57 protein-coding genes and 4 tRNA genes (2 of these 61 running past the window's edge) are annotated in these 54,683 nt (G+C 67.5%); 22 read left to right on the top strand and 39 right to left on the bottom strand.

The window, feature by feature from the left end:
• The 3 genes in view from ACSG06_RS12825 to ACSG06_RS12815 are tightly spaced (at most 2 nt apart) and all read right to left on the bottom strand, a layout consistent with a single transcriptional unit that may run on beyond the window.
• Nucleotides 1-135, bottom strand: the 5' portion of a protein-coding gene (locus ACSG06_RS12825; protein ID WP_440990674.1) for an FAD-dependent oxidoreductase. It extends 834 nt beyond the left edge of the window; the window shows 135 of its 969 coding nt (coding positions 1-135); the start codon lies at nucleotides 133-135; its stop codon lies off the left edge, out of view.
• Nucleotides 132-653, bottom strand: coding sequence for a DUF7552 domain-containing protein (locus ACSG06_RS12820; protein ID WP_440990673.1), 522 nt, complete (start codon nucleotides 651-653; stop codon nucleotides 132-134). Before ACSG06_RS12820 ends, ACSG06_RS12825 begins: the two co-directional genes overlap by 4 nt.
• Before the next feature lie 2 nt (nucleotides 654-655).
• Nucleotides 656-1,858 (bottom strand): ABC transporter substrate-binding protein, encoded by a 1,203-nt coding sequence (locus tag ACSG06_RS12815; protein ID WP_440990672.1) that lies wholly within the window; start codon nucleotides 1,856-1,858, stop codon nucleotides 656-658.
• A gap of 122 nt (nucleotides 1,859-1,980) precedes the next feature.
• Here ACSG06_RS12815 and ACSG06_RS12810 point away from each other — a divergent pair, with 122 nt between their 5' ends.
• Entirely contained in the window at nucleotides 1,981-3,156 is a 1,176-nt protein-coding gene (locus ACSG06_RS12810) for a hypothetical protein (protein ID WP_440990671.1), read from the top strand.
• A 103-nt stretch (nucleotides 3,157-3,259) separates the two neighbouring features.
• Nucleotides 3,260-3,733, top strand: coding sequence for a redoxin domain-containing protein (locus ACSG06_RS12805; protein ID WP_440990670.1), 474 nt, complete (start codon nucleotides 3,260-3,262; stop codon nucleotides 3,731-3,733).
• A gap of 29 nt (nucleotides 3,734-3,762) precedes the next feature.
• Here ACSG06_RS12805 and ACSG06_RS12800 read toward each other — a convergent pair whose 3' ends face one another.
• Complete coding sequence (locus ACSG06_RS12800) at nucleotides 3,763-4,023, bottom strand: HalOD1 output domain-containing protein (protein WP_440990669.1); 261 nt, start codon at nucleotides 4,021-4,023, stop codon at nucleotides 3,763-3,765.
• A 261-nt stretch (nucleotides 4,024-4,284) separates the two neighbouring features.
• Between ACSG06_RS12800 and ACSG06_RS12795 the strand changes: the two genes are divergently transcribed.
• Nucleotides 4,285-4,743 (top strand): hypothetical protein, encoded by a 459-nt coding sequence (locus tag ACSG06_RS12795; RefSeq protein WP_440990668.1) that lies wholly within the window; start codon nucleotides 4,285-4,287, stop codon nucleotides 4,741-4,743.
• Between the two features lie 21 nt (nucleotides 4,744-4,764).
• Here the strand turns inward: ACSG06_RS12795 and ACSG06_RS12790 are convergent, their stop codons facing one another.
• Nucleotides 4,765-5,565 carry an FkbM family methyltransferase gene (locus tag ACSG06_RS12790; protein WP_440990667.1) on the bottom strand — a complete coding sequence of 267 codons (801 nt, stop codon included), beginning with the start codon at nucleotides 5,563-5,565 and terminating at the stop codon, nucleotides 4,765-4,767.
• A gap of 158 nt (nucleotides 5,566-5,723) precedes the next feature.
• Between ACSG06_RS12790 and ACSG06_RS12785 the strand changes: the two genes are divergently transcribed.
• The 4 genes from ACSG06_RS12785 to ACSG06_RS12770 all read left to right on the top strand — a co-directional run bounded on the left by ACSG06_RS12785 (nucleotide 5,724) and on the right by ACSG06_RS12770 (nucleotide 11,570).
• Complete coding sequence (locus ACSG06_RS12785; protein WP_440990666.1) at nucleotides 5,724-6,278, top strand: helix-turn-helix transcriptional regulator; 555 nt, start codon at nucleotides 5,724-5,726, stop codon at nucleotides 6,276-6,278.
• Between the two features lie 201 nt (nucleotides 6,279-6,479).
• Nucleotides 6,480-7,091: a DUF1326 domain-containing protein gene (locus ACSG06_RS12780; protein ID WP_440990665.1), complete on the top strand. Its 612-nt coding sequence runs from the start codon at nucleotides 6,480-6,482 to the stop codon at nucleotides 7,089-7,091.
• A gap of 12 nt (nucleotides 7,092-7,103) precedes the next feature.
• Complete coding sequence (locus tag ACSG06_RS12775) at nucleotides 7,104-7,907, top strand: DUF2182 domain-containing protein (protein WP_440990664.1); 804 nt, start codon at nucleotides 7,104-7,106, stop codon at nucleotides 7,905-7,907.
• A gap of 264 nt (nucleotides 7,908-8,171) precedes the next feature.
• The gene (locus tag ACSG06_RS12770; RefSeq protein WP_440990663.1) at nucleotides 8,172-11,570 is read left to right on the top strand and encodes a hypothetical protein; all 3,399 of its coding nucleotides are present in this window, start codon (nucleotides 8,172-8,174) and stop codon (nucleotides 11,568-11,570) included.
• 8 nt (nucleotides 11,571-11,578) lie between these two features.
• Here ACSG06_RS12770 and ACSG06_RS12765 read toward each other — a convergent pair whose 3' ends face one another.
• From ACSG06_RS12765 to ACSG06_RS12735, 7 genes are read right to left on the bottom strand one after another with little or no spacing between them, the layout of a single operon-like run.
• Entirely contained in the window at nucleotides 11,579-12,112 is a 534-nt protein-coding gene (locus tag ACSG06_RS12765; protein WP_440990662.1) for a DUF7261 family protein, read from the bottom strand.
• The gene (locus tag ACSG06_RS12760) at nucleotides 12,100-12,507 is read right to left on the bottom strand and encodes a DUF7262 family protein (RefSeq protein ID WP_440990661.1); all 408 of its coding nucleotides are present in this window, start codon (nucleotides 12,505-12,507) and stop codon (nucleotides 12,100-12,102) included. The genes ACSG06_RS12765 and ACSG06_RS12760 overlap by 13 nt, the downstream gene beginning before the upstream one ends.
• Nucleotides 12,500-13,216, bottom strand: a complete 717-nt coding sequence (locus ACSG06_RS12755; RefSeq protein ID WP_440990660.1) for a DUF7263 family protein — start codon at nucleotides 13,214-13,216, stop codon at nucleotides 12,500-12,502. Before ACSG06_RS12755 ends, ACSG06_RS12760 begins: the two co-directional genes overlap by 8 nt.
• Nucleotides 13,213-13,692 carry a DUF7266 family protein gene (locus ACSG06_RS12750; RefSeq protein ID WP_440990659.1) on the bottom strand — a complete coding sequence of 160 codons (480 nt, stop codon included), beginning with the start codon at nucleotides 13,690-13,692 and terminating at the stop codon, nucleotides 13,213-13,215. The genes ACSG06_RS12755 and ACSG06_RS12750 overlap by 4 nt, the downstream gene beginning before the upstream one ends.
• Complete coding sequence (locus ACSG06_RS12745) at nucleotides 13,685-14,422, bottom strand: DUF7289 family protein (protein WP_440990658.1); 738 nt, start codon at nucleotides 14,420-14,422, stop codon at nucleotides 13,685-13,687. The genes ACSG06_RS12750 and ACSG06_RS12745 overlap by 8 nt, the downstream gene beginning before the upstream one ends.
• On the bottom strand, nucleotides 14,419-16,323 hold the full coding sequence (locus tag ACSG06_RS12740) for a type II secretion system F family protein (RefSeq protein ID WP_440990657.1): 1,905 nt from the start codon (nucleotides 16,321-16,323) through the stop codon (nucleotides 14,419-14,421). Before ACSG06_RS12740 ends, ACSG06_RS12745 begins: the two co-directional genes overlap by 4 nt.
• Entirely contained in the window at nucleotides 16,320-18,542 is a 2,223-nt protein-coding gene (locus ACSG06_RS12735) for a type II/IV secretion system ATPase subunit (protein WP_440990656.1), read from the bottom strand. Before ACSG06_RS12735 ends, ACSG06_RS12740 begins: the two co-directional genes overlap by 4 nt.
• Before the next feature lie 563 nt (nucleotides 18,543-19,105).
• Here ACSG06_RS12735 and ACSG06_RS12730 point away from each other — a divergent pair.
• Together ACSG06_RS12730 and ACSG06_RS12725 are read left to right on the top strand one after the other, a co-directional pair.
• A complete protein-coding gene (locus ACSG06_RS12730; RefSeq protein WP_440990655.1) occupies nucleotides 19,106-19,459 on the top strand; it encodes a hypothetical protein in 354 nt (117 codons plus the stop codon).
• A complete protein-coding gene (locus ACSG06_RS12725) occupies nucleotides 19,456-20,787 on the top strand; it encodes a hypothetical protein (protein ID WP_440990654.1) in 1,332 nt (443 codons plus the stop codon). The genes ACSG06_RS12730 and ACSG06_RS12725 overlap by 4 nt, the downstream gene beginning before the upstream one ends.
• Nucleotides 20,788-20,870: 83 nt before the next feature.
• Here ACSG06_RS12725 and ACSG06_RS12720 read toward each other — a convergent pair whose 3' ends face one another.
• Nucleotides 20,871-21,629 carry a GIDE domain-containing protein gene (locus ACSG06_RS12720; RefSeq protein ID WP_440990653.1) on the bottom strand — a complete coding sequence of 253 codons (759 nt, stop codon included), beginning with the start codon at nucleotides 21,627-21,629 and terminating at the stop codon, nucleotides 20,871-20,873.
• 177 nt (nucleotides 21,630-21,806) lie between these two features.
• On the opposite strand from ACSG06_RS12720, the gene ACSG06_RS12715 reads away from it, so the two are divergent.
• Nucleotides 21,807-21,956, top strand: coding sequence for a hypothetical protein (locus tag ACSG06_RS12715; RefSeq protein ID WP_440990652.1), 150 nt, complete (start codon nucleotides 21,807-21,809; stop codon nucleotides 21,954-21,956).
• A 15-nt stretch (nucleotides 21,957-21,971) separates the two neighbouring features.
• On the opposite strand, the gene ACSG06_RS12710 is transcribed toward ACSG06_RS12715, so the two are convergent.
• Entirely contained in the window at nucleotides 21,972-22,646 is a 675-nt protein-coding gene (locus tag ACSG06_RS12710; protein WP_440990651.1) for an HAD family hydrolase, read from the bottom strand.
• Nucleotides 22,647-22,769: 123 nt separating this feature from the next.
• On the opposite strand from ACSG06_RS12710, the gene ACSG06_RS12705 reads away from it, so the two are divergent.
• The gene (locus tag ACSG06_RS12705; RefSeq protein ID WP_440990650.1) at nucleotides 22,770-23,690 is read left to right on the top strand and encodes an EamA family transporter; all 921 of its coding nucleotides are present in this window, start codon (nucleotides 22,770-22,772) and stop codon (nucleotides 23,688-23,690) included.
• Between the two features lie 19 nt (nucleotides 23,691-23,709).
• Here the strand turns inward: ACSG06_RS12705 and ACSG06_RS12700 are convergent, their stop codons facing one another.
• Together ACSG06_RS12700 and ACSG06_RS12695 are read right to left on the bottom strand one after the other, a co-directional pair.
• Nucleotides 23,710-24,135, bottom strand: coding sequence for a DoxX family protein (locus ACSG06_RS12700; protein WP_440990649.1), 426 nt, complete (start codon nucleotides 24,133-24,135; stop codon nucleotides 23,710-23,712).
• Between the two features lie 157 nt (nucleotides 24,136-24,292).
• Nucleotides 24,293-24,366, bottom strand: a tRNA-Phe gene (locus ACSG06_RS12695).
• A 172-nt stretch (nucleotides 24,367-24,538) separates the two neighbouring features.
• Here ACSG06_RS12695 and ACSG06_RS12690 point away from each other — a divergent pair.
• Nucleotides 24,539-25,420, top strand: a complete 882-nt coding sequence (locus ACSG06_RS12690) for a DUF4397 domain-containing protein (protein ID WP_440990648.1) — start codon at nucleotides 24,539-24,541, stop codon at nucleotides 25,418-25,420.
• Here ACSG06_RS12690 and ACSG06_RS12685 read toward each other — a convergent pair.
• From ACSG06_RS12685 to ACSG06_RS12675, 3 genes are all read right to left on the bottom strand, one after another.
• Nucleotides 25,417-25,926: a GNAT family N-acetyltransferase gene (locus ACSG06_RS12685; protein WP_440990647.1), complete on the bottom strand. Its 510-nt coding sequence runs from the start codon at nucleotides 25,924-25,926 to the stop codon at nucleotides 25,417-25,419. The genes ACSG06_RS12690 and ACSG06_RS12685 overlap by 4 nt on opposite strands.
• Nucleotides 25,927-25,975: 49 nt before the next feature.
• Nucleotides 25,976-27,958 carry a receiver/sensor box histidine kinase gene (locus tag ACSG06_RS12680; protein ID WP_440990646.1) on the bottom strand — a complete coding sequence of 661 codons (1,983 nt, stop codon included), beginning with the start codon at nucleotides 27,956-27,958 and terminating at the stop codon, nucleotides 25,976-25,978.
• A gap of 367 nt (nucleotides 27,959-28,325) precedes the next feature.
• On the bottom strand, nucleotides 28,326-28,487 hold the full coding sequence (locus tag ACSG06_RS12675; protein WP_440990645.1) for a hypothetical protein: 162 nt from the start codon (nucleotides 28,485-28,487) through the stop codon (nucleotides 28,326-28,328).
• 229 nt (nucleotides 28,488-28,716) lie between these two features.
• On the opposite strand from ACSG06_RS12675, the gene ACSG06_RS12670 reads away from it, so the two are divergent.
• Entirely contained in the window at nucleotides 28,717-29,091 is a 375-nt protein-coding gene (locus tag ACSG06_RS12670) for a PD-(D/E)XK family putative nuclease (protein ID WP_440990644.1), read from the top strand.
• Between the two features lie 87 nt (nucleotides 29,092-29,178).
• Entirely contained in the window at nucleotides 29,179-30,165 is a 987-nt protein-coding gene (locus ACSG06_RS12665; protein ID WP_440990643.1) for a DUF8453 domain-containing protein, read from the top strand.
• 508 nt (nucleotides 30,166-30,673) lie between these two features.
• On the opposite strand, the gene ACSG06_RS12660 is transcribed toward ACSG06_RS12665, so the two are convergent.
• On the bottom strand, nucleotides 30,674-30,928 hold the full coding sequence (locus ACSG06_RS12660; protein ID WP_440991429.1) for a DUF7692 domain-containing protein: 255 nt from the start codon (nucleotides 30,926-30,928) through the stop codon (nucleotides 30,674-30,676).
• A gap of 336 nt (nucleotides 30,929-31,264) precedes the next feature.
• Here ACSG06_RS12660 and ACSG06_RS12655 point away from each other — a divergent pair, with 336 nt between their 5' ends.
• Entirely contained in the window at nucleotides 31,265-32,401 is a 1,137-nt protein-coding gene (locus tag ACSG06_RS12655; protein WP_440990642.1) for a hypothetical protein, read from the top strand.
• A gap of 365 nt (nucleotides 32,402-32,766) precedes the next feature.
• Here ACSG06_RS12655 and ACSG06_RS12650 read toward each other — a convergent pair whose 3' ends face one another.
• The 4 genes from ACSG06_RS12650 to ACSG06_RS12635 form a co-directional block, all read right to left on the bottom strand.
• On the bottom strand, nucleotides 32,767-34,383 hold the full coding sequence (locus ACSG06_RS12650; protein WP_440990641.1) for a DUF7845 domain-containing protein: 1,617 nt from the start codon (nucleotides 34,381-34,383) through the stop codon (nucleotides 32,767-32,769).
• 91 nt (nucleotides 34,384-34,474) lie between these two features.
• Nucleotides 34,475-34,714, bottom strand: coding sequence for a hypothetical protein (locus tag ACSG06_RS12645; protein ID WP_440990640.1), 240 nt, complete (start codon nucleotides 34,712-34,714; stop codon nucleotides 34,475-34,477).
• A 171-nt stretch (nucleotides 34,715-34,885) separates the two neighbouring features.
• Nucleotides 34,886-34,996 (bottom strand) — tRNA-Ile (locus tag ACSG06_RS12640).
• A gap of 143 nt (nucleotides 34,997-35,139) precedes the next feature.
• A tRNA-Asn gene (locus tag ACSG06_RS12635) sits at nucleotides 35,140-35,212 on the bottom strand.
• 118 nt (nucleotides 35,213-35,330) lie between these two features.
• On the opposite strand from ACSG06_RS12635, the gene cca reads away from it, so the two are divergent.
• Nucleotides 35,331-36,695 carry a CCA tRNA nucleotidyltransferase gene (gene cca, locus ACSG06_RS12630; protein WP_440990639.1) on the top strand — a complete coding sequence of 455 codons (1,365 nt, stop codon included), beginning with the start codon at nucleotides 35,331-35,333 and terminating at the stop codon, nucleotides 36,693-36,695.
• Nucleotides 36,696-36,734: 39 nt separating this feature from the next.
• Here the strand turns inward: cca and ACSG06_RS12625 are convergent, their stop codons facing one another.
• From ACSG06_RS12625 to ACSG06_RS12610, 4 genes are all read right to left on the bottom strand, one after another.
• Entirely contained in the window at nucleotides 36,735-37,742 is a 1,008-nt protein-coding gene (locus ACSG06_RS12625; RefSeq protein ID WP_440990638.1) for a histone deacetylase family protein, read from the bottom strand.
• A gap of 1 nt (nucleotide 37,743) precedes the next feature.
• Complete coding sequence (locus ACSG06_RS12620; protein WP_440990637.1) at nucleotides 37,744-38,175, bottom strand: histone; 432 nt, start codon at nucleotides 38,173-38,175, stop codon at nucleotides 37,744-37,746.
• Between the two features lie 117 nt (nucleotides 38,176-38,292).
• Nucleotides 38,293-39,747, bottom strand: a complete 1,455-nt coding sequence (locus tag ACSG06_RS12615) for a single-stranded DNA binding protein (RefSeq protein WP_440990636.1) — start codon at nucleotides 39,745-39,747, stop codon at nucleotides 38,293-38,295.
• Between the two features lie 158 nt (nucleotides 39,748-39,905).
• The gene (locus tag ACSG06_RS12610; protein WP_440990635.1) at nucleotides 39,906-40,511 is read right to left on the bottom strand and encodes a hypothetical protein; all 606 of its coding nucleotides are present in this window, start codon (nucleotides 40,509-40,511) and stop codon (nucleotides 39,906-39,908) included.
• A gap of 157 nt (nucleotides 40,512-40,668) precedes the next feature.
• Here ACSG06_RS12610 and ACSG06_RS12605 point away from each other — a divergent pair.
• A tRNA-Arg gene (locus tag ACSG06_RS12605) sits at nucleotides 40,669-40,741 on the top strand.
• 323 nt (nucleotides 40,742-41,064) lie between these two features.
• Here ACSG06_RS12605 and ACSG06_RS12600 read toward each other — a convergent pair.
• On the bottom strand, nucleotides 41,065-42,108 hold the full coding sequence (locus ACSG06_RS12600) for an NAD(P)-dependent alcohol dehydrogenase (protein ID WP_440990634.1): 1,044 nt from the start codon (nucleotides 42,106-42,108) through the stop codon (nucleotides 41,065-41,067).
• A gap of 92 nt (nucleotides 42,109-42,200) precedes the next feature.
• On the opposite strand from ACSG06_RS12600, the gene ACSG06_RS12595 reads away from it, so the two are divergent.
• Nucleotides 42,201-42,818: a DUF309 domain-containing protein gene (locus tag ACSG06_RS12595; RefSeq protein WP_440990633.1), complete on the top strand. Its 618-nt coding sequence runs from the start codon at nucleotides 42,201-42,203 to the stop codon at nucleotides 42,816-42,818.
• Nucleotides 42,819-42,824: 6 nt separating this feature from the next.
• On the opposite strand, the gene ACSG06_RS12590 is transcribed toward ACSG06_RS12595, so the two are convergent.
• The 7 genes from ACSG06_RS12590 to ACSG06_RS12560 form a co-directional block, all read right to left on the bottom strand.
• Nucleotides 42,825-43,730: a diacylglycerol/lipid kinase family protein gene (locus ACSG06_RS12590; protein ID WP_440990632.1), complete on the bottom strand. Its 906-nt coding sequence runs from the start codon at nucleotides 43,728-43,730 to the stop codon at nucleotides 42,825-42,827.
• Nucleotides 43,731-43,791: 61 nt separating this feature from the next.
• The gene (locus ACSG06_RS12585) at nucleotides 43,792-44,088 is read right to left on the bottom strand and encodes a hypothetical protein (protein WP_440990631.1); all 297 of its coding nucleotides are present in this window, start codon (nucleotides 44,086-44,088) and stop codon (nucleotides 43,792-43,794) included.
• 114 nt (nucleotides 44,089-44,202) lie between these two features.
• The gene (locus ACSG06_RS12580) at nucleotides 44,203-44,802 is read right to left on the bottom strand and encodes a DUF7983 family protein (protein ID WP_440990630.1); all 600 of its coding nucleotides are present in this window, start codon (nucleotides 44,800-44,802) and stop codon (nucleotides 44,203-44,205) included.
• Between the two features lie 46 nt (nucleotides 44,803-44,848).
• Nucleotides 44,849-45,601, bottom strand: a complete 753-nt coding sequence (gene azf, locus ACSG06_RS12575) for an NAD-dependent glucose-6-phosphate dehydrogenase Azf (RefSeq protein ID WP_440990629.1) — start codon at nucleotides 45,599-45,601, stop codon at nucleotides 44,849-44,851.
• Between the two features lie 54 nt (nucleotides 45,602-45,655).
• Nucleotides 45,656-45,967, bottom strand: a complete 312-nt coding sequence (locus tag ACSG06_RS12570) for a DUF8106 domain-containing protein (RefSeq protein ID WP_440990628.1) — start codon at nucleotides 45,965-45,967, stop codon at nucleotides 45,656-45,658.
• Nucleotides 45,968-46,060: 93 nt separating this feature from the next.
• Nucleotides 46,061-46,903 (bottom strand): ZIP family metal transporter, encoded by an 843-nt coding sequence (locus tag ACSG06_RS12565; RefSeq protein WP_440990627.1) that lies wholly within the window; start codon nucleotides 46,901-46,903, stop codon nucleotides 46,061-46,063.
• Nucleotides 46,904-47,155: 252 nt separating this feature from the next.
• On the bottom strand, nucleotides 47,156-48,016 hold the full coding sequence (locus tag ACSG06_RS12560) for an aldo/keto reductase (protein WP_440990626.1): 861 nt from the start codon (nucleotides 48,014-48,016) through the stop codon (nucleotides 47,156-47,158).
• 143 nt (nucleotides 48,017-48,159) lie between these two features.
• On the opposite strand from ACSG06_RS12560, the gene ACSG06_RS12555 reads away from it, so the two are divergent.
• Entirely contained in the window at nucleotides 48,160-49,161 is a 1,002-nt protein-coding gene (locus ACSG06_RS12555; protein WP_440990625.1) for an extracellular catalytic domain type 1 short-chain-length polyhydroxyalkanoate depolymerase, read from the top strand.
• 12 nt (nucleotides 49,162-49,173) lie between these two features.
• Here ACSG06_RS12555 and ACSG06_RS12550 read toward each other — a convergent pair whose 3' ends face one another.
• A complete protein-coding gene (locus ACSG06_RS12550) occupies nucleotides 49,174-51,264 on the bottom strand; it encodes a beta-propeller domain-containing protein (RefSeq protein ID WP_440990624.1) in 2,091 nt (696 codons plus the stop codon).
• A 104-nt stretch (nucleotides 51,265-51,368) separates the two neighbouring features.
• Here ACSG06_RS12550 and ACSG06_RS12545 point away from each other — a divergent pair, with 104 nt between their 5' ends.
• Both ACSG06_RS12545 and ACSG06_RS12540 read left to right on the top strand, forming a co-directional pair.
• Entirely contained in the window at nucleotides 51,369-51,737 is a 369-nt protein-coding gene (locus ACSG06_RS12545) for a universal stress protein (RefSeq protein WP_440990623.1), read from the top strand.
• Nucleotides 51,734-52,282 (top strand): GNAT family N-acetyltransferase, encoded by a 549-nt coding sequence (locus ACSG06_RS12540; RefSeq protein ID WP_440990622.1) that lies wholly within the window; start codon nucleotides 51,734-51,736, stop codon nucleotides 52,280-52,282. The genes ACSG06_RS12545 and ACSG06_RS12540 overlap by 4 nt, the downstream gene beginning before the upstream one ends.
• A gap of 34 nt (nucleotides 52,283-52,316) precedes the next feature.
• Here ACSG06_RS12540 and ACSG06_RS12535 read toward each other — a convergent pair whose 3' ends face one another.
• Together ACSG06_RS12535 and ACSG06_RS12530 are read right to left on the bottom strand one after the other, a co-directional pair.
• Nucleotides 52,317-52,646, bottom strand: a complete 330-nt coding sequence (locus ACSG06_RS12535; RefSeq protein ID WP_440990621.1) for a DUF7344 domain-containing protein — start codon at nucleotides 52,644-52,646, stop codon at nucleotides 52,317-52,319.
• A gap of 83 nt (nucleotides 52,647-52,729) precedes the next feature.
• Nucleotides 52,730-53,182, bottom strand: a complete 453-nt coding sequence (locus ACSG06_RS12530; RefSeq protein ID WP_440990620.1) for a universal stress protein — start codon at nucleotides 53,180-53,182, stop codon at nucleotides 52,730-52,732.
• Nucleotides 53,183-53,707: 525 nt separating this feature from the next.
• Here ACSG06_RS12530 and ACSG06_RS12525 point away from each other — a divergent pair.
• On the top strand, nucleotides 53,708-54,683 hold the 5' portion of the coding sequence (locus tag ACSG06_RS12525) for a geranylgeranyl reductase family protein (RefSeq protein WP_440990619.1). Its footprint extends 107 nt past the window's final position; the window shows 976 of its 1,083 coding nt (coding positions 1-976); its start codon is at nucleotides 53,708-53,710; its stop codon lies beyond the right edge, outside the window.

Genomic DNA, 54,683 nt, shown 5'->3' with positions numbered 1-54,683 from the left:
GGCGCCCGCGCCGCGGTCGAAGACGACGGTGTCGAGCCCGTACCGGGCGGTGAAGATGGCGGCCGCCGCGCCGGCGGGGCCGCCACCGACGACGACCACGTCGTACTCGACGGGGTCGGAGGTGTCTCCCGTCATCGCGTCCCCAGCCCGGATTCGAGCTGCCGGGTCACCAGCTCGTCGTCGAGCAGGGCGTCCGGCCCGGCGAGATGGACGACAGGCCCGTTCTCGACGCGGAGCCACTCGTCGCCGCCGTCCCCGGTGAGCGTCACTGTCTGGCGGGACTCCGGCACGCCGTTCGCGCGTCGACGGTCGGTACGCTGGCGGACCTGGGTGAGCGTGCCGTCGGTCGCGTCGGCGGTGCAGACGGCGAGCTCGTAGCGTTCGAGGCCGGGGTCAAGCGACCGGAGCACCGCCCGGTAGCGGCGCGAGGCGTCCCGGGCGCGTTCGGCCTGCTCGAACGTCGCGAACGTCGCGCCGTCGATGGGTTCGGGACTGGTGCCCGTCTCGCGGCAGGCGACGGCGAAGTCGCCGTCCTCGCTCGCGAGCTGTTCGACGTTGTCGCGCTCGTGTCTGAGCGTCTCGACGAGACCCTCGTCGCACTCGCCTGCGTCGTCGTGAGCCACCTCGTCGTCTGCCGCCACCGACTCGGACATCCTCAGATGTCCCCCGCGACGATCTCCGCGACGCGCTGCCGGTCGAACAGCTCCTCGTCGACGTCGTAGAGCTGGCTCGCGGTCCGCTCGGTCAGCACCATGTTGGTGATGGGACCCTGGTAGAGGCCGCCGGCACGGTAGACGTCGCCGTTCTGGACCGCCGTGAGCTCGCTCGCCGTCGGGTGGTCCTCGAGGCTGGCGACGACGGTGCTCTGGAACTCGGTCTCTGTCTTGGTCTCGTAGCCACGCAGCATGAGCACGGGTGGGTCGACCTCGAAGAGCGTCTCGATGTCGATGGCCGCCCGGCTCCCGTGGAAGTCGCGGATGTTCGTGCTCGCCAGCGCGTCTCGGACCCGCAGGTCCCGCAGGTGCTTGAAGCCGGTTCCCTCGCCGATGATGTACGGGTAGAACTGCTCGGGTGCATCGCCGACGCCCCAGAGCACGGCGACCTCGGGGCGCTCGCCCTGCGTGGGGACGTGGGGCGCGAGGTTCGACTGGAACTCGTCGTGGACGGCCTCGAACGCCTCGTAGCGGTCGGTGCGCTGGAACACCCGCGCGAGCTTCTCGAACCCCTCGTACAGGCTGTAGTAGCGGTAGTCGGAGTGCCACGGGTAGTGCTGGGCGTAGATGCAGTTGCCGAACAGGGGTGCGATCTGCTCCTCGACCTCCGCGACGTCGCCCTCGTCCCAGCCGTTGAAGCGGTTCATCAGGAAGTTGGGGTCCATCACGTGCACGTCGGCGTCGAGGCTGTAGAACAGCTCCTTGCTGACGCCGCTCTGGTAGAGCGACACCATGTCGCTCTTGTCGACGGAGACGCCGTCGATGCTGTCGTAGTACTGCGTGTGGTAGCGTCCCGTCAGCCAGAGTGCCTTCGGCGGTTCGAGCCCGAGGGCGACGCCCATGTCGGCCCAGCTCCCGTTGTTCGCGACCCAGGTCTCCGGGACGCTCTCGAACTCGACGGTCCCGACCGGCTCCATCGTGACGCTGTGGGGGCCGCGCTGGTCCGTGGACTCCTCCGTCGTCGACTCGGACGTGGAGCCGGCCGTCGTCTCCGGCGGCGCGGTGGACGTCGGGTCGTCGGTCGGTGTGCCGTCGCCGGTTCCTGACCCGCCGAGGCAGCCAGCCAGCAGGGCCGCCGTCGCGAGTCCGGTGCCTGTCTGCAGGAAGCGCCGCCGTGTCGAGTCGCGATGTGGGTCGTCGCTCATAGGTTTTAGGCTCGCCTAACAATGTAAATGACTTTCGAATTTTAGGCAGGCCTAATCCTCGCAGGAGTGACCGAACACGACCGGCACCACGAATTTGACGCGGGCGGTCGAACCTCCCCGTCATGACCGCCACCGTCTCCCGCTGGGCGCGCCGGTACGTCGGCGTCGCCGTGACCGCATTGCTCGCGTGGCAGGTCGGCCTGCTCGTCGGCGTCCCCCGCGGGACCGAGGTGGCACTGGGCCTGTACGGCTTCGTGCTCCACGTCGTCTTCGGGAAGGCGTACTCGCTGGTACCGTCGTACTTCGACCGCGAGCTCGCCACACCCCGGGCCGCGATCGTCCAGCTCCCGCTCACCGCCGTCGGCGTGGCCTGCCTCGCGCTCGCCCCGCTGCAGGGCGCGCCCGACGCGCTCGAACCTGCCGGCGCGGTGCTGTGGGCCGCCGGCGTCGCCGTCTTCGTCGGAGCGCTTGTGTGGACGGTCCGGGACAACCTCGGCGGCGCGGAGACCGGCACCGGCGGGCCGAACGCCCACCGCGAGCGCGTGGACCGCGCCGCGAACGCCGTCGTCCCCGTCGCCCTCGCGTACCTGCTCGTCGGGAGCTACGCGACCCTCGGGCTCGCGGGGGTCGTCCCGCACCTCTTCGACGGCTACCCCGCCAGGGTCACCCACCTCCTCGGAACCGGGACGGCGACCCTGCTCGTCATCGGGCTCGGTGTCCGCCTGCTCCCCCGGTTCCTCGTCGCCGACCCGCCGGCGCCGCTCGTCTGGGTCGTCCTACCCACGGGCGCGCTCGGCCCCGTCCTGCTCGCGGCGACCCTCCCCGCTGGCCCCCGGTTCCACCTCGCCGCCGCCGTCGAGGCCGTCGCCGTTGTCGGTTACGCCGCCATCGTCGCCACCCTGTTCGTCCGCTCGGACCGCCGACGGACGGCGCTCTACGGTGTGCTTCTCGGGGCCGTCGGTGGCGTCGCCGCGGTCGCGCTCGGCCTGTGGTTCGCGTTCGCCGGCCTCGACGGCGCGCTGATCCCGGCGCATCGTCGGCTCACCCTGCTCGGCTTCCTCGGGCTGACCGTCGTCGGTGTCTCCCTCCAGTTCTACCCGCCGAACGTCGGGCGCTGGCCGGGCTGTGACGACCGGACCGCCCTCGCGGCGATGGCGCTGCTCGCGGTCGGCGTGGCCGTGCAGGCGGTCGGTACCGCGCTCCTCGCCGAGACGGTGACCGCCCTCGGTGCCGTCCTCGCACTCGGCGGCGCCCTCGGCTACGCGTACCTGCTCGCTGGCGCGTTCGCGACGCGGTGAGGAGGTGGTCGGCGAGGACGATGGCGAGGACGGTGACACTGCTGTGGACGGTGCGAACATGTGCGGCCGGCGAACCTTGTCCGAGACGACCGTAGCCCCAGCCATGGTCTCGACAGGAGACACCGCACCGACGTTCACCGCGACGTACGGGACGAGCGATCACGAACCGTTCGACCTCGCCGACCACCTCGGTGACGGGCCGGTCGTCCTCGCGTTCTTCCCCGGGGCGTTCACGCCCCCCTGTACGAACGAGATGGTCGCCCTCCAGGAGCACCACGACGAGTTCACCGCGGCCGACGCGACGGTGCTCGGCGTGAGCGCGGACTCGCCGTTCTCGCTCGGCGCGTTCCGCGAGGAGCACGACATCGAGTTCGAGCTCGTGAGCGACACGGCCGGCGATGGCATCAGGGCGTACGGGCTGGAGATGGACATCCCCGGGCTGGGGCTGTACGATATCGCCAACCGGGCGGTGTTCGTGGTCGACGACGAGGGGATCGTGGGCTACGCCTGGATCGCGGAGGACCCGACGACGGAACCGGACTACGAGGCGCTACTCGACGCAGTCGGGGGGAACTGAGTCCAGCACCTGGGGGGCGTGTAGACTACTCAGAACGGGTCGTACACCGAGACCTCGCCGTCGCCCCGCACGCTGACGTCGAAGTCGTCGACGGAGAACTCCACGCTGACACCGCTCCCACGACCGGTCTCGATGCCGTGGGCGACGAGTGCGTCGAGGGCGTCCGTGTCGATGTGCTCGTACAGCGGCCGGATGGTGGCCGGGTCCATCCCTGCCGCCCGTCCGAGGACCGTCGCGACGGTGGTACTGATCGATTCGTCGGTGGTGAAGTCGTGCGCTACGCTCGCCACTGGTTCTGGGGGAGACCTATCGTCACTCGCAGCCATGGAAGGTATAATACAGCTTTATATTTATAGGTCCGGTTTATCAGTACCGGGTGGTATCTGTGGGGAGTCCCGTTCACCTGGCGACACGTCTTCGAACGTCCCAAGCGGGCCGACCAGCCAGCGGCCGTGGCCGTGAGAGTCGGACAGCTCGGGCACGGTCGGGAGTTCGACGTTCGTCCACCATGTTGGACGAACTCGCTCCCCCTCGCCCGTCGACCAGCAGGTATGGATGGATCACGCAGCCTCCCCGACCGACTCGACGACAGCCTCACACCGCGTGCGTACCTCCTGTTCGCCCTCGCGACGCTGCTCGGGCTCGCCCACCACGTCGACCACGTCGTCCGCGGCAACCACGTCGGCTGGCCCATCACGCCGTCGGTCAACCCGTTCACCTACAGCCTCGCCATCTACCCGCTGGTCGTGCTCGGCTTCGCGCTCTCGCTCTCCGGCCGCGACAGCAGCCGCTACTGGTCGGTCGTCATGACGCTGGGTGGTGGGATGCTCGTCTTCTTCCACCTCAGCCCCTGGGCCGTCGAGCCGCCGGGCGACGTCATCCTCCCGTACTCGAACCCGCTGTTCGGCTACGTCGCGTTCGTGGTGCTGCTCGCGCTCATCGGTGCCGTCCTCGTCGGTGCGGTGTACACGATCTACCTGTCGCGGCGGCACGCGACGGCGGTCTCCTGACCCGGAGAACAGTGGTCTCGTTCAGTGCCGCGTCGCCCTGATGTGTTCGTTCTGCGCGTCGCGCTGCATGACTCTCTCGACGGTGAACCCTCGCTCCTCGAACCACGCGATCACCTCGTCGGGGCTCTCCCCACGCTCTGCGAGCTGACGGTGGTGGACCTCCACGTACGCGAGCCGGACGTCGTCGATGCTGTCCTCGAGCCCCTCCAGCACGTCGAGTTCCATCCCCTCCACGTCGATCTTCAGCACGGTCGGTGCGTCGGCCGACGCCGCCACGCTGTCGCCCGTCTCGACCACGATGTCGTCACCTTCCTCCGCGAGGGAGTGGTTCGCACCCGAACCGGAGTCCGTGGGAATCGTCGCCGTCCCCGCCTCCGAACCCAGCGCGATGGCGTGTGCCGTCCCGTCGATGCCGTTCAGGTCGAGGTTCTCCTGGGTGCGCCGTGCGTTGCTCGGGATCGGGTCGAAGGCGTGCACGGTCGCCCCCTGCTGGCCGCCCAGCACGGCGAACAGGCCGATGTTCGCCCCGCAGTCCCACACCACGTCCGAATCGGTGACGTCGTCGACGAACGTCTGGACGACGGGCAGCTCGCCCTCGAACGTCCGGACGGTACGGTACTCCCGGCCGGTCTCGTTGCGGAACTGCGCGTCCGTCCCGTTCACCCGCACCGGCGCCGGATCGGCGGCGAGTCTCGACCGGAGCCGCCAGTACTCGTTCTGGACGCCTGCCGAGTGCAGCATCAGCCGAACGCCGCCCGCACCGACAGCCGTGACGCCGCCTGCATGGTACAGTTCGTTCGCCCTGTTTCGTGCAGTGCTCATGGTTCTCCCTCGCGTACGGGGTACCTGTATCCCGGTATCGACTCAGCGCTCGACTCAGGAACTGAGTCGTCCTTCGACCGGTTGGACGGCCGGTCCGACCCGGACGCAAGTTTACAATCTGCGTAAACTTGAAGGTCGGCCATGGCCTACCTCGACCCATGCCCACGACCACCCCGTTCTCGGAGTCGCTCGTCGCCGAGGTGGTCGACGAGCACGGCGTCGACCCCGACCGCCTCTCCGACGCACTCGCGAGCATCCACGCCGACCTCGCCGACGGCGGCGACGCCATCCAGCGGCACTACGACGACGAGTACGACCAGCCCTGGCAGACCACCGACGACGGCCTCGCCATAGTGCTGTTCATCGGGATGGATGTCTGGACACAGCTCGCCGACCGCCTCGACCTGTCCGACGAGCTCTGTGACGCCGCGAGGGCCACCCACACCGCCTTCGCACGGGCCGTGATGGACGAGGCGCTTCCCGACGAGGAGCCGCTCGTCATGCCGAGCCCCCGCGTCGCGTCGCTCGTCCGCGCCGGACTCTCCCCGCGCCAGGCACAGGTGCAGGTGCTCCGCGATGCCGGCCGCTCACAGGAGGCCATCGCCGACGAGCTGGGGCTCGACCTCGGCACCGTCAAGACCCACTGCTACCGCATCGACCGGAAGGTCAGGGACGCACAGGCGCTGCTCGACGCCGTCGGCGGCGACGCGTAGGCCGTTCCAGAGCCGGCGAGCCACCGTCCAGTGCCGACGAGCCACCGCCGCGCGATGACCAGCCGGTCGTCCTCAGCGGTAGGCCGGGATGAACGGCCCCGACTCGTTCCCGGCTCGACCCGCATGACACGGCCCGATTCGGCGGGCTTACCGGACGAAGGGTGGGTCCATAACAATCAGTACTCGCCCCGCAGTGCCGGTATGGCAGAAGACTGGACAATCGAAGGCGACTACATCGAGGCCTGCAACTGCGACGTCGCGTGCCAGTGCATCTGGCTCGAACCCCCGGACGACGACGTCTGTACCGCCTCGCTGGCGTGGCACATCCGGGACGGACAGTACGGCGATGTCGACCTGAGCGACCTCTCTGTCGGCATGCTCATCTCGACCGATGAAGGCGTCATGTTCGGTCCCGAGACCAAGTGGGATGTCGTCCTCTTCGTCGACGAGGACGCCGACGACCAACAGCGTGCTGCGGTCGAGGACATCTACCTCGGTCGAGCCGGCGGCATCTGGGCAGCCGTCGCCGACACGCACGTCCGGTCGGCCGACGTCGCGACCGCCCCGATCGACTTCGAACGTGACGGCACGGCGGTCTCCGTCGCGGTCGGGGACGTCGTCTCGATGGACGCCAGCCAACTGGTCGGGTTCAACGAGGAGGTCGGAACGATCTCCCCCTTCCCACTCTCGAACGACCACGAGATCAACACCGGCAAGTCCTCGACCGCCAGCGTCTCGTACGACGACGCGTTCTCGTGGGACGTCTCCGGGGGCAACTCCTACCTCGGCGACTTCGAGCTGACGAACGCCTGAGTCGAGGACCCGATGAGTGAGTCCTGGGCGGAGGCGGTCCGAGGTCGCCTCCCGGTCGACCGTCTCCCGGTCGTCGCGCTGGTCACCTATGTCATCGCACTGCTCGCCTGGGTGGCCATCGTGGAGCGGTGGCTCCCCATGCCCGGCGGCGGAGGTGGGTCGGAGATGGGGATGTCCGCCCCCGGCGCGCCGGAGGCGATGGCACTGTCGAACGGAGCCTCCGGCATCGGCCTCTACCTGTTCATGTGGGGCGTGATGATGGTCGCGATGATGTACCCGTCGTCGGTCCCGCTGTTCCGGATGTACTACCGGACGCTCGATGGAACCACGCGGACGGGCAAGGCGGCGCGAGTGGCCGCCTTCATGGGCACGTACGCGCTCGTCTGGACGCTCGTCGGCGTCGTGCCGCTCGCCGTGAACGCCGTCGTCCCGGTCAACGCGGTCGCCGGCGCACGCACGGACCTCCTGCTCGGGGCGACGCTGGTCCTGGTCGCGGGGTACCAGCTCTCGCCGTACAAGAACCGGTGCCTGCAGTACTGCCGAACCCCGCTCGGGTTCCTGATGGAGTACCACGAACCGGGCGTCCGGGGTGCCGCACGGATGAGCGTCCGTTTCAGCGTCTTCTGCGTCGGCTGCTGCTGGGCGCTGTTCGCGCTGATGGTCGTCGTCGGCTCGATGAACGTCCTCTGGATGGCCGTCATCACGCTCGTCCTCTCGGTGGAGCGAATGGTCGGGTGGGGCGAGCGCCTGGCGAGAGGCGTCGGGGTGGCGTCCGGCGTCGCGGGTGTCGCGCTCATCGTGGTAACGGTCATTTAATCCGTCCGAGAGGAGGCGGGAACCGAGTCTCTTCCGGCCCGCTCCCGTTCGGGTCCACGGGCGCGGCACGGGAGAGGGCGTCCGTTCGGCGGGCAGAGGGTGTCTGTCGCTGGCCCCGACTGTCTCGTCCTCGACGACCGCGGTGTTCTCAAACCCGTGCGGGTGCTACCGAACGTCTCCGTCGGCGAGCCCCGAGGACGAGTGGCCACTGTCCGGGGCCAGTAATTTTAATCCCGCCGACAACACCACTTCGCCTGTTCTACGATGACCGACGACGCTGACGGCGACGACGACAGTGGCTCGGCGCTCTCTCGACGGACGCTGCTCGGCGGCGTCGTCGGTACGGCGGGACTCCCCTTCTGGCGCGAATTCGAGCAGCGATCACTCGACACGGCGGGTGGAGGGTCCGCCATGACCGACACCGACCCGGAGCCGGAGATGCGTGCCACCGTCCCGGCCTACCCCGACGATCCGTTCCTCATCACGCAGTTCGGCGACCAGTACTTCACGGAGCCACCGGTCAACGGCTGGGACCCGGTCCCCCACCGTGAACGGTTGCGGACCATCCAGGGCTTCCACCCGGACGCGCTCGACTGGGACTCGCTGATGGCGTTCGACGAGGGCGACATCCGGACGTACGACAGCCAGAACGCACAGCTGTCGTTCTCGCTCGAGACGGGACTCCCCGGAACTGTCGGGCGAAACGTCACCATCAACATCCCGGACGACGACGCCGTCGAGAAGTACCAGGCCGTCTTCGACGCCCACGACTGGCGCTTCCCGGACGGCTCCCCAGTCGAGCATCCGAGGGACCTCCTCGCCGAGCAGTTCGACGGGACGGCACACGACATCGAGTACGCCTTCGAGACGAACGGCATCCCGTCCGTGTTCGCCCCGGGTGCCGTCGACGTCCTCATGTGGGCCGCACGGAAGCGGCTGGCGGCGGGCTACGGCGCGTTCTGGATCGACGGCATCGGCGTCTTCCGGTTCCAGGGCCTCGACTTCTCGGTCTGGGCGCAGGACGCGTTCAGGACGCACCTCGAATCGCTCTCGGCGGACCGCCGACGGGAGCTCGGCATCGACGACCCTGCATCGTTCGACATCCGTGCGTACCTCCGGGACGAGGGGCTCGCGCCGGACGACGGCGGCGACCCGTTCGCGGACCCGGTGTTCCGCGAGTACCTCCTCCACCACCATCGAGGTATCCAGGATTTCTTCGCGGCCTGCCGACAGCGGCTCCACGAGCTGTTTCCGGAGCGGATGGACGCCGGCGACATCCAGCTCTACGGGAACCACTTCATGGGGAACTTCGGGCATCCGCAGGCCGCGAACGTCTACGTCGGCGACCACTTCGACAGCATCCACGTCGAGCACTTCCCCCGGGTCGACCCGGCCGTCGACTACCACTACAAGCTCGAGCGGGCCATCGGTCGGTTCTCGAAGCCCGCCACCGCGAAGGGCACGCTCACCGAGCTGGGCGAATCGAACCCCGGTGGCTTCGACCCCGAGACCCAGTACCCGAACCTCAAGCGCTTCCAGGTCGCCGAGTCGTACGCGATGGGCGCACAGCTGAAGATACCGCTCACGGGCGGCGCCGCGTACTCGACCGACCAGGTGGTCGTCAACTGGATCCAGGCGGACGGGACGGTGCCGGAGCGCCTGCAGTCGTTCGTCGACTTCCTCTGGACGCACGAGCGCTTCCTCGACGACGTCGAGCCCGATACGCGGGTCGCCGTGGTGTGGTCGCTCCCGACGCTGCTCTGGAACCACGAACCGCAGTGGAACGTCGGAACGGCCGGCGACAGCCCGCGAATCGCGTCGTTCGTCGGGACGACGACGCTCCTCCGGGAGGCACAGATCCCCTACGACGTGCTCGTCTTCGGCCACCCGAGTCTGTGGGACGACGACGACCAGCTCGACCGGCTGGCCGACTACGATGCGGTCGTGCTCCCCGGCGTCGAGAGCGTCACCGACGCCCAACTGGCGGCGCTCGACACACACCTCGGGGACGGCGGGCACGTCGTCACCAGCGGCTCGGCACCCTCGCGCGACGGGATGTACGGACCCAGGGACGACACGGCGACCGTCTTCGAGCACGACCGGACGACCGTCCTCACGGACGACCCCGGGCGAACGAAGCACCATCGCGGCGAGACCACCGGCGACCTGCGAGCTGCACTCGAAGCAGCGGGCGTCCAGCCGGCGACCGCCCGCGACGATCCGACGCTCTCGGTGAGCCGACACGTCCAGTCGGCGCCCGAACGGGTCGTCGTCCACGCGCTCAACTACGACTACACCGTCGAGGCGGACTCGTTCGAGCCGAAGACCGATATCGAACTCTCGATCCCGAACCCCGACTTCGCGGTCGGAGCCGCCCGGTACTACACCCCCGAGGAGACCACGGACCTCTCGGTGACAGACGAGGGGCAGACGCTCTCGGTCACTCTCCCGGCGCTGGACGAGTGGGGGTTCGTCGTCCTCGCCCCCTCGGAGGACGCGCTCGTCGAGGGAGCCGCCGAGTCGGACGCCCGCGCCCGGACCGAGGCTGTCGGTGACGAGCTACCCGCCGCCAGCGAGGACGGCCGCGACTGGGCCGACTCGTTCGTGAGCGCCGAGGTGTACCACGCCGCCGCCGAGACCGCTCTCGAGGCGAACGCGTACGGGCAGGCACTCGATGCGGCACGGACCGCGGAAGAGAAACTGGCCGACGCCCATCCCCGGCCCGTCGTCGGCATCGACGTGGGGCACGGGCAGCTGCAGTCGGTCGATGCAGACGACCCGTTCGCCCCGCTCCGCGAGACGTTCTCCCGGTTCGACTACCGGATGCTTGACGGCTGGGACGAGACCACACTCGCCGAACTCGACGTCCTCGTCGTTCCCCCGGCCCTCGCCTACCGCGGGGCATCGTACGGGTTCGCCACCGACGAGATCGCAGCCGTCGAATCGTTCGTCGACCGGGGCGGGAGCCTGGTCGTCCTCGCCCGCGGCGGCGTCGCCGAGGGCGTCGACGTACTGACCGAACCGTTCGGCTTCCGGTTCCAGGGCCGCCCCGTCGTGTTCCCCGACGGGGAAGACCCGGGAGTCGAACCCACGTATCCCGACCACCTCCTCACCAGGGGCGTCTCCGAGATCACGTTCAGCCTCGGTTCGCCCATCGCCGAGCGGCCATCCGGGTCGACGGCCCTCGCCAGCCTGCCCGAAGACAGCGAGGCGTGGCTCCACACGGAGCCACCGCTCAGAGAACGGAGCAGCGACGAGGCGTCCGCCGCCGGCGCGGAGATGTACGCCACGGCGAGCCACGGCGACGGCCGCATCACGCTGTTCGGGATGCACCGCTACCATCTCATGTCGGACCGGTTCGCAAACGTCGAACAGCTCGTCGGCACCCAGCTCGCGGTGCTCGGACGCGAGGCCGCTCGTGCATCAGCGGAATCGACGGAGACGACCACCACGCCGACCCCGACTGAAACTGCATCGTCGACGCCGACAGCGAGCACGGGCACCACCACGACACCGACTCCCACGGAGACGGCCGCTCCGGCGTCGACGACGAGCACCGGGTCGGACGGCGGGAGTTCCGGGTTCTCGCTCACGAGCGGCGCGCTCGCGGGCACCGCCGCCCTCCTCACGGGCTGGCTCTGGCGCCGGACCGACGACGACTGAACCAGCGCTCACCCCACGACTGGCACCACCACGGTCACCGCCGACACGCCCTCGCGCGTCGTCACGGTCATGTCCACCGCGACGACGAGCACCGTCGTCTCGCCGGCACGCTCCTGCACGACGACGCCGTCGATGGCCTCGCAGTCGCCGAACTGCCGGTCGGGGCCAGACGGGCAGTGCTCGGCCGCCCAGGTCGTCGCCGCCGAGTCGTTCACCGCCACCTCGTAGGCCACGCCCTCGGCGACCTGCGAGGCCTCCAGCGACCGGAACCGCGGGTCGAGCTCCTCCCGAACGTCCCCGGCGACCACCTCGCGCTCGCTCCACGACTGCCCGGTCGCGTCGCTCCCGGCCTCGTGGACGGCGCGTTCGAGCACCCGGACGCCGTCCCGGACGGGGCTCGCGGGGTCCTCACTCGCGTCGACGTCGGGATGGGCACCCAGCTGGAGGTACGCGAACGTCAGCGGGAGCAGTGCGACCGCGAGCACGCCGGCGGCCGCGAGCACGAGCTGGGCGCGTCGCGAGAGCCGGATCACACGTACCACACCCGTATCGTCACGTCCCCCTGACCCGTCGGCACCGTCGCGACGCCCACCGAGACGCCGGCGGGGACGCGGTATCCGACCGCTCCGTGTGGCGTCTCGACCCGGTACAGGAGGTTGTCGGGCAGGATGCGCTCGACACGACGCTCCAGCGCCTCGTGCTCGCGCTCGAACGACGCCTCCGACCGGGCGACCTCGGAGAGCCGGGTCGCCCCGCCGTGGCGGGGTGGCTCCCCCGAGAGGACCGTCGCCGCATCGCTGGCGTAGGTGTCGAGCTGCGCCTCGGTCGCCTCGCCGTCGGCGATCGGCAGGGCGAACGTCGCGACGACGGCGAGGACGAGCAGCACGCCGATTGCGGCCTCCACGGCCGGGAGCGACAGCTGGGCGCGCTCAGTCATCGACGGTCACCACGAGCAGCGCCTTGATGGTCCGCGTCGGGTAGTAGGTCAGGTCGACGCTGCCGGTCGGGAGGGTCCCGTTCGCGTCGAACGCGAGCGTCGTCGTCTCGAAGCGCGAGACGGGGACGGTGACGTTGCCGGAGAGGCCGGCGGGGTCGTGGGCGACGACGCGGCCGTTCGCCCGGACCGTCGTGAGGCGCGTCCCGGACGGCGGGTCGATGGCCAGCGTGACGCGGTCGGTCCGTCGGGGGAGCGTGACCGCGTCGCGGTCGAGGTCCGGGGTGGTCGTCACCGCCTCCTCCCGCTCGACCAGAACGATGCGGCGGACGGTCGTCCCGCCGGTCACGTCGCCGGTCCGCACGACGGTCTCGTCGTCGAGCCTGACCCGGACGTCCCTGCCCTCGACAACCGGGAACGTGCCGGCGAGTTCGTCTCCGTCGAGGGCGTCGACGGCTGTCGCATTCAGCACGTTCGCGCGGTTCGTCAGCGGCCCTCCGTCGGCGACCAATCGGTCGGACAGCGAGCTCGCCAGCCGGCGTTCGCCGGGGTCCCGGTCGGCACCGGCGAACGCCCCGTCGGCGACGACGAGCGCGACGCCGAGGACGGCCGTCAGTGCGAGCAGCGCCACGCCGAGGGCGACGAGGTTCGCCTGTCCGCGCTCCGTGCCGACCTGGTCACCGGCCGCGGTCGGTCGGCCATCACTGGTCACGACGCCTCACCTCGCGCAAGCCGAACCACCAGCCCCGCGTCGGTCCGCTCGACGACGACGAACGCCTCGGCGGTGCTCGACCAGGAGCCCTCCACCCGGACGACCGCGGCAGGTACCGCGAGCGTCGACTCCGTCCCGACGTTCGGATCGGGGTGGTCGAGCACGAGCGTCCGACCGTCCACCCGGACCTGATACGGCTCGCCACGGATGGTGCGGGGCAGTTCGACCCGGCGACGCACGTCGACCCCCGTCGCGGTTCCGGGCGGCACGGCGTCCTCGACCTCCTGAGTCGCCCCGGCGAGTGTGCGGTCTGCCAGCTCGTCACCCGCTGCCGACCTGAAGTCGGGGACGACGCCGCCGTACAGCGTCGTCGACAGGAGTCCGATGTAGAGGACGACGATGCTGATCTCGAGCGTCTTCCCGACGACCGGTGAGACGCCGCGGTCGTGGGAGCGGTCCGGACGCACGTCAGGCACCCCCAACCTCCAGGTCGAGTGCGTGGACGACCAGATACGCGGTGCGCTCGTCCGGGAACGTCGCAACCACGCTGTCGACGCCGTCACCGTCGAGGTCCCGGTCGGTGACGGTGGCACCGAGGTCACGGAAGTACGAGCGCCACGCCGCGGGCGTCTCGGTCTCGATGGCGAGCCGGTACTCGCCGGGACCGAGAGCTCGGCGCTCGTGCGTGACGTTCGTCCGGAGGCGGACCGGTTCGCCCGCGAAGTCGACGGTCGTACGGTCCGCGCCGAGCGTCGCGACGCCCACGACGAGCACCGAACCGTCCGGGCTGGCGACGACCGGGGGCTCGGTGACGAGTCTGGCGCCACTGCCCTCACCCCGCACGACGCCACCCGCGAGGAACGCCACGCGCTGGCCGTCGGTCTCGTAGACGAGGGCGTCCGCCTCGAGTCGGGCGACGGTGCCCGAGTCGTTGAGCACGCGCACGTCCCGGGCGACGGTCCGGAGCTGGCCGTCCGTCGCGCGGACCGCCCCGACGTGTTCGCCGGTCACCTCGACCGGCCGGAGCGCATCGTCCACGTCGTCGCCGACTCGGGCAGCGTCCGCTGCGCCGGTGCCGGCGTCCACCGCGAGCCCGATGCTCGCCGTCAGGACGCCGAGCGCGACGACTGTGATGCCGAGCAGGAGCGCGACGCCGACGACGTTCGACTGCCCACGGTCGGCCCGCGATCGGTGAAGACCCCTCATATCATCCCCGCCCCCCTGAACACGACGTGTGCGACCAGCACCAGCAGGCCGGACTGGAGCAAGGCATCGTAGCGGTCGCGGTTGGCGACGCCCGCGAACCACCCGCTCGCGAGCATCGTACACTGGGTGACGACGTAGAAGCGGTAGTGCTCGCGTCTCACGTTCACGGCGTCGGAATCGAGGACGAAGCCCGTGCCCGGCGTCGAGACCGCCGAGAGCTGTGCGAAGCTGTCGAGCACGTAGCCGTTGACCGCGACCATGATGCCGACGACGAGCAACGCGACGGTCCAGCCGACCGCGACGTAGACGAGCATCGCGTTCCGGAGCGACTTCTTCTCGTGGTAGAGCCGACCGACCTCGGTCTGGAGCGTGTCGAACACCGTCTCGACGTCGCTGCCGGCGTCGAGCGCACCGGTGACGAGCCCCATCGTCTGCTCGGCCAGCGGCGTCCCCACACGGTCGACGAACCGCTGGAGTGCGGCCGCCCGCAGGTCGCCCTCGCGGGTCGTCAACGTCGCGTTGAACGCGAGGTCTGCCACGTCCTCGTCGAGCGGGCCGAGGTCGACGTCCCGGGCGACCAGGTCGACCGCCTCCGCGAAGGGCCGGCCGAGCGCGACGTGGCCCGAGACGGCGTGGACGAAGTCCTTGATCTCGCGGTCCTTCGCGTCGTCGACGCGAGCGCGGCGGGTGGCGACCAGTCCCACCGGGACTGCGTAGGCGACGTAGCCGAGCAGGACCGCCGCGACGGCGTGCTCGCCCGCGGTGAAGACGATGAGCCCGAACAGCGCGGCCGGGAACGCCCAGACGACCGCGGCGCTCGATGGGTTCGTCGTGGCGGTCCCGAGGAGGTCGAGGAGCCCCGCGGGTCGTCGATAGCTCGGCCGGCCGGTCGGCGGGCGCAGACTCGCGACGAGCGCGGCAGCACAGGCCCCGACGACCAGGACGAAGCCCCCGGAGCCGTAGACGAGCAGCGCCCGTGGCGTCACGGGGCCGAGGGGCGTGCCCGCCGGCTGGTTCAGCCCAGGTGTCAGGACGCTCATCACCGTGAGGACGATGACGAGCAGCGCCGGGAGCACCAGCAGGACGATGAACAGTTCGGCGAGCAGCTCGAGGAATCCCTCGGCGCGGTTCCGGTCGCGGGATTGGCGGTGACCGAGCATCCGTGCCTCCATGCGGAGGTAGCTCGTCAGCTCGGCAGCCCCCTGGTCGGCGTGCTCGCGGAACTTCAACAGGAACGGGGCGAGGGCATCGCGCGAGGGCGTGTCGCGGGCGACGATTCGCAGACCGTCGTCGAGACTACCCGTCAGTTCGGCCTTGTTCAGCACCGTCCGGCAGGCGACGGCCGTCTCGCCGTAGGCCTCGCGGTTGTCCGCCACCTTCCGGAGCATCTCTCGCTGGTCGTCGCTGCCCGTCGAGAGCGCACGGAGGTACCGGACCGCGCCGGGCAGGGTCGCCTCGATGGCCGACCGGCGGGCGGATGCGAGCCACTGGAGGTACCGGCCGCCGATCAGCCGGGTACCGAGCTTCGTCGTGGCCGCGACGAGGGCACCGACAGCGACCGCGACCGCCGTCTGTGGAACCACGGGAGCGGTCCCGGGAGAGAGCAGGGGCACCCCGGTCTGGACGAAGTCGGCGACCCCACGGAGCGTCGTCCGTTGCAGCGCCAGCGTGAGGGCGGTCCCGACGAGGAATCCGACCGCCGCGGCGAGCCACGACAGCGCGTACAGCCGCGAGACGTAGAGGTCGAAGGGCACGTGCAGGTCGGTGCCACGGTATCTGTCGCGGTCGCCATCGTGGCGCGCCCGGTCGGCGTGGCGCGAGAACAGCGCGTAGCAGACCCGGTCGAGGAGGGCGTCCCGGTCCGCACCGAGCGTGGGCCGGTCGTCGTCGGAGAGGCTCACGTTCCCCTCCCCGCACCGATGCGCTCGACGGTCGCCGCCTCGTCCGTTCGGAGGTCCGAGAGGAACGAGAACAGCTCGTCGAAGTCGTCGACGTCCTCGCGGACCAGATACTCCACGTAGCGGTGCTTCCGGTGGAACTCCCGCTCGACGTCCTCGACGGGCCGGTCCGTCCGGTCGGCGAGACGTTCGAACAGGTCGACGCCACAGCGCCGGTTCTCCACGTCGTGGACGGCCGGATGCGCGTAGTCGAACGCGAACTCGTCCTCGACGGTCCGCTCGAAGATGGCGTTCCAGTACACTGTGGTCCCGTGCTTCTCGACGACGCCACAGCGGCCACTGCAGGTGCGGTATCGTTCCTCGTCGACGAACTCGACGGCACTCCCGACGTAGCGCTCCCCGCCGACGTGTTTCGGGAAGACGACGAGGTCGATCTCGCGGAGCAGGTACGGCGGGAGTCCCTGCTCGACGACCCGATTGACGAGCTTCTCGACGTTCTCGGCGTGGGTCGTGCCCAGCAGGCCATGTCCCGTGTTGAGGGATTCTGCGAACGTCGAGAACGACGCGGGCGTGTTGATCTCCGCGATGACCTCCACGTCGGGGTTGAGGTAGTTCGCCTCCGTCATCAGGTCGGCCATCGTCACCGCCTTGAACTCGTCCTCGTGGTCCCGCGTGGTGAGGGAGATGCCGGTCTCGTGGGGGAGTCTGACCTCCCGGCTCCCCTCGTCGATGGAGATCGGCCGGTCGTCGAACGGGACGAACGGCATGTGCGCGTTCATGAGCGTCGTCTTGCCGACCCCTGTCGGGCCCGAAAACAGCACGACGCCGTGGTGCTCGTACAGCAGCCAGAGCACCGTGACGAGGTCGGCCGTGAGGCTCCCGCCCGCGACGAGGTCGACCGGTGTCAGCGCGTCTGGAGCCTGCTTCCGGATGGAGATGTGCGGCCCGTCCTCGGAGATGACCGGGAGCGCGACCGCACACCGGATGGTCACGCCGTCGTCGACCTCCCCCGGACTGAGGTTCACCTTCGCGGAGGGGTTCGACGCGTTGAGCTCCGCACCGTCGGCAGCCGCGAGCTGGGTGACGACGTTGACGAACGTCGACTCGTGCTCGAAGGTGAGGTTCGTCGGAATGCGGCCGTCGTGACCCACGTCCGTTCGTGGGACGACCTTCACGCGCTCGCCGACCCGGTTCGCCTCGATGTCCTCCAGGTTCGGGTCGCGGATGGGGACGGTGAGCTGGCCCTCGCCGACGTAGTCCCGGAGCACGTAGTAGACGAGGTCCGCCAGCCGACCGTCCTCGTAGCGGCCGTCGATCGGCGGTACGCCCAGCCCAGTGTCGGCGAGCACGGTGCGGACGCGGTGGCGGGTCGCGTCGAACCACGCGCTCGCGTTCCGCGCCGTGAGCCGCCGGGCGAGCAGCTGTTCGGCCCGTTCGCGGACGAACTCGGTGCTGTCCTCGACGACGTGCTCGACGTTCGTCTCCCAGATCCGTTCCTTCGCCTCGGCCAGCAGCTCCTCGTCGCCCGGGAGGAGCCCCGGCTCGCGGACCGCGTACTTCGTCGCGAACGCGTCGTGCCCGAGCAGTCGCTCCCGGTAGAGCACGACCGGGATCTGGAACCCGCGGAACGGTACCCGGTACGTCGTCAGCCGCTCGCTCGCCACGCGGTCCAGGAAGCGCACGTCGGCCGGGAACTCCGTCTCGGCTGGCGCGAAGTCCGTGGTGTGGACCGACAGTCGGTCCTCGCCGGGGTCGGCGACCTCGACGCGCTCGTCCAGGGCGAGCGGCGTCACCGCCCCCAGACAGCCCACGTCCCGGAGCGCGTAGTACCGGAGCCGTCGCCGCGACTCTGGACTGCCCTCGAGGAGCTGTTCGAGCGCGGCGCGGTACTTCGGCCGCAGCCCCGTCTCCATCCGCGAGACGGTCCCCTCACGGGTGCGTGGCCGGCGCAGGTTCGCAGCCGCGAAGTGCTCGCGGATCGCCTCGAGCGTCGCCTCCTCGTCGGCGGTGAGCGACGGCTCGCGCACGTCGTACGTGAACCCCTCGTCCGTCTCGGCGACGGTGGCGACCACGTCACCGTGGACGGTGTAGTGGTCCCGCACGTCGGGTGCGTACCAGGCGTCCGGGTCACCGGGTGGGATGGGCGGCGGGACGTGCCCGTCGTCGTCGGTCGACGCTCGTCCCCCGTGGTCGGGGTGTTCGAGCGTCGGGTCGTCGGTCATGGAAGTAAATTCCAACAGTATACTACTTAAATTCTAAGAACCGTATGGGTGAGCTTCCCTGGTCGGACGGACATCCCGGTGTGTCACGTGACCGACCAGGCTGTCTGTCTCCTCTCTGTTACGACCACCAATAATTGCAACACCCAGATCATTGGGGGAGTCCGGAGCGAATTCTGGAAGCTGACACCGGTTCGTACCTCGAGATCGACGCAAGCGAATCCTACGCATACGCGAACCGGACGATACTGGGATATCACTGGGACATCGGCGGAACCGGGCAGTTCGTCGACCTCCAGCCGGTAACCGACGATACCTCCAGTGGGGTACTCGAGGGTGTCCTCGGGGACAACGTGGCACAGCTTCCGCAAGACGAGTCGCGCTTCGAGTATCCACGACTGTTCCCGGTTCGGTTCATGGTGTACGCACAGAATCCAGACGGTCCCATGCCGCCCGGGAACGACGAGCCACGAATCGAAGCACAGGTCGGCGAACTCGTCGTCGAAGTCGGTGACACGTCGAACCGGAGAGCGACGATACGCGAACTGTCCTCGACACATGCGCGAGTGAGCGAGTACCTCCAGCGGACGTTCGGCTCGGCCTCCCCACCGATGGTCTCGGACAGGGCGCGCTTCTTCACCGCTCGTGGCTCCGAGCTTGCAGAGGATGCGACAGCGTTCCGGTGGAAGTTCGAAGCCTCCCACGTCGGTCAGCGCCAGCTCGGGTCCAGCGACGGCGAAGTCGGGGAATCGGACGTGACGTGGGACGTCGCCGCCAGTCGACCGGGGCCAGTGTTCTACGAGTACGACTTCGACGAACGGGATCGATTCGAGGTACTCTTGCAGATAGTTTATCCCGACGGACGGATAACAACAAAGCGATGCACGGTGACCGAGGACGACCTGAGGTGTGAGGGATGACAGGCCAGAACCGCCGCGAGTTCCTCCAGCACAGCGCCAGTGCCGCCGGCCTCACCAGCCTCATGTCCGTCCACTCGCTACTCGGCATGACGCCGTACGTCGACGAGCGCTGGCATCGCGTGTTCGAGGAGACTCCGGACCAACACGCCAAGGAGTTAGTACGAACACGAGACGGAAGGCTCGTCGTCGCCACGTTTACCCGAGCCGCCGGAACGGTGTGGCTGCTGAAGCTCCGTAGAGACGGGACAGTAGAGTGGGAACAGGAATTCGGTGCCGTCGATGGAGTCACGACGGACATTCCCATCGATCTGGCAGAGTCGGGTGACGGATCGTTGTTCCTCGCAGTGGCAGGTGACGGATGGAACGTTGTCAAGACATCCCCTGCTGGAGAGCCGGAGTGGATCCGGCCGTGGCTACCCGAGACGGGGAACCTGAGAGACGTCGATGGGCCGTTGAAACTGGCTGCTGATTCGGCGGGTGGGTGCGCAGTCAGTGCAGTGGTTGGGCGTGGAGAATCAGCACGAGAGTACGAGACGATGATCGAAGCGGTGCGGTTCAGTTCCGAAGGGGAGCCCCGATGGCAGCGTCGGACGGCACCCGAGTATCCAGACGCACAGGTGGTTGCTCTCTCGATCGAGTCCGACGGAGTGTACGTTGCTTCGAATCCCCGGTCGAACTTCCGGGTGGATAGATTCACCGACAGCAGCGTCGAGATGCAACAATCCGTGAACTTGATCGAGAATCCACAGGGATACGGCAACGTCAGTGGCATCTACTCGAATGCCGTTCGACTTCCCGACGGTGGATACGTCGTCTCACACGCAACAACTGGTGCGATCCGACTCGACGAGTCAGGGACAGTCATCTGGAACGCTCATCACGACTTCCGCGATATGGTCGAAGAAACGGTCGCTCCGGGACTCAGTACGACCGACAGTGGACGTGTCGTCACGGTCGGGACGTCCACGTACGAGGATGAACTCTGGGGCTGGATCGTCGTGATGGACATCGAGGACGGCAGCATCGAGGTCGCACACGAGTTCCGTGACGCCGAGGGCGGCGCCGCCTACCGCGAACCCCAGGCTGTCGTCTCAAGCGACGACGGATTCGTCGTCTCCGGCTTCCAGAGTCCGGACGATAGCACCGAAACCGACCTCTGGCTCAGTGGTGTCTCCGTTGAACAGGACAACACACCAGACCTCGTGCCGACGCTCGCGGGTATCGGGGCAGTTGGTGCTGGTGGCTGGGCCGTCAGGCGATGGCAGTCCGACGAAGACACCAACGAGGACGACGAATCGTCCTCGGGCTGGCACGACCGCATCAGCTGACTCCCGGAATCAGAGCACCGGGACAGGACGACTCGATGTCGTGTCGAGAGACGGCCCGTCGTGCGGCCAGCGAGCGGTGGCGGTCAGGCGAGGAAGCCCACGTACACCGCGAGGGCGTAGAACAGCAGGGCGGCACCGGCGAGGAGCCACTGGCTGGAGCCGAGGTCGTCGGTGAGGGCGTCCCGCTCCATATCGGAGACGATGAACTCGCCGTCGCCGTCGCCGATGGTGTAGCCGCCATCGCCGTTCGAGCGCGCCGGGCCGAGGACGTAGCCGGTGTCGCCGGGCTGGAGCGCCCGGGCTTGGTAGTGGAGGTCGTCGACGCCGTGGACCCGGGCCTCGTTGATGGGCGTGTTGTGGATCTGCTTGGTGCCGGCGTCGTGGCTCCGGCGTTCGTTCTCCTGCACGCGGTCGATGAACGACGTGGCCTGCTCGCCGGGTGTGCTCGTTGCCTCGACGAACGTCTCGCCGTGGGCGGTCGAGAGGTGGAGGTCGGCGCCCGTGGGGTCGACGTCGACCGCGCCGTCGTCGTCGACCAGTCGGAAGGGGACGGTCTGGCGGCCGCTGTCGTCCACCTCGGCGACCTCGTCCTCGGCGACGCCGCGTTCGTCGACGTCCCACCGGACCGCGAGTGCGTCGGCGCCGGTGACGGGGTGGGTGAGCGTCCCGGCGGGGCCGGCCTCGACGGTGCCGGACACGGCGACGGGGCCCTCGGTCAGCGCCGTGGTCGAGCGCGTCTCGGTCGAGCTGACCGCCTGCGAGGCCTGTCTGGCCTGCACGAACAGGTACGTGGGGATCAGTGCGATGACCGCGAAGACCAGCCCGGTGGATATCGATGCCATGCAACTGGCACCACGGCGCGAACGTTAAGCACTCGGGCCACTCGGGAAGCGACGGTCGAACTGGCACCGACACGCCGGTCGCAGGGTCCGGGACGGGGTCCAGAGGGTCGCCGGCAACGACGGTGGGCCGACCGGTCGAGCGAACAGGATATCTGCTCGCCACCCCGAGAGACGGGCGTGCTCGGACTTCGATTCTTCACCTGCAAGGCGTGCGAGACCGTGTTCGCGGGGGTCGACGAGCCGGCAGTGTGCAGCGAGTGCGACGCCAGTCGGTTCGACGAGGTCACGGGGGCGCTGCAGCACGAGCCGTACTTCGTCCTCGAATGAGCGACATCATCGGGCTCACGCCCACGGGAACGGCCGGTCCTGCAGTTCGGCGAGGTCGTCGACGACGTACTCGGGCGTCACGTCCACCTCGGGCTCGTCTCCCTCCCGAAGCCACGCCGCGGACATCCCCGCTGCCTGTGCCCCAGCGACGTCCGACGCGAGCGAGTTCCCGACGTGGACCGCCCGCGCCGGCTCGACGCCCAGCGTGTCCAGCGCCCGGTGGAACGGCGCCGGGTCCGGCTTCACGCCAATCTCGGCCGTCCCGAACACCGTCACCTCGAACGCGTCGGCGATACCGAGAGTCTCGAGCTTGGCGCGCTGGTGGGACGGCTCGCCGTTGGAGACGAGCGCGAGTCGATGGTGGTCGGCGAGCGCAGCGAGTGCGTCCCGTGCTCCGGGGAGCAACGACACCGCCGTCGGGTCGCGCTCCGGGTACTGCTCGGCGAGGCGGTCCGCCTCGGCGACCGGCCGCCCGTCCTCCGCGGCGAGCGCCCGGAAGCACTTCCGACGCAGGTCGAGCGGACTCTCGCCAGTGACGGTCGGGACCGTGGCGACGTACTCGGCCTCGGTGAAGAACGGCTCGACATCGGCCCGCTCGAAGGCGACGGCGAGGAGCTCCTCGGTCGAACGGTCGTAGCGGCAGAGCGTGTCGTCGAGGTCGAGCGTGACGAGGGCCGGTCCGGACGCCATGTCCTGGCTCTCTCGGAGAGTCCGTTCAGCCTTTCGGCACCCGCCCAGCGACCTGTCCCGTCCGCCGCCCGTCAGCGTCACCGGAAGACGTACCTTCTTCCCCGCCCCGCCCGCAGGCCGGGTATGGTCATCGGCGCCGACGTCACGGTGTACCTCCTGGCGCTCCTCCCCGCGGTCATCTGGGGGTTCACGCCCGTCCTCGACAAGCGCGGCATGGCCGCCGACGGGACCGCGCTCCAGGCCGCGCTCACCGTGGTCGTCGTCGACCTCTCGCTGTTCATCGCCGCACTGCTCGTGCTCCACGGCCCCGCCCTGCTCGCGGGGCTCGACCCGGCCATCGCCGGGCTGTTCCTCTTCGCCGGCGCGACCGGGACCGCGCTCGGCCGACTCGCCATCTTCGTCGGCGTCGACCGCGTCGGCGCCAGCATCAACAGCGCGGTGGTGAGCGCCCGCCCCCTGTTCGGGGCCTCGTTCGCGTTCGGCCTGCTCGGCGAGCCCGTCTCACCCTCGACGGCCGTCGGCATCGTCGTGCTCGTCGTCGGGCTCGTCGTCCTGAGTCTCGCGAAGGGCGGCGACCTCGCCGGCTGGCAGCCCCGCGACCTCGCCTACCCCCTCGCGTCCGGTGCGCTGTTCGCCTTCGGGAACGTCCTCCGTCGGTTCGGGCTGGAGGGCGGCGGCGCGACCGTGCTCCAGGCCGTCGCGCTCAACGAGGCCGGCGCCCTGCTCGTCTTCCTCGCCTACGCCTCGGTCCGGGGGACCGAGGGCTTCCGCTCGGCCGACCGCAGCTCCTACGGCTACTTCGCGGTCAGCGGCTGTCTCACCGCGGTCGCGCTGCTCTCGCTGTTCGGCGCGCTCGCCCTGCCCGCGGGCCGCGTCGCCATCGTCGAGTCGCTCGCGTCGACCGCGCCGCTGTTCACGACCGTCTTCGCGTACTTCCTCCTCAGGGACCTCGAACGTGTGACCCGGGGCGTCGTCGCGGGTGCGGTGCTGGTGGTGATTGGAGCGGCGCTGGTGACGCTCGGACCGGGGGCCGTCGGGGTGTGAGTCGTCCAGGAAGAGCCGGTTACGAGTCTTCCATCGGCCGCGTGTACCACCACGCCCACAGCGCCAGCACCGCCTGCAGCGGGAGGCGCAGCCACGCGGCGACCCGCGCGATGTCGGTCGCCCACGCCGGCGCCACCGCCGCCGCCACGTCGTCCGTCGCCATGTACACGTTCGCGGGGAACACCGCCGCCAGCAGCGCGACCAGCCCCCACGCCGACCGCTTCCGCGTCGACGGCAGCAACACACCCACGCCGAGTGCGATCTCCGCGATGCCCGAGAGGTAGACCAGCTCCCGCGGCCGCGGGAACTGCGGCGGCACCACCCGCTCGTACGCGTCCGGCGCGACGAAGTGCAGTATGCCCGCGACGATGTACAGCGGCCCCATCACGTACAGCAAGGGCCGTTTGAACCGTGCGATCGAGCGCTCGGGCTTCTGCTCGGTCATGTGTGTCGGTTGGACCTGCCCGCAAAGAGCGTTTCCTCGTTCTGACGAGTCACCAACGACACCGCCGGGGAGCCAAGGGGCCCCACCGGGTGAATCGGCAATCTCACTGGAGGCTCGAACGTTGGCAGTTCAACCCCGAACGTGGTCCGCAGTAGAATGCCGCCTCCCGGATTTGAACCGGGGACAGCTCGATCTTCAGTCGAGTGCTCTCCCAGTCTGAGCTAAGGCGGCGCGCACTCTGACTTCGGTGGATGCACTAAAAAAGGATTTCGAATCGGTAGCGTGGTAACCAGCCGTCGGGAGTCGGTTGCAGATGGCACGTCGATGCGCCGTCAGCCGGCCCCTAAGTGCCGGGGAACTCGAAATCAGACTTACACGTCCATCCCCCGACGGTTTGGTCCGTATGAAACCAGATGACCTCCGACGGCGACGCGTCCTGCAGCTGACAGGCGGACTCGCGACAGCGATGCTGGCGGGCTGTGCGGACACGGGCGACGGCGGCAACAACGCCACCGGCAACGGGACGACGACCGGGCCGATGGGGACGACCGAGGGCACGACAGAACGCGGGATGGGGACGACCGAGGGAACGACGGAACAGACCACCGAGGGGACGACAGAGCAGGAGACGACCGAGGAGCAGACGACGGCCACCGGCGGGTCGGGACGGCTCCGGGTCGTCCACGCGTCGCCGGACGCGCCGGCCGTGGACGTGTACGTGGACGGCGAGGCGGTGCTGACCGGGGTGTCGTTCGGGGCGGTCAGCGACTACCTGACGGCGCCGGCTGGCGAACGGTCGGTGCGTATCACGGCGGCGGGCGACGAGAGCACCGTCGCGTTCGACGGGATGGTGACCGTCCAGGCCGACACGAGCTACACGGCGGTCGCGTTCGGGAACCTCACCACGGACGAGTTCGCGATAGGCGTCCTCGAGGACGCGCCGCCGTCGGTGGGCTCGGACGAGGCAGCGGTGGGTCTGTTCCACGCGTCGCCGGACGCGCCGCCGGTCACGGTGACCGTCGCGTCCAGCGGTGACGCGCTGTTCGAGAACCTCGGCTACGGCGAGCAGGCGGGCTACGCCACCGTGCCCGCGGGGTCGTACACGCTGGAGGTGCGGCCCGCGAGCGGCGGCGACCCGGTCGCCACGTTCGACGTCACGGTCGAGGGCGGGACGGCGTACTCGGCGTTCGCCGTGGGCTACCTCGACCCGGGGAGCGCGCCGGGCGACGAGCCGTTCGACCTGCTGCTCGCGACGGACACGACGACGACGATGCAGCTGCTCTAGAGGTCGCGGGCGAACTCGTACTCGACGAGGGGGTGGCCCTCCAGCTCGACCGTCTCCTCGTCGGTCCGCTCGAAGCCGTGCGACCGGTAGAACGAGATGCCGACGTCGTTGTCCGCGACGACGCGGAGGCAGAGACGCTCGTATCCGCGCTCGCGGAGGCGGTCCGCACAGCGCTCGAAGAGCGCCGTCCCGATCCCCGCACCCCAGCGGTCGGGATGGACGTAGATGCTGTACAGGCCGGCGACCGACCCGGAACGCCCGTCGCCGGTCGGACCGACTGACGCGTAGCCGACGAGCCGATCGTCGACCGTGGCGACGAGGTAGTCGACGTCGTCGTCCTCGACGGCTCCGACGAGCGTCTCGGCGTCGTACCAGTCGTCGATGCAGTCGTCGACGGTGTCGGGGCCCATGGTGTCGTCGTAGGCGGCGTGCCAGCCGGCTCTGGCGACGCGCTGGATGCCGGGGACGTCGGTCGGCTCGGCCGGGCGGATAGCGTACTCGGACACGGGCGGACCGTCGGCGAGGTCGGTGAAAAGCGTTCTTCCGGTACGTGGCTCACTCACGAGCGCGTTCGACGCCGGTGAACTCGAACCGTGCGCCGTCGGCCTCGCTGTCTGCGACCGCGACCGACCAGTCGTGGGCGCGGGCGATCTGCTGGACGATGGCGAGTCCGAAGCCCGTCCCCTGCTGGTCGGTGGTGAACCCGGGCTCGAACACCGCTGCCCGGTCCTCGTCGGGGATACCCGAGCCGTCGTCCGCGACGTAGAAGCCGTCGGCGTCGTCGAGTGGCCCGACGGTGATGGTGACGGCGTCCGTCGTCGCGGCGTCCGCCGTCGACCCGTGCTCCACGGCGTCCCCGTGAGACGAAGTCGAATGGGGCCTCGTGGAACCGTGTTCCACGGCGTTCGCGAACAGGTTCTCGAGGAGCTGCTGGAGTCGTCCCTCGTCGGCGACCAGCGCGAGGTCCGATGCGATGGCGAGGTCGGCGCCGTCGGTCTCGACCGCCTCCCAGGCACGCCTGGCGACGACCTCGAGGTAGACCGCCTCCGTCTCGCCCACGACCATCCCCTGTTTGGCGAGCGTGAGCATGTCCGAGACGAGGTCCTCGATCCGCGTCAGCGACGTCTCCGCGCGGTCGAAGTGGTCGTCGGCACCGGTCTCCCGTGCGAGGTCGAGCTGGCCGCGGACGACGGCGAGCGGGTTCCGCAGGTCGTGGCTGACGATGTTCGTGAACTCCTCCAGCCTGGCGTTCTGCTCGCGGAGTTCGCGCTCGCGCTCGCGGACCGCCCGTTCGCGGTCGGCACGGTCGAGCGCCGACTGCAGGTTCGCCGCGAGGATGCGCGCGAGGTTGTGGTCGGTCTCCGCGAAGTCGTCGGGCGCCGGTGACGCGAGCACGAGCGTCCCGTACTCCCCCAGGGGGAGTGCCAGCAGCGACCGGATGTCCGCGTGGGAGTCGACCGTCACCGACTCGGGCTCGACGTCGGGATACCACTGCACCTCGGCCGTCGTGTACGCGTCCCACGCCGGCCCGTTCTCGCCCGGGAACGCCAGCCGTTCGTCCAGGTCGTCTGCCGTGCCGTCGGTCACGGCGACAGGCTCCAGTTCGTCCGTCTCGGCATCGTAGAGGCGCACCGACGCGATGGGGAACTCGAGCGAGTCACAGGCGGCCTCGACGGCGACCCACGCGCACTCGTGACGGTCCGTCGTCTCCAGCAGCTTGCCGAGGACCTCGTTGAGCGCGTCGAGCCGCTGCTCGTATCGCACGCGTTCGGTCACGTCGGTGATGAAGCCCTCCAGCGCCAGCAGTTCGCCGTCGTCGGCGTACACGCCGCGGCCCTGCTCCCACATCCAGCGGACCGCGCCGTCCCGCCGACGGATGCGATAGGTGACCTCGAACGCCTCACCCTCGTCGAGTGCCTCCTGGACGACCGCCCACGCCATCTCCTGGTCGTCTGGATGGAGCACCTCGTCGCCCCAGACCACCTCGCCACGTTCGAGCTGGGACGGCTGGTAGCCCGTCAGGTCCAGACAGCCCTGACTGACGAACTCCATCGGCCACTCGGGCGCGTTCAGACACCGGTACACCATGCCCGGCAGGTTGGAGATCAGCGTCGAGAACATGCGCTCTGACTCCTCGAACGCCGCCTGTGTCCGGTACGCCTCGACCCCGTTCCGGATGCGGTTCGCGAGCAGCTGGAACTGCTCGTTCGCACTGCCCTTCTGGAGGTAGTCCGTCACGCCCGCCGAGATGGCGTCGCTCGCGATCTGCTCGGAGCCGTGCCCCGTGAAGAGGATGAACGGCAGTTCGGCGCGGCGCTCGCGGACCGCCTGCAGCAGCTCCAGCCCGTCCATCTCCGGCATCTGGTAGTCGCTGACCACGCAGTCCGGGTCGAACGCGTCGAGCTCCTCGAGCGCGTCGGCTGCGCTCGTCGTCGTCTCGACCTCGACGGCCTCGAGCTCCCGGGAGAGGAACTCGCTGGTCAGGGTCAGGAACGCCGGCTCGTCGTCGACGTGCAGGACCCGGATGGGGTCGGTCATGCGTCGTTGCCTCACGTAGCCGTGGCACAGATTAATACTCTTGGGAAGGTACCAGGTGGTGTCGTGGCCGACGGGCTGGGTCGTCGAACACCTCGCCGTGCCGGGCAGTCCGAGAGGCGTCTCGACGTGGGGTCGTCACAATCCATCGTCCAGAATAATTGACAGGTGTCCGATGGTATATGTCCGATGGGAGTGAAGTGACACGTATGTACCGCGTTCTGGTGCAGCTCGACACGAACGAAGAGAGAGCGCTCACACAGGGTTCGAAACCGTGATACGGTGATACCTGAGCCGACAGCGGCGTGGGCTCCAATCTCCTCTCCGGCTACTGTGGCCATCGGTCAAACGGATGGATTCGACTCAGCAGTCACCCCTGCTGACTCGTGGCCGTCTCATCCTGACTGGAAAAGAGCCAGTAGAGGGCCAAACCAAGTACTGCCTCCAGCGGGCCGATGATGACCGACCCGAGGAGGAACAGGAAGTACACGATGATGCCGGTCAGTCCCTGTTCGGAGGGCTCGGAATCCATATCATCTGACTGTGTCACTACATGAACATTAGTTGTTGTGATGGCGGTCGTCGAACCCGCTCTGTCGGGCTGTCCGGTCGTATGGTCGCGAGGGGACCACGACGACCGACGCTGGGGCCACTCTTGATGACGGTCGAGTCGTCTGCGTCGAGTTTGTCGGGACTGGGCCCACGCGGTGCCGACGGCTCTCGGCGATAGTAGATCGGTCGCGCCCACGAGGTGCGTTCGCGTGAATCGGTCGAGCAACGCGAGCCGGTACGGCTCACTCGCGGAGAAGCACCTCGCCGACGAGCGTGGGCTCGTGCTCGACGGCCAACACACCAGCTGGTGTGATGCTCGATTCCAGAACGGGAGGCCCGTCGAGATCAAGAGTGCGATGGTGTCGACCGGCTACTTCCAGATCTACCGGAAGTACCACGAGAAGCTTCGGAACGCGGGTGGCTGGTACGGCTTCGTCGTCTACCGCGAACACGGCGACCGGATTCGGGTGCTCAAGACTCGGATGACGCGGCCCGAACAGCTGCCGCTCCGGGCGCTGTGGTCGCCGACAGGCGGGCATCGGGACAGCGAGAAGGCGAAGGTGAAGACCGAGGCTGTGATGTGATGATGGGGAAGTCGGGTTAGTACACTGTCGTCTGACTATTTCCCCAAATCATTATTGTAGATACGAAGGAATCAGTTATCCAGCCCTATGGACCAAGCTGATGACATAAATGAGGAGGAGCGGTTCCGGGATAGAATACCGATTTTTATTGGCTATTCTTTGATAGCCGTACTCGTAATTTGGTCATTGCTTGAGACTCGGGGAGTGATTAATTGGGTCCGAGTCGATCCTCCTGTGGCTGCCTCTGATTTCGGCCTTATTGCCAGTGCTGTAGGGACAATTGTACTCACTTTTGGCCTGCTATTATTGTATGACAAACAAGCGTACATTCAAAGAATACAAGCACAAACCCAACGGAATCAAGAAGAGCTAATGGAACAACAGTTTCAACCATATCTAACAGGTGAAGTTGGATTCAGAAATATCACTTCTGTTCATTTTTCAATTCAGAATTCAGGGAATGGACCTGCATTCGACGTAGTCGCGGAATGGACTGTTGCTGACCAGACTAGAACTTGGGAAATTCCTAGGCTAGCTGCTGGTGATGAACATAATTTTCCCATTGTTGTAGATGGAGATGATTGGCTACTCTCGACAGGAGAAATTGAAGATTATCTAGAAAACCATGGCGCTGAGACAAAAATACAGTACTCCATTGAATGTAAAGACCGATTTGGCGAACAAATGGATTTCTCAGGCGATGTTGATTTTGGTGTACTAATTCAACGAGCTAATTCAGACGAGATCTGGGATACCGATCCGTTAGACGAAATTCAGAATGACCTCAGCAAAATCCAACGCGATATGCGGAAAACTAGGCGTTCACGAAAGAAGGAAGAACGGGCTTCTCGGTGGCAAAATCGCATTCGCCAAACCAACGAAATTGAGAGGTTAATAGAAAAACACGGCGAGCTGACTGTTGATCAACTCAATAGCTTGACCAACATTTCAGAGGGAAATATCCGGTACAGACTGGAAGCACTTGATTCAGCTGGGTCAGTTCACTTTCTGAAAAACCTAGATAAAGCTAAATCCTATAAACACAGCCAAAACAGGAAGCTAGATGAATTCTGAATATGCCACCACTACCTAACTCAAGACTGCTACATGCGGTCGGATTATGTGCAATATGTGATGAAGGCAACCCGGACTATGACGTGATTGATCTGCAATTTGAACAGCCTGGGCGAATCGGGGTTTGTGAAGATTGTTTTGAAAAGTTAGTTCGTGATGGTAAGTCTCAGAGGTGTTCTCTCTGTTATCGAGGAGCAAGATTTGGTACGTGGCAACTCAAACGCTATGACACCCTAAACCAACGAAACGCACAAGAATTAAAACACGAACCAGACTATTTCTTGTTTTGTGAACAGCATTTCAGAGAACTTGAGGAAAAATGTCAGTCGCGGTTACACCAAAGCAAAATTTCCGCATTCAACAATGAGGAGGGCTACTTGGGGTATCTAGACAATCAAGACCTTTTTCTCCCAATGAGGAGGAAATTGAAGTCAGATGAAGAAGAAACTGAAGAATAGTCATCTATACCTTTTGTTAGTTCCTATAATACATCTACAAATATAATATTTTAATCTCGCTTTGTCTCAATCTCCTCCGAGACCGTGAAGTTCATGACTCTTGTCGAGAGTGTCTCGGCAATCTCCCTCTTCTGCTGCATAGTTAGGTCTTCTCGATTAAGCACAGCTTCAGCCGCCCGGACGAGCTGGGGAACGTCCTCGCAGGCGGAGACGACAGCAGTCGTCTTGTTACAGTCGTAGAAGCGGCTGGCCCGTTCGATGGCGTCTCGTCGATACGCTTTGTCGCCGTCGGTTCGGATTCGCATGGTCGTCTCGTACACACGAACCCCAGAATCCTAGTTTTTTCGAGTGACTGGAACCCTATTTCGGCGTGAATCGGCCGGTTCGTGTCGGCCAGTGGAACAGAGAGGTGTGTCGAGACGACAATGGTCGGGGCTGTGTACACACGCCGATCTCCGGCTCGTGTGCATATTCGGGGAAGCGTGTTTGTCGACGTGTGACCCCTGGGCTCGGACTGAGTTCACAAATCGCCAATAAGATATATGACCCTGATATCGTAATCTCGCAGTAACAACTCCTCTCTCGCTATGACACGCTCCAATTCTCACGCTTCCCTGGGTCGCTGGTCACGCCGAACAGTCGTGGCGACCCTTGGCTCCGCCCTCCTCGCAGGCTGCAGCGGTACCGATGACAGCCAGCGGCCGACCGAGCAGACCTCACTCAGAACAACGACGAGGGACCGCCAGACCACTTTAGAAACGGCCACCCCCACCGACGTAGAAACCACCTCACAGGAGGAGCAACTGCTTGCAGAAACCCACGCCGCAGACGAGCTCGACGGCGTGGTTGGCAGACTAGAATACGGCAGTACAACTCTCGACCTCCAGCCAGCCGACGCAAACGCGGACTACGCTGCCTCTACGGTCTTTGATACGTACAACGGCGAACTCACTGTCGCACTCAACCTAAACCAAGCATTTCGCCACAGACATACCTCACTTCCAGATGCATGGGGTGTCGAAGAAGGCACAGAAGGCTACCAAGTACGCCAATTCATAGAAAATATCAGTCAAAGAAACATGGCCTGGATAAGTCTAGTTAACAATGATTTTGCTGAAGCAGATGGTAACGAACACTTGCCCGAATTAAGAGACGAAATAGACCTGGACACTTATACAAACGAAGAACTAGACTTTGAGACTCGTATGGCCGAGTCCGGGATCTACGACCTCTGGACCAAACATGAAATAATAAATCTTCCAGGGGGAGGCGGGTCTGAACTCGACCAGTTCATGGCCGCAGCACTACAGGGAACTGAACTTAATGCAGGATTCAACACTTTCATCTGGGACTACAATATTCCCGGTCACGGATTAGCAGGGGCGATAGAGAACCCGACAAGAAACCCAGACGAAACAAACCGCCAAGAAACATACGTACTAGAAACGGATGACAGAGCCACAGCCGAACAGAGAATCCAAACTTGGGAAGACTCACCATACAGAACAGGAGATGGAATCGCACCACACGATGCTCATGAAAGCAATACTGGAGCTAACATGTACTCAGAGACAGCATTCTATAACTTTGAAAGAGGCGAACTAGTCAGCATCCAAAATGGTCAAGAAATCGGGGAACGGTTTGATCAATTCTATCGGGAACCTGAATCAACACCAGCATATCATCTGTTAGACCCATTGATGGCAGCAGAATATATTAACGATATGAATGAAGCCTCGGTATCGCTAGCAGAGAGTACACTCGGGATATCGAATTGAGGATACCTCTTTCTGTGCACAAACGCCGTAACAACTAGGCCAAAACCGATAGATTCGCAGTAGCACCCTCGATACTATTGAAACTCACCACAACACCCCCACGTCGATAATGTCGAGATGATTCAGCGGTGCGGAGGTGGGGGCGGGGCTGGGTATTTTTTCTGCTTTGTGCCCTTGGGCACACTCTCCAAGGGGATGTTCCCGGCGGACGGGAACGACCCGCGCGGTTGGCGGGCCGATCTCGAGCTCGACGAGCCGACCCACCGCTACATGACCAACCAAAATTGGGCTACAACCCCGTAGAATCCAAGTCAGGTAGAGGAAAAGAGGGTGCGAGACAGTGATGCCTCTCAGCAGGGGCCGCGCTACCCGGCGAGTGCGGAGAAGACGCCGGTCTCGCGCTCCCCGTCGATCTTCGCGACGACCTCCGCGCCGACCAGGTCGATCACGTCGTAGCCGCTCTTGTTCCACGCCTTCCGGGCCTCGGCCAGCACGTCCTGGATGCGCGGGTTGTTCGTGAACTTCAGCTTCGACAGCATCGTGTCGATACGCACCGTCTCCACGCTCCCGCCGTCGTTGACCGTGACCTCGGCACCGTACTTGTTCAACCACAGCTGGAACGCAGACGACGCGGCCTGTCGCGCGTCCATCCCGAGGATCTTCGCCGCGCGGTCGGCCGCGTTCTTGACGTGGTGCTCGGTGCTCTCGATGATGGCCTTCAGCTCGTCGTGAAACTTCCGCGACGAGAAGCTCACCACGCCGTTGTCGTTCTCCAGGACCGACCCGAGACGCCGGAGCGCCCGGTAGATCGTGCTGACAGAGTGCTCGGTCTCCTCGGCGATCTCCTCGTAGTGCTGGCCGCCACCGTCGGCGAGCAGCTGGTCGAGCACGTCCACGTCCGCGTCGGTCATCTCCCGAAGCGACGTGACGAGCAGGTGCTCCTGCTCGGCCTCGATCTGTGGCGTCGGGTCATCGTACATCGCGACGGTCTCCTCGCGAGCCGCCGGGCGGAAATGGTCGTCCTCGATGTACGTCGTCGGGTCCGGCTCGGTCGGTACGCCGCCCCAGTCGAGGAAGTTCAGCAGCGTCTCCTCGATCTCACGCTCGGCGGCCTCCAGGTCGCGCCACACGATGGGCTCACCGCCGTTGCGCTGCTGGTTGATGAGTATGCCCACCTTCGGGTGATACAGCGGCTCCTCAGGGTCGCTGTGGACGTGTTTCGGATGGTAGTGCTTGAACTGGAACCCGTACCGGTGGCTCGGAATCAGCTTCTTCGCGCTCTTCGGTCCGACCCACAGCCGGTGCATATAGCCGACCACGTCCTCGTTGTCGGCCTTGTACTCGACCTTCGTCCCCTTCTCGTCGGCCAGCAGGTGCATCGCCTGCATCATGGTCCCGCTCGCGAGGAGTTTCGACGCCATCGACCGGCGGACTCTTACGTACCGCTCGTAGGCCGTAATCCGAGAGTGCGCCGGACTCGGCTCGTCGGTGAAGTACCGCGAATTCATCGACAGACCGGCGTGCGTTGCGACCGCGTCGACGACCCCGTGCAGCAGCTTCGGCACTTCCTCGGGGTCGACGTTACTAGCTTTCAGCTCAACGTCCACACCCTCGGTACCGAACCGCTTCCACCAACGTTTCCCGAACCCGAGTTCTTCCCCGCTCTCGCGATGGCGCATATCCTCGAAACGCGGCTCGATCAACGGGGAGAACTTGCGTCGCCCTTCGCCCGTGCAGGTGATATCCCACGAGTACAGCGCGTCTCCCTGCACGTTGTCGCTGGGACGGGGCGCGATACCGGTCTTCGAGTAATTGCACTGGATCTCCCAGCGCTCGCCGTCGATCTCCGTCTCGAACTCGGCGTATCCGTCGAACCGGCCGACTATAGCCTTCGCGAGCAGCATGTACGGCCCGAGCCCGTAGTGGGGGTACTTGAGATAGGCCTCGAACTCGTGGGGCTGCGTCACTGTCTGCCCCGTCACTGTTGGCTCTCCGACTCCTCGGGGCGTGGACAGTCCCACCGTCTCGTCTCGCCGCTCTCCGCTTCGTAGAGCCGGGACGCACGGACGAACGTCACTGGCCCTCACCTCGGTCAAGGTCATCCAGCGACGGACGCACACGCTCGTCACCGGTGCGCTGGAGTCGGCGGGAACAGTCGTAGCGGTGGCCAGCCTCGCCACCCTCCGTCAGCCGGGTGCAACGCGCCCCGCACTCGTCACACCGGAACTCGCGCGACGTGGTCGGTCCAGGGTTCGACCGCTCGCGCGCACGGAGTTCGTCGAGCGAGATACCGAGCAGCTGCTCGGCACTCACGCCCCCGCCACCTCGATTTGAGGAATCGCCAGACTGCGAAGGGGGCCGTTTGTCAGCTTGATGGGCTCCAGTATTTCGAGCGCGTTTCTGAAACGCGAAAACGCCGATAACCGGCGATAGAAGTTACTAAATCTGGAGTTTGCAAGAATCGGGAACCGTGCAGGAAGTGTATGGGCCCTGACGGATTCGAACCATCGACCACTCGGTGTCCCACGACCGGACCCGCGACGAGTCGACGGTCGATATGAGCCGAGCGCTCTAACCAGGCTGAGCTAAGGGCCCTGGCGGTCGATAGTTCCCGACCCGGGATAATAGACGTGTCGAAAGTGCAGGCAGGGAGGGGTACAGCCGATCCGCCCGTCGGGAGGTGCGGAACCACGCGATGGTCGGAGATTACACTCCTCGCAGTGTGAAAGTGCGAAAAGCGCCGTCACCAGGGCTCGAACCTGGGACCACCACGTTAACAGCGTGGTGCTCTACCAACTGAGCTATGACGGCTCGTCGCGTCTTCAGGTAGGCCTGCCGGATATAAAGAGAGTTTCGCTTTCCGGCCGCCGGGAGGCGTGTCACCATGGCATCGACATCCGTTTAGGGGCCCGCCGAGTATCCGGCGAGCATGAGCGAGGACGCCTTCGAGGCGACGGTTGCGGCGGTCCGCGAGCGGGTGGACCCGTCGCCTGCGGAGCGAGAGCGGCTCCGCACCGTCGCCGACGAGCTGGTCGAGCGGGCGCGGGCCGCGGCCACGGAGCGCGTGGCGGACGCCGACGTGGTCCAGGTCGGGAGCACCGCCCGCCGCACCTGGACAGCCGGCGACCGCGACATCGACGTGTTCGTACGGTTCCCGACGAGTCTCGACCGGGAGACGCTGGAGCGGTACGGGCTGGAGGTCGGTCGCGAGGTGCTGCCCGACGGCCACGAGGAGTACGCCGAGCACCCGTACGTGAAAGGCGAGTACGAGGGGTTCGACGTGGATCTCGTGCCGTGTTTCCGGGTCGACAGCGCGACGGAGATCCGGTCGGCGGTCGACCGGACGCCGTTCCACGACGCCTACCTTTCGGAGCGACTGGACGACGACCTCGCGGGCGACGTGCGCGTCGCGAAGGCGTTCTGCAAGGGCATCGGCGTCTACGGCAGCGACCTCCGAACGGAGGGGTTCTCCGGCTACCTCGTCGAGCTACTCGTGCTCGAGTACGGGGGCTTCCGCGCGTTCGTCGAGGCCGCGGCGGACTGGCGGCCACAGGTCGAGCGCGACCCGGAGGACCACGGCACGCGGTCGTTCGACGACCCGCTCGTCGTCGTCGATCCGACGGACCCCGAGCGCAACGTCGCGGCCGTGGTCTCGCCGACGAACGTCGCGCGGTTCCAGCACCACGCGCGGGCGCTGCTCGCGGACCCCGACCCGGCGCGGTTCGAGCCGAGCGACCCGGACCCGATCTCGCCGGACGAGGTTCGTGCGCACCTGAAGACGCGGGGGACGACACCGGTCGCGATTCGATTCGACCCGCCGGACGTGGTCGCGGACCAGCTCTGGCCGCAGCTCCGGAAGTCGCTCGATGGGGTCACCGACGAGCTCGACCGCCGTGGCTTCGATACGTTCCGGGCGACCGCGCTCGCCGACGAGACCGCCGCGCTGTTCGTCGAGCTCGCCGTCGCGGAGCGCCCGACCGTCGAGCGCCACGACGGCCCGCCAGTGCACGTCCGCGACCACGCGACGGGGTTCTACGCGAAGTACGCCGCGATGGACGGGTCGCCGCCGTACGGCCCGTTCGTCGACGACGACCGCTACGTGGTCGAGCGCGAGCGCGACTGCACGACGGCCGCCGGGTTCCTCCGGAGCGACCGACTGTTCGATGTCGCGCTCGGGGCCGGTGTCGAGCGAGCGCTGGCGGACGACTACGAGGTGCTCGTCGGTGCCGACGTCGCGGTGCTCGCGGAGGAGTTCGGCGAGGAACTGGCGGCCTACTTCTCGCCGCGACCCTGACACCCGGCGACCGGGGCGGTCCGAGGGCGACGAGCCGGCTCAGTCGAGGTCGTGTTCGGCGCGAACCTCCTCGAGCAGCTCGTCGACGTCCTCGCTGACCGGCTCGTCGGGCTCGATTGGGTCGCGGCCGTCGAACGTCTCGTGGACCATGGCGACACCGTCGGCGAGCACGTCGAGCCCGTAGCCGCCCTCGAGGACGAACGCGATGGGTGCGTCGACGCGCTCGGCACAGCGCCGGAGTCGGTCGGTGAGCACGGCGTACCCCTCCGTCGAGAGGCGCATCCGCGAGATGGGGTCGTGCCGGTGGGCGTCGAACCCGGCACTGACAAGCACGAGCCCGGGGTCGAAGCGCTCGATGGCGGGCTCGACCGCGCGCTCGAAGACGGCGGCGTAGTCGCTCGTGTCCGCGCCGGCCGGCAGCGAGACGTTCATCGTCGTCCCCTCGCCGTCTCCCTCGCCGGTCTCCGCCACGTCGCCGGTCCCCGGGTAGAGGCCGTCCTCGTGGACGGACGCGAAGAACACGTCGCCACGGTCGTAGAAGATGTCCTGCGTGCCGTTGCCGTGGTGGACGTCCCAGTCGACGATGGCGACGCGGTCGACGTCCCGTTCGTCGATGGCCGTCTGGGCGGCGACAGCGACGTTGTTGACGAAACAGAAGCCCATCGCGTCGTCGTAGATGGCGTGGTGGCCCGGCGGCCGGCCGAGCGAGAACGGCGTCTCCCGGCCCTGTTCGCCGTCGAGCGCGCCGAGCGCGGCCCACTGCGCGATGCCCGCGCTCTTCAACATGGCGTCCCACGACTCCTCGACGGCGGTCGTGTCGGGGTCCCAGTCGCCGCCGCCGTCGGCACAGAACTCCCGGACCTCCTCGATGTAGTCGGCGTCGTGGACGGTCGTGATGGCGTCGACCGTCGCCGGGTCGGGGTCGACGTACTCGACGCCGTGCTTGCGCTTCAGCCCCTCTCGGATGGCCCGCAGGCGGTCCGGCGTCTCCGGATGCCGTGGGCCGGTGTCGTGCTCGAGACAGCGGGGGCTGTATCCGAACTTCATCTCATTCGAACAGGGCGAAGTACGTCTCGATGTCTTCGGCCTTGATGGTGCGTCTGTCTGCGTGGCGCGCGAGCGTCGCGGCGGCGGCCGCGACGTTGTCGGCGTAGTCCTCGAGGATGTCCGCGAGCGCGATGCGGGCGTCCATCGCGACCCGGTAGGAGTCGTCGATGTCGAGGCGGGCGATGCGGTCGACCGGGGCGACCGGCAGCTCCAGTTCGTCCTTGTCGATGGACGCCTCGACGCCGAAATCCGTCGCCATCAGCGTCTTCCGCCCGTCCGCCGTGGCCACCTCCGCTGCGTCTTTGGCCAGTTCGGCACCGTGAAGCTGGATGCGCCGTGCCAGCTCCTCTGCGGCACCCGAACTGACTCGAAGGTCGCCTGCGTTCCGTCGGATGATGGAGTCCACCGGGGCGAACGGTAGCTCAACGCTCATACCGTGAACCGAGTCCGCCCGTCCCTTAGTAGTTTTCCGTCACGCCAGCATCGGCCGCGACTCGGTCGATGCAGGCCAGAGCGCGCGTCGTTCGGTGTCCCAGGAACTGGACCGCGCTCAGAACACGTCGTCGGCGTCGAGCGTGCCGTCCGACACCGTTCCCCGGACCGTGACCTCCTGCCCGAGGTGGACGTCCGCGTCCGTCTCGACGCTCATCGTCTCCTCGCCGTCGTCGAGGATGACCGGCGAGCCCGCCTGCACGACGGTGCCGGTGAACTCGACGACCTCGCCCTGGAGCGACGCCGAGGCGGAGCCACCCGAACCGCCGGAATCGGCGACTGCGGCATCGCCGTCGTCGCCGGTCCCTGTGGCGTCGTCGGCCGCATCCCCGTCGCCGGCGAAGGCGTCGAGTCCGGTCGACTGCTCGTCGCCAGCGTCCGCGTCGTCGCCGCCGGGGGCCTCGCCAGCCCCGTCGAGGACGGTCACGCTCGCGCGCCAGCCGGCGGAGGCCTCGAGGTCGTCCTGCCAGCCGTCCTGGATCTCCACGTCGGCGAAGGCCACGCGGTCGCCCGGCCCGATGTCGTAGTCGGCCTTGTCGCCCCAGAGCGCGACGCGGATGTCGCCCGTCTCGTCCTGCACGCGGACGTTCCGGACCTGCCCCTCGCTACCGTCGTCCCGGTCGAACGTCCGCTTCGGGTCCGCCGACCGGATGACGCCCGCGATGTCGACCGTGTCACCCATCTCCAGCGCCTCGATGGGCGTGCTCTCTGGCTCGTAGGTGATCTCCTCGTCGAGCTCCTCGATGGCGCCGCGCTCGCCGACGTGCAGCTCGAGGCTGCCGTCGCGCTCGCGGACGTAGCCGTCGACGACCTCGACGCTCGTGCCCGCCGAGAGCGCCTCGACGGTGTCGGCCTGCCCGTCCCACATCGTCACGCGGATGCGCCCCGTCGAGTCACCCAGGGTGAGGTTCGCGACCTTGCCCTCGCTCCCGTCGTCGCGGTCGAAGGTGCGCACGGATTCGGTGTCGAGGATGCGGCCCTTGGTGTTCACGTCGGAGAGCCCGAGCGAGAGGTCCTCGACGCGGTAGGAGTCCCGGATCTGCACGTCGATCTCGGCGTCCTCGTCGACCTCGACCTCGTCGACGTTGACCTCGATGCCGTTGTAGCCCTCCTTCGGGCGGCCCTTCACGCGAAGCACCTGGCCGACCTCGAGCTCGTTCTCGGCGGCGTCGGCCTTCTCGTCCCAGAAGGCCAGCCGGAGCGAGCCGGTCTCGTCGGCCACGTCGACGTTGACGACGCGGCCGTCCTCGGCGTCGTCGCCGTCGCGCTCGAACGTCCGTACGTCGCCGATGGCGGTGACCTTCCCGAGGAACTTCACCTCGTCCATCCCCGGCGCCACGTCGGCGATCCCGTTGACCTCCTCGTCGCGCAGCTCGTGCGCGATGAGCATCGCCGCTGTCTCCTCGTCGGCCAGTCCCCCCATCTGCTCGACCTTGGCCTCGACGGCCTCCTCGAACTCCTCGAAGGAAACGTCGGCCTCGAGGTCCTCGTAGACGTCCTCTATGGCGCCCATAATTCTAGAGTTTCGCAGGGTTGGGCGTCGCTTAAGCGTTGTCCTTGCCGCAGGAGGTCGCCTCCTGCTGGTGGTTTTCGCGTCGGTCGCCGGCGGTGCATAGCCGACCCTTGGGGCGGCATCCTACAAGAACTGGGGGCCGGTCGCTTGCCGGTCGGTCAGTGCGGCTGGACGTTCCGCGACGCCGTCGTGACGGTCGTCGTCTCGCCCTGGCTCGTGTGCTGCACCTCGACGGTGCTCGGGAGCGCGTCGGCGAACGCGAAGCGCCCCTCGTACTGGACCTGCCCGAGGCACTGCTGGCACGTGTCGGCGTCGTCGGCCTCGACACCGACCGCGACCATGAGCGTCCCGTCGGACATCGCTGCGCGCTCGACAGTCGCGACGTGGCACGGGTCCGACGCCATGATCGAGCCGTCGACGGTCACCGTCGACGAGCCGCCGTCGAACGTCACGGCGGCCTCGCTGGTCGACCCGCAGCCTGAGCCCGTCGTCGTGATGTTCCGGGACTGTACGCTGGGGCTGCTCGACTCCCCGCCGTCCGAGTTCGCCGAGTCGTCGCCGTCGGTCGCCGTGCCGTCGCTCCCGGAGCCGCCGCCCTCGCCATCGTCGCCGCCGGACCCGTCGGTCGGCGTACTCGTGTCGTCGTCGCCCCCGGCGCCGGGGGAGCTGTCGTCGCCGTCGGTCTCCAAAGACCCGAGACAGCCCGCCATCGAACCGATCGCCGCCACGGTACCCGCCTTGGTGAGTAGTTCTCGTCGTTTCATACCTCCACAGAGACACCCTAATTTCAAAGCCCTTTCCCACGGTGAAAATCAATTTTCAGTTGCGATTCCGAGAGACCCACCGTGGTAGGTGCCCGCACGCGGCGCGGGCCCACCACATCGTAACCCTCTTATCCTTCTCCGCGGAACGTGTAGATGAGTCCGGGTAGGGTAGTGGACTATCCTCTTGGCTTGCGGAGCCAGGGACCGGAGTTCAAATCTCCGTCCGGACGCTTCTTCCGTAGCGCCACATCGCGAGCGTAGCGAGCGTCGGCGCTGCGGAGAACGTCAACGGAGATTTGAGCAGGGCAGAAGCGCGCAGCGGAGCGAGCACTTCTGGCCGAGTTCAAATCTCCGTCCGGACGTTCCTTCGTTCCTTCGCTCGTTTCACTCGCTCAGTCACTACATCACGTCCGGACGTGCCCCCGCTCGCTGCGCTCGCGGGGACTCCGACTGACCGCGAGCGGTCAGTCGTGCTCTACGCTCGCTCCGCTCGCGTAGAACTCCGTCCGGACGTTTCTCTCGACGCAACGACGACAACCAGCCACAGTCCAGCTCAGGACGGCACGATGACGGCCCGCCCCTCTATCTCGCCGCGTTCGAGCCGGTCCGCGACCTCGTTGATCTCGTCGAGCTCGTGGCGTTCCGTCCGGAGCTCGACGTCGCCGCGTTCGACGAGGGCGACGAGCTCCTGCAGTTCGGCGTAGCGCCCGACGATGTTGCCCTCGTAGGAGAACTCGCCGCTGACGAGGGCCTGGCAGGGGGCGTGGACGTGGCCGCCGTAGCCGATGACGTGGTGGTCGCCGCCGGCGGCGACGATGTCGGGGGCGTAGCCGGTCGTCTCGTCCGCGCCGACGAAGTCGAGCACCTGGGCGGCGCCGACGCCGTCGGTCACGTGGTCGAGGACGGCGGGCACGTCGCTCTCGGTCGGGTTGACGGTGTGGTCGGCGCCGCCGTCTTCCGCGAGGTCGAGGGCGGCGTCCTTGAGGTCCACCGCGACGATGTCGGCGGCGCTCATCGCGTCGAGGCACTGGACGCCGATGTGGCCGAGGCCGCCGATGCCGATGACGACAGCGGTGTCGCCCGGGTTGAGCCGACGGGTCGCCTTCTTCGCGGCGTGGTACGCCGTGATACCGGCGTCGGCGTGCGGCGCGATGTCGACGGGGTCGACGCCGTCGGGGAGCGGGACGACGGCCCGCTCGCTCGTCAGCAGGTACTCCGCGAAACCGCCGTCCGTGGTGAGGCCGTTGAACGACTGGTTCTCGCAGTACATGTCCTCGCCTTGCCGGCAGGGGCGACAGGTGCCACAGGTCTGGACCGGGTGGCAGACGACGGGGTCGCCGGGTTCGACCAGCGTCACGGCCGAGCCGACCTCGGCGACGGTGCCCGCGTTCTCGTGGCCGAGCGTCATCGGGAGCGTCTGGTCGACGTACTCGGTCCACATCCCCTCGATGATGTGGTTGTCCGTCTGGCACCAGCCCGCGCCCTCGACCTCGACGACCACCTGGTTCGGGTCCATCGCCGTCGGGCGCTCGACGTCGTCGATGGAGAGCGCCCGGCTCATGTCGTCCGTGTACTCGTGGAGCCGTGCGGCGTGCATACCTCACAGTTCGATAGCCATGCTAATAAGTGACAATGTGGGCCGGGGCGACCGGAAACACGTTTCCGGCCCGCTCCCGTAGCCGGGACCGAATGCGCGACCATCTCCGGGCGGGCATCGCCGTCTTCAACGCGGGCGACTTCCACGACGCCCACGACGCGTGGGAGGACCGCTGGCTCGACCTCGAGTCGGGCACGGACGACGAGCGGCTGCTCCACGGGCTCATCCAGTTCACAGCCGCGGTCCACCACGGCTACGGCCGAAACTGGACCGGCTGCGTTGGGCTGGCCGAGAGCGCACACGAGTACCTCGACGGCCTGCCCGGCGAGTACCGGGGCATCGACGTGGTACGTGTGCGGCGTATCCTCGTCGAGATCGCGCGGGACCCCGAGGTGCTGTACCGGCGTGGCGCGCCACGGCTGACCCACGAGGGACGGGTCGTCCTGCTGGAAGACCTCGACTTCGCCGCGGCGGCCGTCGCCGCGGGCATCTACGCCGAGCGCGAGGGCTACGACGAGGAGCTACTCGACCACGGCACTGCCTACGCCCGCGCGGACCTCGCCGACGGGAAACAGAACAGCCGGTTCGTCCACCTCGTCCGGGACTTCGCCGCCGACCCCGCCAACCGCGGGATAATCCAGCAGCGCCTCGCCGGGCACGTCGAACAGCGTCGGCACCGCGAGCGCGACGTGGAGGGGCTGTTCGACTGACCCGACCTACACCGGGTGCGGGGTGTAGCCGGCGCCCACCCGGAGGTCGAGCGCGCCCGAGGAGACGTCCAGTGCGAGGCGCTCGTGCTCGCTCAGCTCGCCGTCGCGGCTGAAGGCGATGGGCTCGCCGTCGGCGTCGCTGACGGTCACCCGGGCCGCCTGGAAGTGCGTGACGTTCTCGCTGCCCGACCCCAGGAGCCGGTGCTGGACCGCCTCCGCGACGAGGTTGCTCGTCGGCATCTGCTCGACGACGGCCACGTCGAACAGCCCGTCCTCGAGGTCGGCCTGGCCGCCCTGCTCGACGAACTTGCGGGCGTTCCCGACGAGCACGCAGAGCGCCTCGCCGGACCAGCGCTCGTCGCCGTGGTCGGTCGCCAGCTCCAGGTCGATGGAGAGCGGTTCGAACTCCAGTGCCTCCTGTGCGCCGGTGACGAGGAAGGCGAGCGTGCCGAAGCGGGCCTTCAGGTCGCTCGTCGCCGCGACGCTCGCCTCGGCCGGGAAGCCCGCGATACAGGAGACGGCGAACGGCTGGCCGTCCGCCATCCCGAGGTCGACGGTCCGCACGTCGCCCGTGTCCGCGATCTCGATGCCCTGCTCCATGCCGACGACGCCGATCTGTCTCGCGAGGATGTTGGCGGTGCCCGCGGGCACGACCGAGAGGGTCACCTGGTCGAGGTGGTCCGCAGCGGACAGCCCGCGCAGCACCTCGTTCACCGTGCCGTCGCCGCCGACGACGGCGAGCTCGGAGACGTCGTCGCGGCCGGCCTCCAGCGCGAGCTCCACGCCGTCCTCGGGCCCCTCGGTCTCCAGCACCCTGAACCCGCGAGCCTCGAGCAGCCGCCGCGCGTAGTCGGCGTGCCCACCGCCGCCGCTGACGGGGTTCACGATGGCACGCCGGGACCCGACCTGCATACGTCTGGATGAGGCGGGCCTGCTATTTAAGCACGGGCGGTCGGCCCCGTGCGTGGGGGCGTCAGTGTGTCCCGGAGACGCCCGCCTCGCGCTCGAATCGCTCGAAGAACGTTTCGACGAACTGCCACCGCTCCTGCCCGAGCCGACGGCCGGGGTCGGTGTACAGCGCATCCAGCCGCTCCCGCGTCCAGTCGCGGAAGAGCGAGACGTCCCGGTCGATATCGTGGTCGGATTCGTCGGCCAGCCGGAGCGCCACGTCGCGGACGCGTCTCGCGTGGAACCGGTCGTGGGCGGGCAGGGCAGCGTCGTAGTACGGGCGCGACAGCTGTCGTGCGAGGGAGCCGAGTTCGGTCGTCATCGGAGGGGGCGAGAGGTCGTGCCGGCGACGGCAAAGTGGTTGTGGAGTCAGTTCCGGGAGGTGACGATGGCATGGCCGCTCGATGGGGCTTTCATCGACTCTGAATCAGCTAGTTCAGTCACCGTTTTCCCGTACGAAAGCCCGCCATCCAGCGTAGCTGGTGTTCTCCCAGATGTGTCTGTCGGTGCTGCTTCCGCTCACGTGGCGGGCGACAGAGGCAGCGGACCGATGGCTGTATCCGCAGCCATCGATCGGACACGTGACCCGTTCTTTCGGGTCTCCCATGTTATCCATCATCTGCTCGATGGAGAGCTCCGAATCGTCCTCGCTCCTCTCGGGAGGTTCGCTACTGGGGCCGTTTTCGACCAACGCGGTCTCCGAGGTCTCAGCAGAACGATCCAGAACCCACCCGTCCTGGTCGAGTTCGAATTCCGGGTGGAGAGTGAGTACAACCGCATAGGGTTCCCCGTTCGGTGGGAGTCTGTCGAGGTTGAAGCCGTCATCGGCCTCCGTAACGTTCTCGCACAGCGTTTCGAACCTGTTGCGACCGAGTGCGACCGTCTCGGTGCGGTCTCGGTACTGAATCGAGATCGACTCGTCCTGTGACCCTCTGACCTCGATGAGTGCACCCGTGAGGGGCGCCGAAAGGGTCGCCATGTCAGGGAGGTCTTCGACGTTTTCGAGCAGGGTCTCCCACGTCGATCCGAAGGACATGTCAGCCGATACGAGGTGGTTGGGGTAAAGCGTTCAGGCAGATTCGTCACTCGTCGTTCCAGTCCGCGCTGTTGTCCAGCGGCTCGTAGCCGAGTACGTCCTTCGCGTTCTCCAGCGAGTAGTACTTCCGGTCGTTGTCGGAGATGCCGTAGACGATCTCGTAGCCGTAGTCGGCGGTGAGACAGCAGTCGAACAAGTGCGCGCAGTCGCGGTACGACAGCCACATCGCCTGCCCGCGCTCGTAGTCCTTCGGCGGGTGACCCTTCGTGAGGTTGCCGATGCGGACCGCGACGAAGGAGAGGTCGTGTTCGTCGTGGTAGTAGCGCCCGAGGAGTTCGCCACTGGCCTTGGAGACGCCGTAGAGGTTCCCCGGTCGCGGCAGCTCGGTGCCGTCCAGCCGGAACTCGTCGTGGGTGCGGTAGAGGTCGGGCTTGCGCTCGGTCTCGTAATGTTTGACGGCGTGGTTCGAGGAGGCGAAGGCGACGCGCTCGACGCCGGCGTCGACGGCCGCCGAGAGGACGTTCTGTGTCCCGTCGATGTTGTTGGCGAGCACGCTGTCCCACGGTGCTGTCTTACGCGGGTCGCCAGCGAGGTGGACGACCGCGCCGCAGCCCTCGACCGCGTCGCGGATGGCGGCCTCGTCGGTCACGTCGGCGACGACGAACTCGCCGGGGAACCGCTCGGGGTCGGTCGGCGGGTCGCGGTCGAGGCACCGCCACTCGTAGTCGTCGGCCAGCTCGTCGAGGATGGCGGTGCCGACGTGGCCGGACGCGCCGGTGAGCAGGACGGGGTCGTCCATTCGGTCGATGGGAGGGCGGGGGACAGTAAGTAGGATGTGGTTTGGCGCGGCGGCTCAGTCGCCGGTGGTCCAGGCGCTCGCGGCCCGGTTGACGGCCGCGGCGTAGTCACTGATGAGGCGGGCGGGTGTGGCCGCGAGCGTCGCGATGGCGTCGCGGTCGTCGGCGTCGTCGGCATCGGCGTCGGTCCGGCGGACGGTGAGGGTGTGGCCGCAGTCGGGGCAGACGAGGGCGGTGCCCCCGGCGCGGTCTGCGCGGAGCCAGTCGCCGTCGACCGGGCTCTCGTGGTCGCAGGCGGCGCAGAACAGCGTCGCCTTGCGACGTGTGCGTGTGCCGTCGCCGGGTGCGTCGACACGGAGGTTGCTCATACGCGGAACCAGGTATTCCAGGCGTATAAGCCTCTCTTGCGTGTGTGTACCGATGCCAACGGAGCCGTTCCCACGTCTCGTGACGGGGGCGTCTCAGCCCAGCGCCACGTCGAGCGAGAGCATCACGAGCACGCCCGCCATGGTCCCCAGCGTGGCGATGCGCTCGTTCCCCCGGGCGTGGGTCTCGGGGACGATCTCGTCGCTGATGACGAACAGCATCCCGCCAGCAGCGAAGCCCATCGCATAGGGAAGGATGGGCGCGGCGAGGCTGACCGCCAGCGCGCCGAACAGCGCGAGCGGAATCTCCACCAGCCCGGCCCGGATTCCAGCGAATGCCGCGTAGAACCGCTTGCCCAGCCCGGCGTTGACCGCCGCGACCGAGACCGCGAAACCCTCCGGGATGTTCTGGATGCCGATGGCGAGCATCAGCGAGATCGCGTTCCCGAGCGCCGACTGCCCGTCGACGGTCGCACTCGGGTCCAGTGCGGCCGAGCCGAGGCCGACACCGACGGCCAGCCCCTCCGGCATGTTGTGCAGCGTGATGGCCACGATGAACAGCAGCACCGACGCGACGCGTGCGTCGTCGCCCCGCCCCTCGTCCCGGGTCTTCCCGGTGACGAACACGTGGACGTGTGGCACCCACTCGTCGGCCCGGTCGAGTAGCAGCACGCCGAGCGCGAACCCCACCACGACGGGGACGAGGTTCCCACCGGCGAGTTCGATCCCCGGCAGGATGAGACTCGTGTAGCTCGCCGACAACATCACGCCTGCGGCGAAGCCGAGCAGTCCGTCCAGCTCGCGCTTCGAGGGGTCGCGCCAGACGAACACCAGACACGCCCCCACGAGGTTCATCCCCGCGATGACGAGCCCGCCGACCAGTCCCCAGACCAGCGCGTTCGTCCCGAACAGGTCGACGAACTGGGACTCGAGGCTCATCTCGTCCTCCCTCCGTGCTGCATCATCGGGTGCGTTCTCGGGCGCGTGGTTTGAGTGTTGTCCCGTGCTCGTCTCATCATCTGTTGGAATCGCTCGTTGGGCGGTAACTTGCGAGAATCACAGCCAGAAAGCCCCGACCGTCGTCAGGATGACTGGAGACAATACCAGCCGGAAAGCCCCCGCCCGACCGCACCCGCACTGCACCTCAGACCTCCCCAGCCGACTGCGATGCTCACTTCGTTGCGCTTCTCGTCACTCCCCGACCGCGTCCAGTCTCGCCATCTCGTCGTCGGTCAGCTCCAGGGCCGACGCGGCGACGTTCTCTTCCAGATGGGCGACGCTGCCGGTGCCGGGGATCGGGAGGGTCACGTCGGAGTGCTGGAGCAGCCACGCGATGGCGACCTGCGGCTGGGAGGCGTCGTGGGCGTCGGCGACCGCGTCGACGGCCGCGGCCACGTCGTCGTCGAGCTCGCTGGCGCCGAGGGGGTACCACGGGATGAAGCCGACGCCGTGGTCCTCGCAGGCGGCGAGCACGTCTGCCTCCTCGCGGTAGCCGACGTTGAAGCGGTTCTGCACCGTGGCGACGTCCACGATGTCGAGTGCGGTCTCGAGCTGGTCGACGCTGACGTTGCTGACGCCGACGTGCTCGATGATGCCGTCGTCCTTCAGCTCGGCGAGGGCGTGGACGGAGTCCTCGAACGGTGTGTCGGGGTCGGGCCGGTGGTACTGGTAGAGGTCGATGGTGTCGACGCGGAGCCGGTCGAGGCTGCAGAGCACGGCGTTCCGGAGGTAGTCCGGGTCGCCATGGGGGAGCCACTCGCCGTCGCGGTTCCGGAGGAGCCCGCCCTTCGTGGCGACGACGAGGTCGTCGCGCGTGCAGTCGAGGGCCTCGCCGAGGATGCGCTCGGAGACGCCGGGGCCGTAGGAGTCCGCGGTGTCGACGAAGTCCACGTCGAGCTCGACCGCGCGCTGTGCCACGCGTCGGGCCTCGTCCTCGTCGGCCGGCGGACCGATGATGTCCTCGCCGGTGAGCCGCATCGCCCCGAAGCCGAGGCGGTTGACCGTCGTCTCGCCGCCCAGGTCGAACGTCTCGGACTGGTTCTGTGTCGCCATGTAGGGTGATGCGACCGCCAGCCCCAAGAGTGTCGGCCTCCCGGTCGTCACGGCCGGGACCCCTCGAAGCACCGAAACGAATTACCGACGTTAACACGTGAACCCGGCCCTTTAGGCACGGAGGATGTGTGACAACTTTTGTCATGAGACGACGTGACGTACTCCGGGCGGCGGGCACCGCACTGACGGCCACGGGTGGTCTCGCGGCGACCGGGGCCGCCGCGGCGACGGGAACAGGCACGGCCACCACAGCCGACGGCAGCTACACCGACGAGTACCTGAACGGCGCACACTACACCCGGTACGTCCCCTCGGGCGCGTCTGGCGGTGAGCCCCTCCTGGTCATGCTCCACGGCTGCTCGCAGGAGCCCGACGAGTTCGCGGCCGCGACGGGGATGAACGCCCTCGCCGAACAGGAGGGCTTCGTCGTGGTGTACCCGGACCAGGCGTCGCTCGCGAACGCCTTCGACTGCTGGAACTGGTACTACGACTACAACACGGCACGGGGCTCTGGCGAAGGCGCGGTCATCACGAGCATCGCCGGCCACGAGGTCGACGCACTCGGTCTCGACGCCGACTCGCTGTACGTCGCGGGCTTCTCTGCCGGCGCGGCGATGGTCTCGAACCTGCTCGTGGCCTACCCCGACGTGTACGCCGCCGGCGGGGTCCACTCCGGGCTGGAGTACGACGCCGCCGAGACCGGGACTGGCGCGACGTGGGCGATGACCTACGGCGGCCCCGACCCCGAGTACCAGGGCGAGGACGCCTACGAGGCGATGGTCGACAACGGCGTCGTCGGCACCGTCCCGACGGTCGTGGTCCACGGCACCGACGACTACACCGTCGACCCCGTCAACGGAGAGCAGGCCGCGCTCCAGGCCATCCACACGTCGGACCTCGCCCGCGACGGGGACGACGACGGCGGCGTCGACACCACCCCCGACGAGACGACCACCGGCTCGACGGGCGGCTACGACTGGGAGCGCAACCGGTTCCACGACCCCGACGGCGCGACCGTCGTCGAGCACTGGGCCGTCGAGGACATGGGCCACGACTGGGCCGGTGGCGCGGCGGGAGAATCGTACACCGCCCCGGACGCACCGGACGCGAGCGCGGCGGTCTGGAGCTTCTGTTCGAACTGGTAGGGCGCTTTCGGGTTACTGAGCGGCCTCGGGCGGGCCAGCGGGCCACTCCGCGTCGACGGGCTCGACGGGCCAGACGGGCTCGTCGGGTGCGTTGGGTTCGTCGGCGTCGGAGTCGACGGGTCGCGGCTCGGGGCCGGCGGGCTCCTCGACGGGCTCGGTCGGCTGCTCGGCGTCGACCCGGTCGAACGGCAGCTCGGAGACCGGCTCCCACGTCTCCTCGTCGACGACGGTCAGCCCGTCGTTCGAGAAGACGTAGAGGTAGTCACCGACGTAGGCCGCGCGGGTCGCCGGCGAGTCGGTGCGCACGAACGCCTGCTGGTTCAGCTCCGTGTCGAACACGTAGCCGCCGCGCTCGGTCGGCAGGAAGAACACGTCGTGGCGCTGGTCGTAGAGGAACGCGTGGTGGGTCTGTGCGACCGCGGACCAGCGCGCGTCGAGGATGCGCGACTCCGCGACGGTCGGGTTCTCGGGGTCGGAGACGTCGAACACCGTCGCCTTCACCTGGCCGTCCTCCTCGCCGATGCCGAGGACGCGGTCCTCCGACAGCGGGTGGAGGTACCGCGAGAAGCCGGGGAGCTTCAGCTCGCCCTGTATCTCGGGGTTCTCGGGGTCGGAGAGGTCGAGCGTGTAGAACGGGTCGATCTGGCGGAAGGTGACGACGTAGGCGGTGTCGCCCTCGAAGCGCACGGAGTAGATCTGCTCCGTCTCGCCCATGTTCCGGGCCGAACCCTGGATCTCGAGCGAGCCGTCGAGCGTGTACACGTCGTTGACCGAGGTCGCCCCGCGTGGGTCGACCGTCGTCGCGATGCGAAGGGTGCCCTCGTGTTCGTCGAGCGCCCACTGGTTCAGCGGGCGACCGGGCACCGAGCCCGTCTCGGCCACGGAGAGCGAATCACCGTCGCGGTCGATGCGGACGATGCCGGAGCGCAGCAGGTCGCGCTTGCGCTCGTCGACGTACTCGGTGTAGCCGGACTGGAGGTCCTCGCGGAGCTGCTGGCGCTCGTCGGCGGGCTGGCGGGCGAGCCAGTCCTGCACCAGCGCATGGAGCTCGGTCATCCGGGCGCTCGCGGTGAGGTCGTACGTCGCCAGTTCGTCGAGGCGGTCGTGGGCGCGCTCGTCGAGCAGGTCGCTGCCCTGCAGGTACGCCTGGTACGTCTCCGCGTAGGGAACCCGCTGCGTGTAGGTGAGGTACACCGAGTCGTTCGTGACGTACGTCGCGGAGTGCTGGCGCGTGCCGAGGAACGTCACGCGGTCGTGTTCATCGCCCGTGTGCGGGTCCATCGAGACGACGGTGTAGGTAACCGAGGCGTCGGCGTCCGCGCCGGGGTGGTAGACGTCGGTGCAGGCCGTGCCGGGCCGGTCCGTGAACGGTTCGATGGGACACGGCCCGTCGAGCGTGACGCCCTGCTGGAGGACGAGGACGAGTCGCCCCTCGGTCATGCGGGCGGTCTGGATGTGGGCGTTCAGGCCGACCTCCCACACCTGCTCCGGGTTCTCGCGGTCGGAGACGTCGTAGCCGGTGACGCGCTCGTTCGAGAGCACGACCAGCGTGTCGTTCACGAGCAGGAGCTGCCCCGAGTCGTCGATGCCGCCGATCAGGTCGGGTGCGGCGGGGTCGCTCGCGTCGATGATGCGGGTGCGGCCGTAGCCGTCCTCGCGCACGTAGCCGCCGCCCCAGTAGCGGCCGTCGGCGTAGAACAGGGTCTGCTGTCCGGTCTGGAGCCGGTCGGGCTCGGCCACGCCGCCGACCTGCACGTTCGTCTCGGAGATGCGGGTGTCGCTGGCGCCGCCCGCACCGCCGGCCTCACCGCGGGCGACCGAGGCGTCGGCGGTCTCGACGGCGACCTCGGCACCACCCTGGAACGTGACCACGCCGCCGAAGATGCCGCCGCTGTCGCGCTGGGCCTCCCTGACGTACGACTCGAACGCCGCGTCCGACTCGAACTGTTCGACCGACGCGTCGTCGTCGACGGTCGGCGGGTCCGTCGTCGCTGGGTCGTTCGCGTCGCCCGGACTGTCCGTCATGAGCGCGAAGGCACCCACGCCGACCGCCACCGTCGCGATGGCGGCCAGCAACACCACTGCCTGGAGGGAACGTCGCATATGCAGGCAGAGGATAGCCGACATAAAGGCCGTATCGCTGGCTGAAACGGCGGTTTCAGCTTGCGAGGGCAACCGTTTTCACGGTTCGGGCGGAGTGGGTGGGTATGAAGGTGCTGCTGGGAATCGACGGGAGCGACGAGTCGATGAAGACGTTGCGCAAGACCATCGACCGCACCCGGGAGGCCGGCGACGACCTGACCGTCGTCGTCGTCCCGAAGGAGGAGGCCAAGCGCTCGCAGGACGAGATGGCGGCCGCCGCCCGCGAACTCGTCGTCGACGCCGGCCTCGACGTCGAGGTCCGGGTGGTCTCCGGCGACCCCGGAAGCACGCTCGTCGACATCGCGGAGCGCGAATCGTTCGACCAGCTCGCCATCGGCGGCGGCACCGAGAGCCCGATGGGGAAGATACGGCTCGGGCCAATCACCGAGTTCGTCCTGCTCAACGCGAACGTCACCGTGAGGCTCGTCCGATGACCCGACAGCGAGTCTACCCCGAAGAGCCGGCCGGTCCGTTCCCCGAGCCACCGCAGACGTTCGCGGACAAGGAGGACCGGGAGATATCGGTCGTGGCCGCCGACGTGGCCGACGTCGACGCCGTCACCGAGATGTACTGCGACTTCGACCCCGCCGACCGCGCCCAGGGCATCCCCCCGACCGGCGAGGGACGCATCCGCGAGTGGCTCGATACGATCTTCGGCGAGGGCCTCAACGTCGTCGCCCGCGACGGCGAGAGCGTCGTCGGCCACGCCACGCTCGTCCCCGACACCAGCAGCTACGAGGCGGAGGACTGCGCCTACGAGCTCGCCATCTTCGTCCTGCAGTCCCACCAGCGCGCCGGCATCGGCCGCAAACTGCTCACCACGCTGCTCGGCTACGGGAAACGCGAGGGCATCGAGCGCGTCTGGCTCACCGTCGAGCGCTGGAACCGCGCCGCCGTCGAGCTCTACCGCGACGTCGGCTTCGAGACCTGCGGCTCGGAGAGCTTCGAGCTGGAGATGTCGCTGCGGCTGGACGGCTGAGATCGCAGCAGTACCGGAATCCGCACCGCCGCGCTCAGAAGATGTCGGCCACCTCCTGCAGCAACCAGCCGCCGTGTTCGGACCCTCGATATCGGACGCGGTCCGTCCGCGGGTCGTACTCCAGCAGGTCCGCCGCCGCGAGCTTCGGCAGGTGGACGTGGCGGAGCTGGAGCCGGAGCTCCTCGCGCGCCGGCGACGGGACCCGGCCGTCGATGTGGTCGACCAGCTCGTCAAGCGTCGCCGTCTCCGCTCCTGTGCAGTTCTCGAAGTAGTAGACGACCTCGCGTCTGAGGCTGTCCTGGAGCGCGTCGAGCAGTCTGTCGATGGCCGGCGCCTTGTCCGGGTAACAGTGAGCGAAGTTCATAGACAATAATGTACAACACTGGACAGCAAAAGTGTACTCCCTGATACGGAACGGTTCGGTCGGAACCAGCGGATAGAGCCGCGCTACACCGACAGCAACGGCTGGCTCGCGTACAGCAGCACGTACTCTGCAGCCTTCGCGAGTACGTCGCCCGCGTCGTCGGCCATCGACTCGCGCGGGACGACGATGAAGTCGGCTCCGAGCTCCTCGGCGGTGTCGAGCACGACGCTGCCGGGATGCTGGGTCTTCCGGTGCGTCGAGAAGCCGTACGCCGTCGACGTCGACAGCTCGACGTCCTGGTCGGCCGCCACCGAGATGGTGTCGTCGACGAACGACTGTGCCTCCGCGGCGACCTCGTCCTCGTCGATCGCTCCCTCCTCGATGGCCCGCGAGACGTCCTGCCCGACGACGTACACCGCGTGCACCCTCGCGTCGTAGCTGCCCGCAATCGCCACCGCGTACTCCACCGCCGTGACGGACTCGTCGCTCCCGTCGACGGGCACGAGTACGAGGTCTACGTCGAGCGCCTCGGTCATGTGCGGGAGTGCGTCGGCACGCACCAAAAACGTGCCCCCTCGTGCGTGGGTGGGGCCCGTTCGTGGTGGTTCGGCCTGTGAGAGTTTACAAATATTGTAAACCTTCGGTCTGCGCCATCGAAGAACCAACCGGGTGGCGCGCGGCTGGCGAGCGTGCCGAGCCTTGCGAGGCCGCGAGCCATTCCGCGTGAGGGACGAGAAGCGCAACGAAGTGAGCATCGCAGGAGGCTGGGGAGGTTTGAGGGCGGTTGCGGTGCGGTCGGTGGGACTGAAAGGGGCTGCTCGCTCGCCAGCCGAGACGACGCAAGCACCGCAGGCACGAGGAGCGCAGCGAGTCGCAGGCGGCGAGCGAGCAGGGGCTTTCTGGCTGCTCGTGGTTCAAGGTATTTCCACGACTGAGGGGCTTTCTGGCTGTTCGCGAGCCACCCGAGTCCTACGACTGAACGAGAAGCCACACACTCCTCGAACCGAACCTCCAAGAACAGACGAGGAAGGTATTTACCCACGACCCGCTAGCCGTCGGACATGTACGACTTCGTCGTCGTCGGGGCCGGACCCGCCGGTTCCAGATTCGCGCGACGGGCCAGCGAGACGGGGCACGACGTGCTCGCGCTGGAGCAGGGCCGGGTCGGCGAACCCCTCGCCTGCTCCGGCCACGTGAGCACGGATATCTGGGAGTTCACCGGGCCGGAGGCGCGCGACGAACTGCTGCAGAACGAGGTGTATGGCGCGCGGTTCCACGTCGGTGGGCCGGGCTCGGGCGCCCACGAGTTCTACAAGCGCGAGGTAGTCTCGAACGTCATCGACCGCGTGGGGCTGGACCGCCACCTCGCGGACCTCGCGCGGGACGCGGGTGCAGACCTGCGGGAGGAGCACACCGTCACCGAGGTCGACGAGGGCAGGGACCGCGTCACCGTCACCGCGCGCGGACCGGACGGCGTGGAGAGCCACGAGGCGAAGATGGTCGTCGGCGCGGACGGCCCGACCTCAAGGGTGCGGAAGGCGCTGAACCTGCCCGAACCGGGCGAGCTGCTGCACGGCGTGCTCGGGTTCGACCCCGACGCGGACCCGCAGGACTTCGTGGACGTCCACCTGACCGCGCCGCGCTTCTTCGCGTGGCGCATCCCGCGGGCCGACGCCGGCGTGGAGTACGGGCTGGCGTGCCCGCCGGGCGAGCAGGTGAACGAGCTGTTCGACGAGCTCGTTGCGGGCTACGGCGCCGACATCGAGAAGCGCTGCTCGGGGCTCATCCCGGTCGGGCCGGCGGGCGTGGTGACCTCGCGGCGCGGGCTGCTCGTGGGCGACGCCGCCGCGCAGACGAAGCCGTTCACCGGCGGCGGCATCCTCTACGGGATGACCGCGGCGGACCACGCGGTGCGGACCGTCGACCCCGACGACCCGCGCACGCTGGCGGACTACGAGGAGGCGTGGCGCGACGACCTCTCGACGGAGATCCGGCTCGGGCACCTCATCCGGAAGGCGTACTCGCTGCCGGAGCCGG

The organism is Haloarchaeobius baliensis (assembly GCF_052060055.1).
Classification (GTDB): Archaea; Halobacteriota; Halobacteria; order Halobacteriales; family Natrialbaceae; genus Haloarchaeobius; species Haloarchaeobius baliensis.
Note: the sequence above shows the minus strand (reverse complement) of the source record. Positions and strands in the feature narration are given on the sequence as shown.

Bases quoted from the DNA above. Each gene is read 5' to 3' on its own strand.
- ACSG06_RS12820 (WP_440990673.1), bottom strand. From the start codon at position 653: ATGTCCGAGTCGGTGGCGGCAGACGACGAGGTGGCTCACGACGACGCA.
- ACSG06_RS12815 (WP_440990672.1), bottom strand. From the start codon at position 1,858: ATGAGCGACGACCCACATCGCGACTCGACACGGCGGCGCTTCCTGCAG.
- ACSG06_RS12810 (WP_440990671.1), top strand. From the start codon at position 1,981: ATGACCGCCACCGTCTCCCGCTGGGCGCGCCGGTACGTCGGCGTCGCC.
- ACSG06_RS12805 (WP_440990670.1), top strand. From the start codon at position 3,260: ATGGTCTCGACAGGAGACACCGCACCGACGTTCACCGCGACGTACGGG.
- ACSG06_RS12795 (WP_440990668.1), top strand. From the start codon at position 4,285: ATGGATGGATCACGCAGCCTCCCCGACCGACTCGACGACAGCCTCACA.
- ACSG06_RS12790 (WP_440990667.1), bottom strand. From the start codon at position 5,565: ATGAGCACTGCACGAAACAGGGCGAACGAACTGTACCATGCAGGCGGC.
- ACSG06_RS12785 (WP_440990666.1), top strand. From the start codon at position 5,724: ATGCCCACGACCACCCCGTTCTCGGAGTCGCTCGTCGCCGAGGTGGTC.
- ACSG06_RS12780 (WP_440990665.1), top strand. From the start codon at position 6,480: ATGGCAGAAGACTGGACAATCGAAGGCGACTACATCGAGGCCTGCAAC.
- ACSG06_RS12775 (WP_440990664.1), top strand. From the start codon at position 7,104: ATGAGTGAGTCCTGGGCGGAGGCGGTCCGAGGTCGCCTCCCGGTCGAC.
- ACSG06_RS12770 (WP_440990663.1), top strand. From the start codon at position 8,172: ATGACCGACGACGCTGACGGCGACGACGACAGTGGCTCGGCGCTCTCT.
- ACSG06_RS12760 (WP_440990661.1), bottom strand. From the start codon at position 12,507: ATGACTGAGCGCGCCCAGCTGTCGCTCCCGGCCGTGGAGGCCGCAATC.
- ACSG06_RS12745 (WP_440990658.1), bottom strand. From the start codon at position 14,422: ATGAGGGGTCTTCACCGATCGCGGGCCGACCGTGGGCAGTCGAACGTC.
- ACSG06_RS12735 (WP_440990656.1), bottom strand. From the start codon at position 18,542: ATGACCGACGACCCGACGCTCGAACACCCCGACCACGGGGGACGAGCG.
- ACSG06_RS12725 (WP_440990654.1), top strand. From the start codon at position 19,456: ATGACAGGCCAGAACCGCCGCGAGTTCCTCCAGCACAGCGCCAGTGCC.
- ACSG06_RS12720 (WP_440990653.1), bottom strand. From the start codon at position 21,629: ATGGCATCGATATCCACCGGGCTGGTCTTCGCGGTCATCGCACTGATC.
- ACSG06_RS12710 (WP_440990651.1), bottom strand. From the start codon at position 22,646: ATGGCGTCCGGACCGGCCCTCGTCACGCTCGACCTCGACGACACGCTC.
- ACSG06_RS12705 (WP_440990650.1), top strand. From the start codon at position 22,770: ATGGTCATCGGCGCCGACGTCACGGTGTACCTCCTGGCGCTCCTCCCC.
- ACSG06_RS12700 (WP_440990649.1), bottom strand. From the start codon at position 24,135: ATGACCGAGCAGAAGCCCGAGCGCTCGATCGCACGGTTCAAACGGCCC.
- ACSG06_RS12690 (WP_440990648.1), top strand. From the start codon at position 24,539: ATGAAACCAGATGACCTCCGACGGCGACGCGTCCTGCAGCTGACAGGC.
- ACSG06_RS12680 (WP_440990646.1), bottom strand. From the start codon at position 27,958: ATGACCGACCCCATCCGGGTCCTGCACGTCGACGACGAGCCGGCGTTC.
- ACSG06_RS12675 (WP_440990645.1), bottom strand. From the start codon at position 28,487: ATGGATTCCGAGCCCTCCGAACAGGGACTGACCGGCATCATCGTGTAC.
- ACSG06_RS12665 (WP_440990643.1), top strand. From the start codon at position 29,179: ATGGACCAAGCTGATGACATAAATGAGGAGGAGCGGTTCCGGGATAGA.
- ACSG06_RS12660 (WP_440991429.1), bottom strand. From the start codon at position 30,928: ATGCGAATCCGAACCGACGGCGACAAAGCGTATCGACGAGACGCCATC.
- cca (WP_440990639.1), top strand. From the start codon at position 35,331: ATGAGCGAGGACGCCTTCGAGGCGACGGTTGCGGCGGTCCGCGAGCGG.
- ACSG06_RS12625 (WP_440990638.1), bottom strand. From the start codon at position 37,742: ATGAAGTTCGGATACAGCCCCCGCTGTCTCGAGCACGACACCGGCCCA.
- ACSG06_RS12620 (WP_440990637.1), bottom strand. From the start codon at position 38,175: ATGAGCGTTGAGCTACCGTTCGCCCCGGTGGACTCCATCATCCGACGG.
- ACSG06_RS12615 (WP_440990636.1), bottom strand. From the start codon at position 39,747: ATGGGCGCCATAGAGGACGTCTACGAGGACCTCGAGGCCGACGTTTCC.
- ACSG06_RS12610 (WP_440990635.1), bottom strand. From the start codon at position 40,511: ATGAAACGACGAGAACTACTCACCAAGGCGGGTACCGTGGCGGCGATC.
- ACSG06_RS12600 (WP_440990634.1), bottom strand. From the start codon at position 42,108: ATGCACGCCGCACGGCTCCACGAGTACACGGACGACATGAGCCGGGCG.
- ACSG06_RS12595 (WP_440990633.1), top strand. From the start codon at position 42,201: ATGCGCGACCATCTCCGGGCGGGCATCGCCGTCTTCAACGCGGGCGAC.
- ACSG06_RS12590 (WP_440990632.1), bottom strand. From the start codon at position 43,730: ATGCAGGTCGGGTCCCGGCGTGCCATCGTGAACCCCGTCAGCGGCGGC.
- ACSG06_RS12585 (WP_440990631.1), bottom strand. From the start codon at position 44,088: ATGACGACCGAACTCGGCTCCCTCGCACGACAGCTGTCGCGCCCGTAC.
- ACSG06_RS12580 (WP_440990630.1), bottom strand. From the start codon at position 44,802: ATGTCCTTCGGATCGACGTGGGAGACCCTGCTCGAAAACGTCGAAGAC.
- azf (WP_440990629.1), bottom strand. From the start codon at position 45,601: ATGGACGACCCCGTCCTGCTCACCGGCGCGTCCGGCCACGTCGGCACC.
- ACSG06_RS12570 (WP_440990628.1), bottom strand. From the start codon at position 45,967: ATGAGCAACCTCCGTGTCGACGCACCCGGCGACGGCACACGCACACGT.
- ACSG06_RS12565 (WP_440990627.1), bottom strand. From the start codon at position 46,903: ATGAGCCTCGAGTCCCAGTTCGTCGACCTGTTCGGGACGAACGCGCTG.
- ACSG06_RS12560 (WP_440990626.1), bottom strand. From the start codon at position 48,016: ATGGCGACACAGAACCAGTCCGAGACGTTCGACCTGGGCGGCGAGACG.
- ACSG06_RS12555 (WP_440990625.1), top strand. From the start codon at position 48,160: ATGAGACGACGTGACGTACTCCGGGCGGCGGGCACCGCACTGACGGCC.
- ACSG06_RS12550 (WP_440990624.1), bottom strand. From the start codon at position 51,264: ATGCGACGTTCCCTCCAGGCAGTGGTGTTGCTGGCCGCCATCGCGACG.
- ACSG06_RS12545 (WP_440990623.1), top strand. From the start codon at position 51,369: ATGAAGGTGCTGCTGGGAATCGACGGGAGCGACGAGTCGATGAAGACG.
- ACSG06_RS12540 (WP_440990622.1), top strand. From the start codon at position 51,734: ATGACCCGACAGCGAGTCTACCCCGAAGAGCCGGCCGGTCCGTTCCCC.
- ACSG06_RS12535 (WP_440990621.1), bottom strand. From the start codon at position 52,646: ATGAACTTCGCTCACTGTTACCCGGACAAGGCGCCGGCCATCGACAGA.
- ACSG06_RS12530 (WP_440990620.1), bottom strand. From the start codon at position 53,182: ATGACCGAGGCGCTCGACGTAGACCTCGTACTCGTGCCCGTCGACGGG.